General features: G+C 34.8%; 47 protein-coding genes and 1 pseudogene (1 of these 48 running past the window's edge). 21 read left to right on the forward strand and 27 right to left on the reverse strand.

All coding sequences use genetic code 11. From position 1 onward, the window contains the following. Positions 1–138: 138 nt before the first annotated feature. Complete coding sequence (gene galE, locus BKH44_RS02765; RefSeq protein WP_095269849.1) at positions 139–1,161, reverse strand: UDP-glucose 4-epimerase GalE; 1,023 nt, start codon at positions 1,159–1,161, stop codon at positions 139–141. A 144-nt stretch (positions 1,162–1,305) separates the two neighbouring features. Between galE and BKH44_RS02770 the strand changes: the two genes are divergently transcribed. Next, a complete protein-coding gene (locus BKH44_RS02770) occupies positions 1,306–1,758 on the forward strand; it encodes an acyl-CoA thioesterase (RefSeq protein WP_095270035.1) in 453 nt (150 codons plus the stop codon). Positions 1,759–1,769: 11 nt separating this feature from the next. Here BKH44_RS02770 and BKH44_RS02775 read toward each other — a convergent pair whose 3' ends face one another. From BKH44_RS02775 to ilvD, 6 genes are all read right to left on the reverse strand, one after another. Next, positions 1,770–3,185 (reverse strand): efflux transporter outer membrane subunit, encoded by a 1,416-nt coding sequence (locus BKH44_RS02775; protein WP_095269851.1) that lies wholly within the window; start codon positions 3,183–3,185, stop codon positions 1,770–1,772. Between the two features lie 2 nt (positions 3,186–3,187). Then, entirely contained in the window at positions 3,188–4,249 is a 1,062-nt protein-coding gene (locus BKH44_RS02780) for an HlyD family secretion protein (protein WP_095269853.1), read from the reverse strand. A gap of 19 nt (positions 4,250–4,268) precedes the next feature. Further along, on the reverse strand, positions 4,269–5,933 hold the full coding sequence (locus tag BKH44_RS02785) for an MFS transporter (RefSeq protein WP_180674092.1): 1,665 nt from the start codon (positions 5,931–5,933) through the stop codon (positions 4,269–4,271). Between the two features lie 461 nt (positions 5,934–6,394). Then, the gene (locus BKH44_RS02790) at positions 6,395–7,750 is read right to left on the reverse strand and encodes a DNA methyltransferase (RefSeq protein WP_095269857.1); all 1,356 of its coding nucleotides are present in this window, start codon (positions 7,748–7,750) and stop codon (positions 6,395–6,397) included. Then, a complete protein-coding gene (locus BKH44_RS02795; protein ID WP_095269859.1) occupies positions 7,704–8,687 on the reverse strand; it encodes a DNA methyltransferase in 984 nt (327 codons plus the stop codon). The genes BKH44_RS02790 and BKH44_RS02795 overlap by 47 nt, the downstream gene beginning before the upstream one ends. A 12-nt stretch (positions 8,688–8,699) precedes the next feature. Continuing rightward, positions 8,700–10,388: a dihydroxy-acid dehydratase gene (gene ilvD, locus BKH44_RS02800; RefSeq protein ID WP_095269860.1), complete on the reverse strand. Its 1,689-nt coding sequence runs from the start codon at positions 10,386–10,388 to the stop codon at positions 8,700–8,702. A gap of 124 nt (positions 10,389–10,512) precedes the next feature. Between ilvD and glmS the strand changes: the two genes are divergently transcribed. Continuing rightward, entirely contained in the window at positions 10,513–12,309 is a 1,797-nt protein-coding gene (glmS, locus tag BKH44_RS02805) for a glutamine--fructose-6-phosphate transaminase (isomerizing) (RefSeq protein WP_095269861.1), read from the forward strand. On the opposite strand, the gene BKH44_RS08945 is transcribed toward glmS, so the two are convergent. Further along, entirely contained in the window at positions 12,310–12,999 is a 690-nt protein-coding gene (locus tag BKH44_RS08945; RefSeq protein WP_095269862.1) for an outer membrane beta-barrel protein, read from the reverse strand. It lies immediately after the preceding gene. Between the two features lie 78 nt (positions 13,000–13,077). On the opposite strand from BKH44_RS08945, the gene BKH44_RS02815 reads away from it, so the two are divergent. Genes BKH44_RS02815 through BKH44_RS02830 form a run of 4 tightly spaced genes read left to right on the forward strand, consistent with a single transcriptional unit; the run spans position 13,078 to position 16,299 of the window. Beyond that, positions 13,078–14,196 carry an ABC transporter permease gene (locus BKH44_RS02815; protein WP_095269864.1) on the forward strand — a complete coding sequence of 373 codons (1,119 nt, stop codon included), beginning with the start codon at positions 13,078–13,080 and terminating at the stop codon, positions 14,194–14,196. After that, positions 14,193–14,963, forward strand: a complete 771-nt coding sequence (locus BKH44_RS02820) for an ATP-binding cassette domain-containing protein (RefSeq protein ID WP_257842575.1) — start codon at positions 14,193–14,195, stop codon at positions 14,961–14,963. Before BKH44_RS02815 ends, BKH44_RS02820 begins: the two co-directional genes overlap by 4 nt. Continuing rightward, a complete protein-coding gene (locus BKH44_RS02825) occupies positions 14,948–15,736 on the forward strand; it encodes an MlaD family protein (RefSeq protein ID WP_095269867.1) in 789 nt (262 codons plus the stop codon). Before BKH44_RS02820 ends, BKH44_RS02825 begins: the two co-directional genes overlap by 16 nt. Then, a complete protein-coding gene (locus tag BKH44_RS02830) occupies positions 15,733–16,299 on the forward strand; it encodes a hypothetical protein (RefSeq protein WP_095269869.1) in 567 nt (188 codons plus the stop codon). The genes BKH44_RS02825 and BKH44_RS02830 overlap by 4 nt, the downstream gene beginning before the upstream one ends. 25 nt (positions 16,300–16,324) lie before the next feature. On the opposite strand, the gene recG is transcribed toward BKH44_RS02830, so the two are convergent. After that, positions 16,325–18,175, reverse strand: a complete 1,851-nt coding sequence (gene recG, locus BKH44_RS02835; RefSeq protein WP_095269871.1) for an ATP-dependent DNA helicase RecG — start codon at positions 18,173–18,175, stop codon at positions 16,325–16,327. 51 nt (positions 18,176–18,226) lie between these two features. Between recG and queF the strand changes: the two genes are divergently transcribed. Beyond that, positions 18,227–18,706 (forward strand): preQ(1) synthase, encoded by a 480-nt coding sequence (gene queF / locus BKH44_RS02840; RefSeq protein ID WP_095269873.1) that lies wholly within the window; start codon positions 18,227–18,229, stop codon positions 18,704–18,706. Positions 18,707–18,709: 3 nt separating this feature from the next. Here queF and BKH44_RS02845 read toward each other — a convergent pair whose 3' ends face one another. From BKH44_RS02845 to BKH44_RS02860, 4 genes are read right to left on the reverse strand one after another with little or no spacing between them, the layout of a single operon-like run. After that, positions 18,710–20,308 carry a ShlB/FhaC/HecB family hemolysin secretion/activation protein gene (locus BKH44_RS02845; protein WP_180674093.1) on the reverse strand — a complete coding sequence of 533 codons (1,599 nt, stop codon included), beginning with the start codon at positions 20,306–20,308 and terminating at the stop codon, positions 18,710–18,712. Positions 20,309–20,322: 14 nt separating this feature from the next. After that, a complete protein-coding gene (locus tag BKH44_RS02850) occupies positions 20,323–20,994 on the reverse strand; it encodes an outer membrane beta-barrel protein (protein WP_095269877.1) in 672 nt (223 codons plus the stop codon). 15 nt (positions 20,995–21,009) lie between these two features. Further along, on the reverse strand, positions 21,010–21,789 hold the full coding sequence (locus BKH44_RS02855) for an outer membrane beta-barrel protein (protein WP_095269879.1): 780 nt from the start codon (positions 21,787–21,789) through the stop codon (positions 21,010–21,012). Continuing rightward, positions 21,743–26,740 (reverse strand): hemagglutinin repeat-containing protein, encoded by a 4,998-nt coding sequence (locus BKH44_RS02860; protein ID WP_180674094.1) that lies wholly within the window; start codon positions 26,738–26,740, stop codon positions 21,743–21,745. Before BKH44_RS02860 ends, BKH44_RS02855 begins: the two co-directional genes overlap by 47 nt. 155 nt (positions 26,741–26,895) lie before the next feature. Here BKH44_RS02860 and BKH44_RS02865 point away from each other — a divergent pair, with 155 nt between their 5' ends. Then, on the forward strand, positions 26,896–27,582 hold the full coding sequence (locus BKH44_RS02865) for an outer membrane beta-barrel protein (protein WP_095269883.1): 687 nt from the start codon (positions 26,896–26,898) through the stop codon (positions 27,580–27,582). Between the two features lie 5 nt (positions 27,583–27,587). On the opposite strand, the gene BKH44_RS02870 is transcribed toward BKH44_RS02865, so the two are convergent. The 5 genes from BKH44_RS02870 to BKH44_RS02890 all read right to left on the reverse strand — a co-directional run bounded on the left by BKH44_RS02870 (position 27,588) and on the right by BKH44_RS02890 (position 31,990). After that, positions 27,588–28,850 (reverse strand): metal-dependent hydrolase, encoded by a 1,263-nt coding sequence (locus BKH44_RS02870; RefSeq protein WP_095269885.1) that lies wholly within the window; start codon positions 28,848–28,850, stop codon positions 27,588–27,590. Continuing rightward, complete coding sequence (locus BKH44_RS02875) at positions 28,847–29,668, reverse strand: mechanosensitive ion channel family protein (RefSeq protein WP_095269887.1); 822 nt, start codon at positions 29,666–29,668, stop codon at positions 28,847–28,849. The genes BKH44_RS02870 and BKH44_RS02875 overlap by 4 nt, the downstream gene beginning before the upstream one ends. Continuing rightward, positions 29,661–30,878: an amidohydrolase family protein gene (locus BKH44_RS02880; RefSeq protein ID WP_095269889.1), complete on the reverse strand. Its 1,218-nt coding sequence runs from the start codon at positions 30,876–30,878 to the stop codon at positions 29,661–29,663. Before BKH44_RS02880 ends, BKH44_RS02875 begins: the two co-directional genes overlap by 8 nt. Before the next feature lie 90 nt (positions 30,879–30,968). Continuing rightward, the gene (locus BKH44_RS02885) at positions 30,969–31,247 is read right to left on the reverse strand and encodes a hypothetical protein (RefSeq protein WP_095269891.1); all 279 of its coding nucleotides are present in this window, start codon (positions 31,245–31,247) and stop codon (positions 30,969–30,971) included. Then, on the reverse strand, positions 31,247–31,990 hold the full coding sequence (locus BKH44_RS02890) for a cytochrome c biogenesis protein CcdA (RefSeq protein ID WP_095269893.1): 744 nt from the start codon (positions 31,988–31,990) through the stop codon (positions 31,247–31,249). The genes BKH44_RS02885 and BKH44_RS02890 overlap by 1 nt, the downstream gene beginning before the upstream one ends. Positions 31,991–32,227: 237 nt before the next feature. Between BKH44_RS02890 and BKH44_RS02895 the strand changes: the two are divergent. From BKH44_RS02895 to BKH44_RS02915, 5 genes and pseudogenes are all read left to right on the forward strand, one after another. After that, positions 32,228–33,547: pseudogene (locus BKH44_RS02895) on the forward strand (DEAD/DEAH box helicase); the annotation flags it as partial. Between the two features lie 237 nt (positions 33,548–33,784). Beyond that, positions 33,785–34,699, forward strand: a complete 915-nt coding sequence (locus tag BKH44_RS02900; RefSeq protein WP_095270036.1) for a branched-chain amino acid transaminase — start codon at positions 33,785–33,787, stop codon at positions 34,697–34,699. 16 nt (positions 34,700–34,715) lie between these two features. Beyond that, positions 34,716–35,819 (forward strand): SPFH domain-containing protein, encoded by a 1,104-nt coding sequence (locus BKH44_RS02905; protein ID WP_095269897.1) that lies wholly within the window; start codon positions 34,716–34,718, stop codon positions 35,817–35,819. A 10-nt stretch (positions 35,820–35,829) separates the two neighbouring features. After that, positions 35,830–36,540, forward strand: coding sequence for a bifunctional phosphoribosyl-AMP cyclohydrolase/phosphoribosyl-ATP diphosphatase HisIE (gene hisIE / locus BKH44_RS02910; RefSeq protein WP_095269899.1), 711 nt, complete (start codon positions 35,830–35,832; stop codon positions 36,538–36,540). Beyond that, positions 36,533–37,057: a DUF2393 family protein gene (locus tag BKH44_RS02915; protein ID WP_095269901.1), complete on the forward strand. Its 525-nt coding sequence runs from the start codon at positions 36,533–36,535 to the stop codon at positions 37,055–37,057. Before hisIE ends, BKH44_RS02915 begins: the two co-directional genes overlap by 8 nt. Here the strand turns inward: BKH44_RS02915 and BKH44_RS02920 are convergent. Beyond that, positions 37,051–37,725 (reverse strand): 16S rRNA (uracil(1498)-N(3))-methyltransferase, encoded by a 675-nt coding sequence (locus BKH44_RS02920; RefSeq protein WP_095269903.1) that lies wholly within the window; start codon positions 37,723–37,725, stop codon positions 37,051–37,053. The two genes, BKH44_RS02915 and BKH44_RS02920, sit on opposite strands and share 7 nt — an antisense overlap. 3 nt (positions 37,726–37,728) lie before the next feature. Beyond that, positions 37,729–38,151, reverse strand: a complete 423-nt coding sequence (locus BKH44_RS02925; RefSeq protein WP_095269904.1) for a hypothetical protein — start codon at positions 38,149–38,151, stop codon at positions 37,729–37,731. Positions 38,152–38,262: 111 nt separating this feature from the next. Between BKH44_RS02925 and hemH the strand changes: the two genes are divergently transcribed. From hemH to BKH44_RS02945, 4 genes are read left to right on the forward strand one after another with little or no spacing between them, the layout of a single operon-like run. Next, a complete protein-coding gene (gene hemH, locus BKH44_RS02930; protein WP_095269906.1) occupies positions 38,263–39,273 on the forward strand; it encodes a ferrochelatase in 1,011 nt (336 codons plus the stop codon). Then, positions 39,273–39,911, forward strand: a complete 639-nt coding sequence (locus BKH44_RS02935; protein WP_095269908.1) for a thioredoxin fold domain-containing protein — start codon at positions 39,273–39,275, stop codon at positions 39,909–39,911. The genes hemH and BKH44_RS02935 overlap by 1 nt, the downstream gene beginning before the upstream one ends. A gap of 10 nt (positions 39,912–39,921) precedes the next feature. After that, positions 39,922–42,747: a cytochrome c biogenesis protein CcsA gene (ccsA, locus tag BKH44_RS02940; protein ID WP_095269910.1), complete on the forward strand. Its 2,826-nt coding sequence runs from the start codon at positions 39,922–39,924 to the stop codon at positions 42,745–42,747. A 17-nt stretch (positions 42,748–42,764) separates the two neighbouring features. Beyond that, on the forward strand, positions 42,765–44,807 hold the full coding sequence (locus tag BKH44_RS02945; RefSeq protein ID WP_095269912.1) for a hypothetical protein: 2,043 nt from the start codon (positions 42,765–42,767) through the stop codon (positions 44,805–44,807). Between the two features lie 6 nt (positions 44,808–44,813). Here BKH44_RS02945 and BKH44_RS02950 read toward each other — a convergent pair whose 3' ends face one another. The 6 genes from BKH44_RS02950 to BKH44_RS02975 all read right to left on the reverse strand — a co-directional run bounded on the left by BKH44_RS02950 (position 44,814) and on the right by BKH44_RS02975 (position 52,789). Continuing rightward, on the reverse strand, positions 44,814–45,137 hold the full coding sequence (locus BKH44_RS02950; protein WP_095269914.1) for a YnfA family protein: 324 nt from the start codon (positions 45,135–45,137) through the stop codon (positions 44,814–44,816). Next, positions 45,134–46,561: an Asp-tRNA(Asn)/Glu-tRNA(Gln) amidotransferase subunit GatB gene (gene gatB / locus BKH44_RS02955; RefSeq protein ID WP_095269916.1), complete on the reverse strand. Its 1,428-nt coding sequence runs from the start codon at positions 46,559–46,561 to the stop codon at positions 45,134–45,136. The genes BKH44_RS02950 and gatB overlap by 4 nt, the downstream gene beginning before the upstream one ends. After that, positions 46,558–47,868, reverse strand: coding sequence for a pitrilysin family protein (locus tag BKH44_RS02960; protein WP_095269918.1), 1,311 nt, complete (start codon positions 47,866–47,868; stop codon positions 46,558–46,560). The genes gatB and BKH44_RS02960 overlap by 4 nt, the downstream gene beginning before the upstream one ends. Beyond that, on the reverse strand, positions 47,869–48,915 hold the full coding sequence (locus tag BKH44_RS02965) for a dehypoxanthine futalosine cyclase (RefSeq protein WP_095269920.1): 1,047 nt from the start codon (positions 48,913–48,915) through the stop codon (positions 47,869–47,871). A 10-nt stretch (positions 48,916–48,925) separates the two neighbouring features. Next, positions 48,926–51,280 (reverse strand): outer membrane protein assembly factor BamA, encoded by a 2,355-nt coding sequence (bamA, locus tag BKH44_RS02970; protein ID WP_095270038.1) that lies wholly within the window; start codon positions 51,278–51,280, stop codon positions 48,926–48,928. A 309-nt stretch (positions 51,281–51,589) separates the two neighbouring features. After that, positions 51,590–52,789 carry a saccharopine dehydrogenase family protein gene (locus BKH44_RS02975; RefSeq protein ID WP_095269922.1) on the reverse strand — a complete coding sequence of 400 codons (1,200 nt, stop codon included), beginning with the start codon at positions 52,787–52,789 and terminating at the stop codon, positions 51,590–51,592. Positions 52,790–52,949: 160 nt separating this feature from the next. Here BKH44_RS02975 and gltS point away from each other — a divergent pair, with 160 nt between their 5' ends. Further along, positions 52,950–54,161, forward strand: a complete 1,212-nt coding sequence (gene gltS / locus BKH44_RS02980) for a sodium/glutamate symporter (protein ID WP_095269924.1) — start codon at positions 52,950–52,952, stop codon at positions 54,159–54,161. 12 nt (positions 54,162–54,173) lie between these two features. Here gltS and BKH44_RS02985 read toward each other — a convergent pair whose 3' ends face one another. Then, a complete protein-coding gene (locus tag BKH44_RS02985; protein ID WP_095269926.1) occupies positions 54,174–55,640 on the reverse strand; it encodes a SulP family inorganic anion transporter in 1,467 nt (488 codons plus the stop codon). 190 nt (positions 55,641–55,830) lie between these two features. On the opposite strand from BKH44_RS02985, the gene ribD reads away from it, so the two are divergent. The 3 genes in view from ribD to BKH44_RS03000 are tightly spaced (each overlapping or abutting the next) and all read left to right on the forward strand, a layout consistent with a single transcriptional unit that may run on beyond the window. Beyond that, positions 55,831–56,844, forward strand: coding sequence for a bifunctional diaminohydroxyphosphoribosylaminopyrimidine deaminase/5-amino-6-(5-phosphoribosylamino)uracil reductase RibD (gene ribD / locus BKH44_RS02990; RefSeq protein WP_095269928.1), 1,014 nt, complete (start codon positions 55,831–55,833; stop codon positions 56,842–56,844). Next, complete coding sequence (locus BKH44_RS02995; RefSeq protein ID WP_095269930.1) at positions 56,826–57,581, forward strand: methyltransferase; 756 nt, start codon at positions 56,826–56,828, stop codon at positions 57,579–57,581. Before ribD ends, BKH44_RS02995 begins: the two co-directional genes overlap by 19 nt. Further along, positions 57,578–57,671, forward strand: the beginning of a protein-coding gene (locus BKH44_RS03000; RefSeq protein ID WP_095269932.1) for a heavy metal translocating P-type ATPase. The gene runs 2,291 nt beyond the window's last position; the window shows 94 of its 2,385 coding nt (coding positions 1–94); its start codon is at positions 57,578–57,580; its stop codon lies off the right edge, out of view. Before BKH44_RS02995 ends, BKH44_RS03000 begins: the two co-directional genes overlap by 4 nt.

The raw sequence follows: 57,671 nt of genomic DNA on the forward strand, positions 1-57,671 counted from the left end.
CCTCTTCGCTGATGATACTGCATCTTTCAGGTGTGGGAATGTAAGTCGATGCAGGGATAGGGAAACTCCTTTTATCTTTTTTATTCCTTCTTTATTTGTTTTTATTCCTTTTATGATTGTGATGTATGTGATTTTTGATTAGAGGAAAAACTTTTCCCATTCATAAGAGCTTTTAATAATCGTATTTAGATCATTGTATTTTGGTTTCCAATTTGTATGAGAAAGGATTTTTTGATTATTGGAAATGAGGATAGCTGGGTCACCATCGCGTCTTTTAGTAATGTTGATTTCAAAATCTATTTTTGATATTTCTTTGAGTGTTTGGAGTACTTCTTTTACACTATAGCCTATCCCATAACCAACATTAAAGATTTGAGATTTTTTATGCTCTTTAAGATAATAATAAGCTTGTAAGTGAGCATTTGCTAAGTCATCTATGTGGATGTAGTCACGTATACAAGTGCCATCAAAAGTGGGGTAATCATCACCGAAGATGAATAGTTCTGTTCTTTTTTTTGTTATATATTCACAGGCAATTTTGATAAGATGAGTTGCATTTTTGCTCCTTTGCCCTAATCCAATTCGAGTTTTCAGGTTATTTTGCATACTCGCACCTGCAACATTGAAATATCTTAATGCAACATAATTTAAATCATAAGCCATAGAGCAATCTTTAAGGACTTGCTCAAGCATCATTTTTGAGTTACCATAAGGGTTGATAGGCTTTAGAGGGAGGCTTTCAACGACTGGGATGAGTGAGGCTTCAGGTTCTCCATAGACAGCAGCTGTAGATGAGAAAATAAAATTTTTGATTTGATATTGGACACAGAGCTTTATCAAAGAAATCGTATTGCATGTGTTATTTGTATAATATAATAAAGGGTTTATAACGGACTCATTAACGATGAGTGAACCACTAAAATGCAAGATACAATCAAAAGGAGTATTCTTGAGTATTTTTTCAATAGTGGGAGTATCAGATAGATCTGCTTGGATAAAATGCACCCGATTGGGAAACCTATCTTTTAAGTAGGCTTGATTTTCTATGAAACCTGTGGAAAGATTATCAATTATAGTGATGTTACAAGTGGTGTGGGTTAAAAATTCTAATCCTGTATGAGAACCAATATATCCACTTCCCCCAGTAAGTAAAAGTTCCATTAAAACTCCTATAAGAAAATATTTTATTATAACTAAGTTTATGATTTTGAATAGATATATATCTATTATTCTAGTTTATTGATAGTTAGCTATAATTTTTTATGTTAAAAAATATTTTATTATGAAGAAGGAAAAATAATGGCAATGGAAGATGTATTTGATGCCAAATCGCTCACAATGTCAGTTCTAGTGACTCCAAGTATGGTGAACTTCAGTGGAGTAATGCATGGGGGCGAATTACTCAAAATGTTAGATCAAGTCGCTTATGCCTGTGCGACTAGGTACTGTGGTGTAGGTGTAGTGACTTTGAGTGTAGATAGCGTGATTTTCAAACAACCTATTCATATTGGTTCTTTGCTCACTTTCTTAGCGAGTGTAAATTATACAGGCAGGACAAGCTGTGAAGTGGGTATTAAAGTCATCAGTGAAAATATAAAAGATAAATATGCCATCCATTGCAATAGCTGCTATTTCACAATGGTGGCTGTGCAAGATGGCAAGACAGTGCCAATTCCACCACTAAACCCACAAACACCTTCTGAAAAGGAAAGGTATGAAAAAGCCTTGCAACGTAGAAAAGCTAGGTTGAACAAATAAGGGAGAGGGATTTATTTAGAAGGAGATTTTTTGAAATTTTCTAATTTGACTTCATCTGTGTCAAACCCACTTCCAAGTGAATGATAGAGGTTAATTAATGATTCTATATAGGAGGTCTTGAGGTTAATGATTTGACCTTGTAAATTCAGCAAAGAACGTTCTGCATCAATGACTTCCAGATAAGATGAATAGCCACTATCGTATCGGTTTTTTGCATAATCAAGTGTTTTGATGGCTGCTTGATATTCCTCATTGAGTGATTTTTGTTGGGTTTTTATCCATATGATGGATGCTTGAGCATCTTTTATTTCTTTGTAAGCATTGAGGACAATTTTTTTATAAGTGTAGGCTGCTTCATCTCTTTTGGCATTTGCTAGCGCAAATTCTCCTTTTAGCTTGCCACCTTCAAATAGGGGTGCTAAAATACCTGCACCTATTGCTCCTGTGGGTATCCAACCAGATGTTCCTAGGAAGTTTGAAAAGAATGCTCCACCAATATTAGCAATAAGATTGAAATCAGGTAAAAAATTTGCTCTAGCTCTAGCTAATGCTGCACTACTGGCAGCTAGTTCAAATTCAGCATAAGCGATATCAGGACGATGACGTAGTATTGAAGAGGGGATTTTGTCAGGTAGTTTGGGTTCAGCGAGTTCTTTTAAGCTTTGTGCTGTTTTGATGTCTTTGGTAGAGATTCCAGTGAGTTCTTCAAGAGCATTTTGTGTTTTTATGATTGATAATTTGGTAGGTGCTATTTGGGATTTTGTAGCTTCATATTGGATTTTAGCTTGTTGCTTATCATATTCGCTTGCATAACCAGTAGCTGATTTGCTTTCTGCAATTTTGAGTTCAATTTCTCTAACTTTGAGGGTGTTTTTAAGTAGCCTTAAATGATCTTTTAGGGCTACTAAATTAATGTAGGTTTTTGCCACTATAGAATCTACAGAGAGTTTTGTCGCATAGCTTTGTGCAATTGCAGCTTGAGCTTGGTAAAATTTATTTTTGCGTTCATTTTTATTTTTGCCAAAAAAGTCAAAACTATAATTGATATTTAAAGTTGGGTCTATCATTCCAATAGGTGTAGTAAAACCAAAGATTGGAGTGAGCATATTTTGAGTGTATTGTGGGCTTGCATTAAAATTTGCACTTGGATATAGGGTGGATTTTGCTATTTTTATGGATGCTATACCGGCATTTATACGTGTTTTTGCTATTTGGTTGTCGCTGTTATAAATCCTTGCTTTTTGTATTAAAAACAACAAATTTTTGTCATTGAAGTTTTCCCACCAGTTTTTATTGATGGTTTCATCAAAATTTTCATCAAGAGCAATGCTTACTTTTGAATCTTTTGGAATATCAGATATTTTGGGTACACAGCCACAGAGTAAAATTACTATTCCAAGTATACGCAGACTTTGAGACCACCACATCCTCAATCCTTTTTGGTATGGATGGTCGCGATAACGCTCATACCTGCCTTGAGTTCTTTTGAAAGTGGGTTGCTTTCATCGATTTTGATACGTACGGGTATCCTTTGGACGACTTTGATGAAATTGCCCGTTGCATTATTTACTCTAATAGAGCTAAATTCGCTACCCGTTGCTGGAGAGATTTTTTCTACTACCCCTTTGATGGTTGCTCCACCGAGTGCATCTACAGTAAAGGTAGCTTTTTGACCTAGATGAACATCTTTCATTTTAGTTTCTTTGAAATTTGCTTGCACCCATTTAAGATTAGGTATCAAAAAGGTCAGTGGACTGCCTTGTGATACAAATTGACCCAATCTTGCACCAACAGCACCTAGCACTCCATCGACAGGGGCTTTTATAAGAGAATAATCCAAATCAATTTTAGCTAATTCTAAAAGTGCACTAGCACGTTTGACATCAGCTTCTAGTGCTGATTTACTTATTTCATAGGCTTTGAGTTCTTCAAGGGCTTTGTTATATTCAGCTTGAGATTGTGCGAGGGTATATTTTGCTTTTTTTAGTGAGGTTTGAGTGTCTTCGTATTCCCTTTTACTGACAGAACCTTTTTGGACTAGTGAGGCGACGCGTTTGTCTTGAATAATTGCATTTTTTAATGTGGCTTCATCAGTTGAAATGATTGCTTTTTTCTGTTGAACATTTGCTTGATGGGAGCGATAATTTTCTGTGTAACTGCTAAGTTTTGATTGTGCAGTTTGGAGATTTGCCTCTGCCTCTTTGACTTTTTGGATAAAAATGCTTTTGTCGATCTGTAAAATAGGATCACCTTGTTTGACCATCGCATAATCTTTGACATAAATCTCTACTACATATCCACTGACACGAGGGGTAATGAGCGTAGTTTTAGATTGGACATAGGCATCATTGGTACTGACTACTCCCCTAAAAAATGGTGGGAGTTCCCATGCATATAAGATACATAAAATCCCACAAATGAGAATAATGCCAGCGATAGCACTCACTACAAAACTTGGTTTCTTGGGAGTCCAGTGTTTGAAATAAGGCATTTGATATTCCTTTTATGGGCTAATTTGCCTCTGTATTTTTTTCTTTTTGTAATTGATCTAAGAAGGCTTTTGTTTTTAAGTTTGCTAAAGCATTTTTACGACCAATGATTTTTAGTTCTCTGTCAATAGGAGTAGCTTTCAAGAATGTATAATAAAGCCAATGCCCTGCTAACAATAAGAATATCCCTACTGCTACACATCCGACAGTAAAAAATAAGTCAGAATAAGCCAAAACACCTGCTTGTTTGCTTAACTCTGCAGGAAAATTAGGTGTAATGGTTAGGATTGAATCTGTATCTGGGGTATGGTTGATTAGATCTTGTAAATGTAGGGCAGTATGTACTTTAATATAATAACCGATAAGTGCAGATCCTAAAAGTCCAAAAACCCCTTGAGAAAAACTAAATATCGCAATAAAAGTTAGCACATATCCTGTCCCTCTAGGCAAAGATATAGTAAAACCCTCTGCAAACAAGGGTCCGATGAAAAAGACACTCGCAGCAGCGATGAGGAATTGAGGTATGTATAAGTCTGAGGGCATCACTTGAGTGGAGAGATTTGTAGAGGCAAAAGAACCTGCCACAAGCATAGCAAAAGAAATGACTAATATCATAGAAGTCCGTTTATAGCTCATCAAAGCTATGGATAACAAGCCACCAAATAATGCCCCAAGTGTTATCACTCCATAATAATGTGTGAGTTGATAATCGCTATAGCCTAATACATTCCTAAATAATCCAGCTGCTCCTGTGGTTTGCTCCGCAAGGCACATCCTAGCAAACCCTCCTGCTAGGGCGAGTTTAATAACTTGGAATGTGCTGACAAAAGAGAATTTTATCAGTGGTTTTTCTCGACGTATCTCAATCATAAAAAACAATGCCAAGCAAGTTAATGCAATACATAGCCCATAAGCTATCCAAGTTTGATCCCACCAGACAATATACCCAATGCTAAAAATAAAACAAAATATAGCTGTTCCAGTACCATAGAGCAGCAATGAAGGAATATCTGCCCTTGAAAAGGCTTTACCTGTTTGTGAAGGAGGCAATTCTATTAATAAATAAGTCGCGATGACAAATAATGTTGTCCCCATATCAATAAAAACTGCAAGGTGAGCATTTTCATTGAGCATTAAATAAGGCACTATCCATCTTGCTGCTGAAGATCCTACCTGCATAAGTCCTATACTCACGCACATTGCTAAATATTTTTTTGATTGGGGGAGCATTTGCATTGCGTAATAGGCACAAAGAGTTGATAGCCCACTCCCAACCAAGCCATTCAGGAATCTGGTAATGACAGCAGTATAAAAACCATCATGGAGTATTTGTATCGCGTGTACGATGACTAAAATACCCACTACAATCCCAAAAAATACTTTCATTCCAAATTGTTGACGCATTTTGAACAAAACCACACTCATCCACGCATAACCCATATAATAACAAGAAGTTATTACTCCTCCTTCAGCAGGCGTGAGTCCTAAATTACCTTGTATTTCATAAATATTGGCAATCGTCAAGTTATTTTGTAGTCCTGCTGCAAAGAGTACTACAATCCATCCAATTGCATAAACCAAATGGATTTTAAGGGGGAGTTCAGGTCTGGCTACTGCACCCCAGAATGCGGGCATTTCATTGGGTTTTAGTACTTCATTGAGATTTTGATATTGTTTCATATTCATCATCCCTTATTGCTAGGAGCTTTTTGGTTTTCAGGATTATCAATTTAAGTTGTTTTTAGTCTAGAGCATTTATCTTTTATTCAAAAATCATCCAAAATTAGGCAATGTTTTGATTGAAATATTTTGAATTGCCTGATACATTTGGGAGATAACCATATTGCTAATCACTGAAAAGGATTTGATTTTGTTAATTTTTATGCGGGATTTTTAATCTCGTCTTTGAACTATCAGTATTGTATCCTTTTATGATTAAAAAATGATAAAACTTATAAGTATTTTTTATTCATAGGCTAACTATAAAATTTAGAAAATAATTATTTTCCTTATTTCATTTTTATAAAGTTGTTTTAGCGAGTGAAAATCCATTTTATATGGATTTTATAAGAATTGATAGGTTTTTGGAGTTTTATAGCAGGATTGAGAGTTTTTATCAAAAAAATTTATTATTTTTTTAATAATGCTCAAAATAAAGGCAGGCTTTGTTGGAATGTCTTTAAGACATAATTTCCTGTTGCATCAGCTATGGCTATACCTTTTAAAATATTTTTTATGTCTTCTTGTTGTGGTGTGATACCATTTTTTAGCTGAGGGATGACTTCTAGGCAAATATCATCAAAGTTCACTTTGCGATTTTGCCTTTCTGCTTTCCTTAAAAATGAGACAATAAAATATTTTGCACGAAGTTCTAATGCGATTTGATGGCTTTTGAACTTATTGCCTTCTTTGATATGGTATTTTTGGCTTTTTTCATCACGGTCAAAATTTTCATTGATATAAGGGATGAGGGTTTCATATTCTTGGGATAATTCGTGCAAAAATCCCATTTCAAGACCTGTTGTTGTTAATTCAGCATAGATTTCTTCAAGGGTTGCCCCATCATTTTTTGCTATCACAGCTTCAATGTGATTGCAAATCAAATCAAAATCATCTCCTAAAGATTCTTTGATCCTAGTTTTTGGACTTTGGACTTTTTTGAAATGTATAATGAGTTGACCACTTAGGACGGTGAAGGGATTTTGAATTTTTTTAAAACTTGCTTGTCCATTGCTTTGCCTGATGCAGCCTGTATATTCAAATCCTATTTCTTCAGCGTATTCGATGATGGTCTGCCATAATTGGGGGCTTTGATGTTGGAAGACAAAGCTTAGCCAGCGATTGTATTTTAGGACTCTATACATTTCTTTTAGGCTTTTTTTCATCAAGTCATAGTATTCATTAATGTTTTTATTCAAGCTGCCTTTTTCGATACATTCTTTTTGTTTTAGCTTCGTATCTACTTCAAAATCTAGCCAAGCATTCCACATAGTCGAGAGGTCTAGGTAAGGGATTTTTGCTCCATAAGGAGGGTCGGTGTAGATATAATCTATGCTTTGAGCTTCTATTCCTTTTAAGTCTGTGGCATCGCCTTGAATGATCTTTGAGTCTTCTAGCATTTTATAGAAATGGGGTGAATTTTCAAGTTCTTTTTTGCCAGAGATAACGCGTTTGAGTTTGCGTTTGAAAGTTTCGCTAGTTGATGCTTTGGTTGGATTATGGGCAATTCTATATCGATAATATCTGAAAATACTATTATCTCCAGAATTGTAGCTGGAGATATGATAAGTTAAATTTACTATGCTTAATGTATTCATAAAAGCCAACAATAAAGATAATTTAATATTTTCATCTTTTATTTTTAGTATTTCTTGACGTAGTAAAGCAAGTTCTATTAACTGGAGTGGGGTAAAAATATCTCTTAAACTAGGTACATCACTGCCTTTTGGGAGGATTTCATCTTTGGGTATCCAAAGGATTTTTTGATATGCCCCCCCCCCCATTGCTAGATTTTGTAGCTTGATTTGTTATGGGTGAGGGAAAATAGGAAGCATTTGCTAAGATTTTTTGAGCTTCTTGTTCGTTTTTGGGTCTTTGTTTTTCAAAATTTTTCAAAATTTTTTCACCTGCTTCATAAAGCTCGCCAAGATTTACCTTTGCACTCAAAGCTTTGACCATAAATACCGATAGAGGATTGAGATCAATATGGATTCCTACCCTACCTTTCATCATCGCTTCAATAGCACTCACACCACTCCCTCCAAAGCTATCTAATACCTTATCACCTTCTTGTGTGAAGTGTGTGATGTGATTTTGCAATACATCCCAGCTTTGACGCGTGAAATAAGCTGTGCAACCAAAATGCCGTTTTGCTTTTCGTTTTTGTGGGTCAATGGATTTGGGGAGTGTTTTGTCTAAATACCATTGGTCATTTTTGATATCAGGTTGAGGAGGTATGGGGTCAGATATTTGGGTTAAGTATGTTTTGAGGGTATTGAATTTAGATTCAAGTTCATTTTTTAGATCAATTTCTAAGATGAGTTTTTGTCCATTTGTTTTGAATAAGACAAATTCTTTTCCATTGCATAGTGCATAAAAAGGAGCCGCAATTTCTGCATTTTGAGCATAAAAAGAAGCTTGTAATGGACTTTTGCCTGTTTTTATATCTTTATCAGGGGCTTTTGCTTCTAGGACACAAATGGCTTCTTTGCCTCTATATAGGACATAATCAGGGAAGCGATTAGAAAATGTTACTTTACTATTAGAGCCTGTTATTGTAGCGGATTTTAGTTTTACTGATCGTTTGAAAGTCAGGGAGTTATTTTTTGTATTGGCTGAAATGAATCCCAAATTTTTAATCAATGGATTGATGATTTCCTCACGGACAGAATCTTCTTTAAAATCTTTGTCATCTATAAAATCTAAATTCAATTTATTCATAAAAATCCTTATTCATAGTTCTGTTTTTAGGACTGCCCCATTGCTTGCATTGCTCACTAAAAGAGCATATCGTTTGAGCCATTTGCCTTCAATAGTTTTGGTTTTGGGTTGCCATTTTTTTGAACGTTCTTGAAGTGTGGTTTCATCTACAAGGAGTTCTAAAATCCCATTTTCTACATCTATTTTAATGTGATCACCATTTTCTACTAGTGCAATGGTGCCTCCTTCAGCAGCTTCTGGACTTATATGTCCAATACAAGCACCCCTTGTCGCACCGCTAAATCTTCCATCTGTGATGAGGGCAACAGATTCTCCTAGCCCCATCCCCATTATGAGACTTGTAGGGCTTAGCATTTCAGGCATACCCGGTCCGCCTTTGGGTCCTTCATAACGGATGACGACTACATTGCCAGATTTTACCTTTCCTTTTGAAATCCCTGCAATGGCATCATCTTGAGATTCAAAAACAATAGCATTCCCTGTGAAGTTCTTCATCCCTTCAGCCATCGCACCAACTTTGATAACAGCCCCTTCTTGGGCAAGGTTGCCATAGAGGATTTTCAATCCACCTGTTTTTGAATACGCATTTTCAGCAGTATGAATGATGTTGTTGTCAGTGATTTTTGCATCTTGTATGCGTTCATGAATACTTTCGCCTGTGATAGTGAGAGTATCTTGGACAATATTACCTCTTTTGTTGACTTCTTTCATCACAGCACTTACACCACCTGCTTTATTAACATCTTCCATAAAGACATTGCTAATTGCTGGGGCAATTTTGGTGAGATGAGAAACATTTTTGGCTATTTCATTGATATTTTTCATACCAAAATCTACTTCTGCTTCTTTGGCAATAGCTAACATATGCAATACTGTATTAGTGCTTCCTCCCATTGCCATATCAACAACAAAAGCATTATGAATGGCTTTTTGATTCAGGATATTTTTCATCTTGTATTGTTCTGTTTTTTTGGCATCAAGAGCAATTTCTACGATCCTTTGTGCGGCTTTTCTAAGGAGGGCTTCTCTTTGTTTTGTGAGGGCTGGGATTGTCCCATTACCACTCAGGGCTATGCCCATCGCTTCACAAAGAGTATTCATTGAATTTGCTGTAAACATCCCACTACAGCTTCCTCCGCCTGGACAGGCTTTGCATTCAATTTCATAGAGTTTTTTTTCATCAATTTTTTTTGCTTCAAAAGCTCCAACTGCTTCAAAAACCTGTGAAAGACCAATTTTGCTACCATCATTTAAAGTCCCTGCAAGCATGGGTCCCCCACTTACAAAAATTGTAGGTACATTTACCCTTAATGCTCCCATTATCATACCCGGAACGATTTTATCGCAATTAGGAATACAGACCATAGCATCAAGTTTATGGGCATTCATCACAGTTTCTATAGAATCTGCGATAATCTCTCGGCTAGGTAAACTATAGAGCATTCCATTATGCCCCATTGCGATGCCATCATCTACGCCAATAGTATTGAATTCAAAGGGTATGCCACCAGCCTTTCTTATTTCATCTTTTACGATTTTGGCATATTCTGAGAGGAAAAAATGACCCGGAATAATGTCAATGTAACTATTTGCTATGCCGATAAAAGGTTTTTGAAAATCTTCATCTTTTAGTCCAGTAGCTCTTAATAAACTCCTATGAGGTGTTCTTGAATAGCCTTTTTTGATCATATCACTTCGCATTGGTGCTCCTCGTTTTGGGTTGTTTGATTATTGTATGGATTCTAATAAAAGTTATATTATACTTTAAAAAAATTTAACTGGATTTGTTTTTGTTATAATTTTAAAAATGATTTGGAGGTCTCTTATGTGTGGGATTGTGGGCTATATTGGCAAAAAAGAAAAAAAGGAGATTTTGCTAAAAGGTCTTAAAGAGCTTGAATATAGGGGATATGATAGTGCAGGGATAACTGTTTTGAGCGATGGAGAGCTGAAGACTTTTAAAGCTGTAGGGAGAATTTGCAATCTTGAAAATAAGTGTGCGGATTTTATTTCAGAGGGATTTGGGGTTGGGATTGGGCATACACGATGGGCTACACATGGCAAACCTACTGAAGTGAATGCACATCCACATATCGCAGATTTTAGTAATGTTATTCATAATGGGATTATAGAAAATTATCAAGAGATCAAAAAACTCCTTGAGCAAAAAGGGCATCAATTTTTGAGTCAGACCGATACAGAAGTTATTGTGCATTTATTTGAAGAATACCTTAAGGATGATGCTGAAAATAATGGTTTTGAAGCCTTTAAAAAAACTATTTTTTGTTTGAAGGGGGCTTATGCTATTTTGCTTGTGAGTAAAAAATATCCCGATAGGATTTTTTATGCTAAAAATGGTTCTCCTTTGATTGTTGGAAAAGGTCAAACAGGTATATTTTTTGCGAGTTCAGATGCTCCTCTGATTGGATACACAGATAAGGTGGTTTATCTTGAAGATGGGGCGATTGGGTATATGGATGATAACGGGCAATTTGATTTACTCAAAAATATCAAGTCTTTAGAGCAAAATAGAGCATTTGCCCAAAAGGAAGGCTTTAGGTATTTTATGGAAAAAGAAATTTATGAACAACATAAAGTTTTGTTAGAAACAGTGATGGGTAGAGTCAGTGAGGAAGGGATTTATTTGGAGTCTATTGAGGATAGATTTTTTGAGGGCATTGATGAAATAACTATTTGTGCTTGTGGGACAAGTTATCACGCTGGGATGAGTGGGAAATATTTATTAGAGCGGATTGCTAAAATCAAGACAAATGTAGTCATCGCAAGTGAATTCCGGTATTCTGAGCCTATTATGAGAGAAAAAGAGCTTTTTGTAGTTATTTCTCAAAGCGGTGAAACTGCTGACACGCTTGAAGCACTCAAATTGGCTAAGAAAGCCCATCTTAAAACACTAGCTATTTGTAATGTTGATAATAGCTCTATCGTACGAGAAAGCGATGCTGTTATTTTGACTCGTGCAGGGATTGAAAAAGGGGTAGCTTCTACGAAGGCTTTTGCGACCCAAGTGATGGTATTGTGGATTTTGAGTGTTTATATGGGTCGTCATAAAAAGATTTTAGATAATCAATGTTTTAAGAACCAAGTAGAATCAATGATCGCTGCGATAAGGGCAACTGAAGTGGATGTGAAACTGCATGAAAGGCTTAAAAGATTATCAAAAAGATACCTTCATGGGCATGGGTTCTTTTTTATTGGTAGGGATATTTTTTATCCTCTGGCTTTAGAAGGTGCTTTGAAACTCAAAGAAATCAGTTATTTGCATGCTGAAGGGTATCCAAGTGGAGAGATGAAGCACGGTCCAATTGCTTTGGTAGATTCTTTGCTTTTTACGGTTGCTTTGATGCCCCGTCATTTATTGTATGAAAAGATCAAAAGTAATGTTGAGGAACTTGCTGCTAGAGATGCTACGATTTGCACGATTGGTTCGGAGATTTTTGAGTCAGCTGATGATATGATTATCATCAAGGAAGGGGCAGATTATATGGAGGAGTTTTTCTCAATGATGGTTGTTCTGCAGCTTTTGGCTTTAGAGGTTGCTATTAGGCTTGGGAATGATGTGGATATGCCTAGAAATCTGGCAAAAAGTGTTACAGTAGAATAATCAAAACTTATAGTTATACATTACATAGGGCATTAGGCTTGTTTCAAATCGTTTGTTGTTCAGCAAACTTTTGGAAGTAGGGAGGATTTTGAGTCCAAATTCAATACGGTGCTTGACAAAAATACTCAGTGTGATGCCTCCTTCTATCATTAGCCCTGCAGCATAAACAGCATTTTTAAACAAAGAAAAATTATCATTATCTGTGTATATTGTTGCCCCTCCTCCAATCCCTACGAATGCACCTAAGAAATGCTTATAACTTCGACTTAAGGGGAATTCTGCTATCATATCAATCCCTAAAGAAAGCATAGAATAAAATGATTTGCTAGGGTCTTTTGAAAAATAATAATTCAATAATCCTGTGCCCATATCTAGCCCAAAAAATCCTCTGATACCAATGTTTTTATTAAAAAAGGTTTGCACGCCTGTTTTGAGAGATAGTATCATAGGGGTGTTGATTTGATTTTGGTTGTTATAGTCTTTTTTGACCTCAAAGCCTCCAATACCTACTCCAACATATTGACCGCTTTTTGCACGGATGAGTTTTTGTTTTTCTCGTATTTGAGCGACTCCATACCCTTCATTTTTTTGGGTATTGGGCAAATCAGCAGAAGAATCTTGATTGTCATATGCATTTAAGGTCGCACATAAAATCAATATACATAAAAATATTTTTTGAGTTTTGCCCATTTATAGACCTTTTGGGATAATGATTGGTTATACAACTTGTTTTTGTTATAATCTTAGCAAAAATCACGAGGAAGGACAATGTCAAAAACCTCTTTGAGTATCCAAAAAGACACTCAAAAAACAATCATTTATCTAGGAGGGCATTGGGATTTTCGCACCGATATAGAGCATTTAAATCAACTCAAAACTGCTTTGAAAAATAGTCATTTACCTTTGGGTATAGATTTTAGTGATGTTACACATATTGATTTTGTTTTTTCGTGTTTTTTGATTGATATTTTTAGGAATTATTCTTTGAATGTCGAATTTATAAATATTTCTGATAAAATCCAACGCATTTTAGGCACAATCCGATCTTATGTCCCCAAAGAAAATGCAGAATACAAACAAACAAAAAAATTTGGAAATATTTTTGAAAAAATTGGCAGGTGGGTTGAAAGTTTTTTCCAAAAAACATTGGATTTTTTTAATTTTATGGGCATAACGCTTTATTTTTTTGGACAAACTTTGATCCATCCATCAAGGATACGTATCGCACCTCTAGTCTATCACATCAGTGAATCAGGTTTTAAGGCATTGCCTGTGAGTATTTTGACAGCTTTTATTGTTGGGGCTGCTATTACTTTACAAGGAGCGATGCAACTTCAAAGTATGGGAGTGCCTTTGGTGAGCATAGAGATCACTGCGAAGCTTTCTTTGCGTGAAATGGGTCCATTTATATTAGCTTTGGTTATTGCAGGGAGGAGTGCATCAAGTTTCACAGCTCAGATTGGTGCGATGCAGATTACTGAAGAAATGGATGCAATGAAAACAATGAGTTTTACTCCTTTTGAATTCCTTGTCATTCCACGTGTTTTGGCTTTGATGATTATTATGCCTTTATTAGTTTTTTTAGCCGATATATTTGCTTTGTTTGGTGGGATGTTGGCTATAAAATATCAACTTGGCATAGGCTTTGCTCAATATATTGAAAGATTTTATGAGACGGTGAGTTGGACACATTTTTGGATCGGTATGATAAAGGCACCTTTTTTTGGAGGAGCCATTGCTATGGTGGGCTGTTTTAGGGGATTTGAAGTTAAGGGTAATACAGAGTCAGTTGGTATAAAAACAACTGTGAGTGTGGTGAATGCTCTATTTTGGATTATATTCATCAATGCTATTTTTTCAGTTATATGGACAAAGTTGGGTATATGAAAAAAATCATTGAGGTTAAAAACCTTTATAATGCTTATGGAAGCGAGGTTGTTCATAATGGTATAAATTTTCATATCAATCAAGGGGAAATATTTGCTATTTTGGGTGGAAGTGGAAGTGGAAAAAGTACTTTATTACGTAGTATGATATTGTTAAATCGTCCTAAAAGTGGAGAGATAAAGATATTTTCTCAAGATATTTGGAAACTCAAAGATAAAGAAAGGTCTTCAGTCTTAAATCGTTGTGGTGTGTTGTTTCAATTTGGAGCATTGTACAGTTCGTTGAATGTTTTGGAAAATGTGGGCATTATGCTTGAGGAATATAGCATTTATCCTAAAAAAACTATTGAAGAGATTTCAAAAATGTGGTTGGATATGGTTGGTTTGAGTAGAAAAGTTTACCGGCTTTATCCTTATGAACTCAGTGGTGGGATGAAAAAGCGAGTTGGTTTGGCTAGGGCAATGGCATTGTGTCCTGAAATTTTATTTTTAGATGAACCGACAAGTGGACTTGATCCGATGAGTGCTGATAAATTTGATACTTTGATTTTAGGACTCAAAGAAATGCTTGATTTAACCGTTGTGATGATCACTCATGATCTAGATTCCATAAGGGATATTACTGATCGATTTATTTTGCTCAAAGATGGTGAAATTGATTTTGAAGGGGATTTAGATGAATTTGCTTCAATAGCTTTATTGAAGGGTCTTTCACAAGATAATTTATTCAACTCAAGACGAGGAGAGAGATTTTGGAGAGAAATGTAAATTATACTCTAATTGGGTCTATATTTTTTGTTGTAGTTGTGTGTATGGTAGTTTTTATACTTTGGATAGGACGCATGGGTATTGATGAAGATAAATATCGAACTTACTATGTCTACACAGATAAAGAGGTCTCTGGTATTGGTGTGAATACACCAGTGAAGTATAAAGGTATCAATATTGGCAGTGTGACTCAAATTGGCTTTGATAAAAATCATTTAGGTATGGTAAAAATCAAGCTTTCTTTGAACTCTTCTATACCAATACATAAAGGTTCTGCGGTTATATTAGATTCCCAAGGTCTTGCTGGGTTGAGCTATTTATCTTTGAATCAAGGTGATAATCCTGAATTCATTAAAGATAAAGATGATAGAGTATTGGATTTTAGACAAAATTTTATGGGTCGTATTGCTTCTCAGGCTGATGAAGTGAGTAAAGAACTTTTAGACATACTCAAAAATATCAAGCAACTCACCAATGCTCAAAATATAAAAAATATTTCCCACATCATCAATTCTTTAGATGTGCTTACTGCTGATTTAGCACAAACAAAAGATAATATCAATGCTTTGTCAAAAAATTCAAATATGTTACTCATCAACCTTAATCGTAAGATTGAAGATGGTGAATATGATTTTAAAAAGATGTTAAATCCAGTGATTTCTGAGCTAGAAGTCAGCTTGAAAAATATAGATAGGTTTTTTCAAAAGGGTTCGAATTTGTTAGATAAATTTGATTCTGACCCCTACAATACTTTGTTTGGAGAGAGAAAATGAAAACAATAGGGGCAGTATTTTTAGTATTGGTTTTATCGGGTTGTGTGAGCTTGAAAATCAAATCAGACATCCCTAGCCTAGATATGTATGATCTCAACACACAGTTTGAAAATACTCAATGTGCTAAGGTTGATGAAGTGGGTTTATTGGGTATTTCAAGTGTAGAGATTTATGATACTAAAAGTATTTTGGAAAAATCTCTTGATGGTAAAATACAATATTTAGAGGGAAAGGTATGGGTGGATTTTCCAAAAAATATGCTCAAAGTCTTATTTGTGCTAGAGGCACAAAAAGAATGTATTGGTGTTTCTTTTCCTCCTTTTGGGGCGTATGTTCCAAAAAAGACCTTGAGGCTAAGTATTTTGTCTTTTGGTATTATCAAGGCTGATGAGCCTAAAGCAGAGCTTGTGATTAGCTATGAGTTTGATTCAGCAAAAAAAGGACTCATTAAAGGCGTGTTGATGAATAAAGAATCCTTTAAAGAAAATGCTATTAAAGCACTTCAAGATGTTTCTAAAAAGACAATCAAAGATTTGCTCTCTGTTATCGTGGATAAAAAATAAAAATAATTAGGGCAATGGATTGAATTCAGGCATTGAGGTGCTTTTTGACTTCAGATAAGATGTGTACATCATCTTTCATATCAAAAAATTCAAATTCAGCCCCGCTTTGACGATCTCCATTGAGTATATCGCCACTATTACGATATTTTAGGTCTAATTCGGCAATATCAAAGCCGCTTAGATTTTTGGAAAAATCCTCCAAACGTTGAGATTTTGCTAAATTTGTGTATAAGAAGCAATATCCTTTGAGTCCATTCCTACTCACTCTACCGCGTAATTGGTGCAGGGTGGCAAGTCCAAGCCTTTCAGGGGCTACGATGACTATTGTAGATAGTCTTGGTAGTGATATGCCCACCTCAATAAGGGTGGTTGCCAATAGGATATTGCCTTTATTTTTGAAATTTTCTAAAACTTGTTCTTTCTCTTTGTCTTTGCCTGAAGTGATGTATACATTTTCAAAATGTTTTTGCCAAAAGCACGCACCCTCTTTGAGTGAAATGTAATCAAAATTTTCACTCTCTTCTACCAAAGGGTATACAATTACTACTTGCCTATTTTGTGAGATTTCAGATTGAATGTGTTGGATGAGTTTGGCGAAGTTGGCTTTGTTGATGATAGTTGTGGTGATGTCTTTTTTGAAAGGCAGGTCTTTGATGAAGCTAAAATCTATAAGGCTTGAGTTTAGCATTGCCATTGTTCTTGGGATAGGTGTTGCTGAGAATTGTAGCACATGGGGTTTTTTTGTTTCACAAGAGGTTTTTTCTTCAGCAATTTTTTCAAGCTGATGACGTTGTTTAGTACCAAATCGGTGTTGTTCATCAGTGATGATTAGGGCTAGATTTTGCGTGTCAATATCTCGATAAAGGAGTGCTTGTGTGCCAATGATAAAATCCCCTTCTCTTTCGAAAAGATTTTTTTGCATATCGTCTTTTGAATCTGCTGTGATGAGCTTGCATTGGATATATTTTGGGAGGTATTTTTGTGCTTCTTCAAAAAGCTGTTTTGCTAAAATCGTTGTGGGAGCCATTAGCAAACTCTGGTGAGGGTAGCACATCACCACTGCACTCAAAATCACAATCGTTTTGCCACAACCAACATCACCCATAATGAGCCGTTTGGCTGCAGTGGATTTTTTCAGATCCGTGGAGATGGTCTTGATGGTGCTAGCTTGTGCTGGAGTGAGTTCAAATGGTAAGGAGTTGATAAAGGCTTCATAATCCCCATTGCAGGTATATTTGCTTTCAAAATACCTTCGTTTTTTTGAAAGTGATTTGAGGTAGCTGTATATCTCTGTCCATTTTAGTGCATAGAGGTGCAAATGAGGAAAAAAATTATTTTGTTGGTATTGTGAAAGGTATTTTTTATTAGGGTGGAATATTTCTTCTATAGGGGCTGCGATATTTTTGGGTAAGCCTTCTTCAATAAGATTTTCTTGAGTGATGAGGTCTTGGGCTAGTGCTGAAATGGTATTTGATTTTAAAGATGTGCTTTTGAATTGCATAGTGATTTTGCCCTCTGTTTCAATGAGTTTGGGCTGAGTCATACAATATTTGTTTAGTTTGTATTCGATTTTGCCATATATGCAGAGATGTTTGCCAATAGCATATATATTTTTGTGGAAGGTTTTTGCATTGAAGATGATGATTTCGATGTGTTTGTCAAACTTTGGCATTAGGGCTTGGGCTTTGAGGATATTTTTGCCTTTGAATAAGTCTGCATTCAGGATCTGTATTTCTATCGTCCCAGTGCAAGGTGGATTCAAAGAAGATAAAAAAGAAGTATCCATATAAGATTTTGGCACATATAAGGCAAAAGAGAGCAAGTCATTGCAGTTGATTTTTTGGAGTTTATGGTATTGTTCTTCAGATATTTTCATGAGTGCATTTTATTATAAAATTTGTATAATCACAATCTATTAGGAGTCAAAATGAATAATCATAAATTCAATCTTTTAGGTAAGCAAGATACCAAATATGATTTTAGTTATAACCCAGATATTTTAGAAGTTTTTGAAAACAAGCATTTGGGAAATGATTATTTTGTGAAGTTTAATTGTCCAGAGTTTAGTAGTCTGTGTCCTATAACCTCTCAGCCAGATTTTGCTACACTCTATATTAGCTATATCCCAGCAAGGAAAATGGTAGAATCTAAATCATTGAAGCTTTATTTATTTAGTTTTCGTAATCACGGGGATTTTCACGAAGATTGTATGAATATCATTTTAAAAGATTTGATTAATGTGATGGAGCCAAAATACATAGAAGTATGGGGAAAATTCACTCCTAGGGGAGGTATCAGTATTGACCCTTATGTGAACTATGGCATACCGGACACAAAATATGAGCAAATGGCAGAATATCGACTGTTAAATCATGACCTCTATCCTGAAAAAATCGACAATCGTTAGACTCTACCATTTGAATGCTAGAGAGAAAAATAGATTTTGAGTTGGACTTTGGTAAGGATTGTAAAAGGCTAGGTATTCCCAAATTTGAGCATTGAAATATTTTGAAAAAAGTTGCAGTCCAATGCCGCCTCCAGATAGGAGTCCGGGATTTGGATTTTTGGTAGTGATATTGCTCACATAGCCTATATCTGCTCCAAGTGATGGGGCGAGTGTTATCCCAAAAAATCTAGGCAGGTATGCCATCAAATCATTCCTATACAAGATACCCATTTGCCCACTCAGGCTAAAGTGATCAAAGCCTCTTACTGTATACCTCCCTCCTATAGTCATTTTTTCACTCGCATAGAGTTCATCTCTTGAAATCTGGGTTTTGAATGCTGTGTTGTAGACAAAAGTTTGATTGAGTAAGCTGAAAGGTTGGTAAAAATATAAATTCAAGCTAGGGATGGTATAAAGGTAGGTTTTGTGCGTGATAGAGTTTTTGTTTGAGCCAAATAAGGGAATAGCTTGGAGCAGGCTCAAAGTAATGTCAAATTGTGAATTTGCAAAAAATCTTTTGTAGTTGATGAAAGCTGATATTTCATTGAGGTACTTTTTTTGCACTTCTAGTTTGATTTTGTCCAGATAATTGTCCGAATTCCTTTGAGCTATCCCTAGACCTAATGAAAGCTTGTTTTTTATATCTTCATAGACAAGATAGCTCATCTTCAAGTCAAAGCTAAATGAACGTCCGCTATATACAGGAGAGATTTGAGAGAATTTTATGACTTGGGCATTATGAGCATAGGAAGAATCAATCTGGAATAAAAATCTTCTGATAGGGATAGTATAACTCAAAGATCCATAATAGCTATGATTTTTCTTATCAAAAGGTATGGATGTGAGGAGATATAACTGCATGCTATCAGCTAAATGCAGCGGATTTTCGATACCAAAGAGGAATATCCCTTCATAATTATCAGCTAGATTGCCTCCATTGTCAAATGAAGCTTGAGCGAAAATAGGCAGAGACTTTGGCTGGCTAGAAATGATGATGTTGCTTTTTGATTTTTCTTCAGAGGGAAGGATTTTTGCACTCACAGATAGATGCCTGAGTCGCTTTAGATTTTCGATCCCTGATTGGATATCTTTTAGGTTTAGGATATCTCCTTTTTTCATACCAAAATCTTTGCTAAAGGAAAGCATTTTGGCTTTGTCTTGATATTTGATTTCATCAATCAAACCTATCTGGATACTGATCTTTAGCTCTCCTGAGTTTAGATCTTGGGGTAGAAGCCCAAATTTTGTGGTGATATATCCTTTATCTATGCTCTTGAGGTTGAGCTGTTTTAATAAATTGTTGATTTGTGTGATACCCATACAAGTATTTTGATAAGGTTTAGCGATAGGATAAGCGAAGGAAAATTTTTTGAGTATTTTTGCTTCATCTTTTTGTCCAGTGCCTAAAGGGATAAACTCAATAGCATAGATATCAAAGCATAGGGGTTTTGCCTCAGGGCTATGGGTAGATGTTTGGCTTTCTATCATCTTGGCATTTAGCCCATATAGTGATAAGAGGATTAAAAATATAGATTTTTTAGGCATTAAGACTGATTTTTTCATAAAATGCATTGAGCTTAAAATACAAATTTATAGCCAAGCATCAGTTGGATAGGTTTATAAATATTAGAGTCAACATTAAACATATAATCATACACAGGTATTTTAGTTACAAACTCTATGCGGTGATGTTGGGCTAAAAATAGGGATATCCCTATGCGAACTGAACTAAAAAGACTTCCTGAAGGCAATGTATAAAGTTTTTCATGACTACTATTTAAATAAGTTTGATCTGAAAGTGTCCCATTAAATCCCCCCTCAACCCCACCAAATAATCCCAAAGAATTATTATCACCAAACTTAATCACATCTAACAATATATCTGCCCCTAAAGCTATGTTGATTATGCTTGAAGGATAATGAATCTTATTAATGACTTGATTGACCAAATCAGTCCTACCATAACCTCCTGTAAGGAACCACCTAAAACCTATGAATTGATTTTTATCAAAATAATGCTGTGTGCCTAGATTGATATTGATTAGCCATCCTGTTCCTTTGTAGGCATTTTTGATATAACTAGCTGGGGTTATCATAGAACCTGTAGTGTCATAAGAAGCTTCTGTATTTACATCTACCCTATCTATAGTATGCCCATTGTCTATCCCTATGAAAAATCTTGCTTGTGCAAAAGAAGCCATAAAAATCAATACACATATAAATTTAAAAATCAGGATATTCTTTTTCATTTTTTTCCTTTATCGTTAAAATACAAATTTATAACCAAGCATCAGTTGGATAGGTTTATAAATCATTACTCTGTCATTAATATGAAAACTATGAGTATACACAGGGATTTTAGCTACAAACTCTATGCGGTGATGATCAGCAATGAAGATCGAAAGACCTGCATGGGCTTTTAGCTGGATTTGAGGTGTGTAAAAAAGAAATGTTTTTCCTTCTTTTATGAACAAATCTTCACTCCCTGCATCTATACCACCAAAAAATCCAATGCTAGAAGAATTTGGGAGTTTTAAGACATCAAAAAGAATATCCAAAGCTATACTCCCTCCAAGCATTGTGGTAAAATAACTACTTCCGGTGAATTGATTTTTTATCACACTATTGCCATACTCTAAATTCAATAACCACCTAAAACCTATGAATTGATTTTTATCAAAATAATGTTGTGTGCCTAGATTGAGGCTAAAAAGATTACCCCCTCCTTTATAAATTTTTTTAATATAGGCTTTTTCTCCTGTATCAGACTTTTTGTCATAATCTAGTGTGTCTATGCTATAACCATCATCAATACCCATAAAAAATCTTGCTTGTGCAAAAGAGATGAAAGAAGCGATGACAAAGAGTAATGCAAATATGCTTTTATGTAGTGGATTCATTTGATTTTCCTTTTGAGTTGGGTTTATTTTGATGTGTTGATTGGTCGTATTTTGTGTGTTCATATTGCCTCCATTGTGTGTTTTTGAATTTGACTCATTACCAGTACCTCCCCCATATCCTTTTTTGCCCAAAGTCCACAGCATTTTGACTTGCTTGCTCTCCCATATTATTGAGGGTTTGTTTCAGTGATGGGTTAGGCTTTTTGTCGATAGTATTCTTGATGATTGAGCTGGTTGTATCAAGTGGGATATTTAGCATTGAGTTCAATAGAGGCTTGCTTTCTTCATATACTCCTGAAGCGATGTTTTTTAGGATTTGCTTGATGGGTGAGTTTTGATTGTTTTTGATGAAGTTGATTAGGTTGTGAGTGTCTTGTATGAATAGGGTTGATTTTTGGTGTGTGTTTAGGAGTGAATTGATAGTGTCTTGGGCTGGATTGGTTATGTTGTCTATATCATCAAGGTTTTTGTCAGTGGTTTTTGGCTGGGTTGGGCTGTGTTTTTCTTGAGTGATAAAAATACCACTTGATTGGGTGTGTGTAGAGATACTCTCTTGATATGTAGGGGTGAAGAGTGCGGTGGGTTTGGCAGAAGTACTCAGACTCATTGTACCTACGACACTATAGTTTTTTGAGGTGCTTTTATCTTGGATATCTTGTATGTGTGTTTTGCCCTTGATTTGATTGTCCAAAGAAGAGGTTGAGATATCCCCGCCTATTAAGTTTACATCTTCATTGATGTTGATGTTGAGTTTGTTGGCATTGATAGAGGCATTTTGATGGGTAGTGCTTTGTTTTGATATATCAGATATGCCTATGGTGAGGTTGGCATTTGCTTGTGTATGGACTCCTATGGAGCCATCTATACTTCCTGCAAAATCTTTGGCATTTGCTTTGTCTTGATGAGTATCTTGGAGGGCATAGACACTCAAAGAATCTGCACTGATAGAGGCAGAATCGCTCACATTCATATCAGAGCTAGCGATGAGAGTATCTTTTTTGGCTTGGAGGGTTAGGTTTTGAGTATTTAGTGATGAGGCATTGTGATGGATAGTATTTATGGTGTGGCGTGAGTCAGAATAATGACCTGATAATCCAAGTGATGTGTTTATCCCATTATATGAGCCTTTTATTTTGCCTCCATAAGATTGACTTTGACTCTGAAAAGAAGCTTCATCTTTTGAGGCAGTCATTTTGAAATGAGTGGTTTGGATGAGGGTATTATCAGAGGCATTGAGGTTGGAGCCAGTGATGGTGGTATGCTCTGTTGTATGCACAGAGATGTTTTTGCCTGCCAAGCTTGAGGCTGTATGTGAAGAGGCTTTTAGGTGAGCAGAAGAGTGGTTGTGATCATAAGAGAATTCTCCGCCAAATCCAGTATTTTTGCCAAGATTAGCAGAAATAGAGCCTGCTATGATGTCTTCTGAAGAGGTTTTATCTTGAATATTTGTATTTTTGGCAGCTGTTATGTTGAGGTTATTGGCAGTGAGGTTGATATTTGAGTTTGTAGATAAATCTGATCCTATGATATTAATATCACCTCTTGTGCTCAAAGCAATATTATTGGCTTTGAGGTTAGAAGCAGAAGCGATGGTTTGAGTTTGGCTTTTACTCTGGTGTGTTTTGCTATGAGTGAAACCTACTGAGACATTTAGGTCTGTATCTTTTAGGCTAGAGGGTGCTTTGATCTTGTTTGATTGCTCTTGGAGCCAATTACCTGTTTTGTGCAAGATATCTTTGGGATTGTCATAGAGTTTTGAGAGTGTTTTGCCTGTGGAGGCGATTGCTTTCTTGCCCAAGTTGCCCAAGATTTCTCCTACATCTGCTTTGGATACAGAGATGCCGAAGCGATCTGAAGTCGTAGTCTTAGTATAATCTTGTTTGTGCTCATCTTCTAAAGAAATGATACTAATGTCTTGGGCTGCTATTTTGATATCTCCTTGTGCTTTCAGATCGCTAGATTGGATAGAGATTTGATTGCCCGAAGTTAGGTAGATATTATTGGCTTGGATGCTTTGATTGTGATGGATTGAGGCAGCATTAAAGTCTTTTGAATCACTTGTATCTGTGCCATAGCTCAAAGTGTATTTATCCCCTTTGGAAGAAAAGTCAATCCCAGTGGTTTTTGAATGGATGTCTTGTGTATGTGAAGTGCTATCAGCTAGATTGCTCAAAGTTAGATTATTGTCAGAAGATAGGGCTAGTTTTTCATCGGACTTCACAGAAAGGTTATAGGCTTTCAAATCACCTTTGCTGCTCATAGAGATGTTTTTGCCTGCTAAGGTATTGGCTATATGAGTCGTAGAACTATCAATGTTGGTAGTATCAGTCTTGGTAGATTCTAGAATTTTATGAGAATAAGAAGTTAGAATATTTTTTATAAAAGAAGTATTTTGAGCAGTGTCGATAAGGATACTCCCTCCACTGGCAATAGCAATAGATTCATTGCCTTTTAAATCTATAGAAGTCATTTTCAAGTCATTGTTTGTATCAATACTGATGTTATTTGCTTTTAGGCTTGATTGTAATTGTTCTTGATTTTGATGGGTTTGATCGTCATCAGAATAGTTTTGGTATAAAGCAAGCGTATTGATAGAGGCATTGGAAGCTTTGATATTGAGCTTATCTTTTGCTTGTAATGATGCTCCTTTGATATACACATCTTGTGAATTGATAGAAAGATTGTCAGAAGAGATGCTTGAGAGCGAGTCAAGCGAAGCGATTGAAGAAGAATAGATAATTTTTTCTACACCAAAAGGATAGGCATTTTGGTGGTGTGAGGATAGATTATAAGGAAAAATGCTTTGAGCCTCTTTTAAAGAAAAATCTTTTTGATTCACTCCTGATTCAATGATGATGTCTTTTGCTATGATATTCACATCACTGCCTTTGAGTTTGGAAGAAATGTGTTTGAAGCCATCAGCATAAATGGATACATCATTTTTGGCGATGATAGAGCCATTTTGATTCAAGACATAGGGTGTATGGATAGTCATATCTGAAGTAGAAGCTATGAAGGAAGTGTTTTTCAAACTATCCCCTATGATAAAAATATCATTCCCAAAGATACCCGTATGAGTCGATGAAATATTTTCCAAAGTTTTGAAATCTTTTTGTATATGCTCTGAAGCAAGGTTGGTTAAAATATTTTCTTTTTGATTTTGATTGAAGTTATCTAATAAAGCCCTTTGAGAAGAGAGATTAGCTATAGGATCTGAAGGAGTAGATTGAGCAGACAAAGCGTCTAATGCGATAGATGGATTTTCCCTGAGCCTATTTTTTAGATAAGCAGTAAAAATATCAGATTTCAAAAATTGTGATTTGTCTGTATAGATGGGATTGGATTCTATGATTGATTGGAGTTCTGTGAAACTATCAAGCTTAGAATCCAAAAAGTCTTTTTGATAAAAAACCATCAAAGCAGACAAATCGATCTTAGGGTAATCTATCTCTATCGAAGAGATAGCAGGAGCGGGGTGGAAGGGGTAAGTGCGTGTTCGACTTTCGCAATTCCAGTCTTGTTCGCTTCCCCCCAAAAAGCTTGGTATTCCAATTACACAGTATCCATACCTATCATAATCCTTCCTAGTGCCATCTTTTTTCACCATCCTCTTTGCTACAGGGGTATTATTGGTGATATCTTTGACCTCAAGGATATTGTCTCCTTTGGCTTTGATGAGGGAAGAGTCATTATTGAGTTTTAGGGCTTTGATATGGATATTGTTCTCAGATAGTATCAATGCAGGGCTATAGGTTTCTTGCTTGAGTTTGTCTTCTGTGATAGTGGTGGTATAATCAAAAATGCTATGTTTTTTAGCTGTGCCACAAGCACTATCAGCTCTATTGTCTTCACACCAGCCATAATGAGATTCTTTAGAGATGATTTGATTTTCTAATTCCAATACCCCTATATTGTCAATCACATCAGATACAATCTTTAAATCCCCTTTAGCAAAGATAAGGGAGTGGTTTTGGAGGGATTTGGATTTGATATTGAGGCTACTAGTAGCATAGAGCATTGGGATAGGGTTAGGATTATCAGTATCCAAACCTTCATTGCCAAAGCTGCTATCCTCAGCTGGAGTTCTATCTATAAAATCTATGCTCCTTATCCCTTCTTTGGGATAAGCTATTTCAACCCTGCCATTCACATCAATGCTAAATCCCCCATCCCCTGCTTTGGTAGATGGGGTGGTGGCTATGATGCCAGAGTCTTTGATGCCTATGCCTTCTTGTGTGGCTACCAGATAAATAGAGTTTGCCAACACACTGCCTAGATAGCTCACATCTAGGGCTAGATAGGTTTTGTCTTGATTGTCTGCTGTTTGAATACTGATGGGTTCATACAATAAGATAGGAGCATTGTGGTTGAAATCCAAGTTGATTTTGTTTTGTCCTAGGATCATATTGAGGGTATTGGCATTGAGTTTGCCATTGATAGTGATGCTTTGGGATAAGAGATTGAGGGTAGGGATGTTAGAAGCATTCAAGGCTTCTATATTGATATGTCCTTTTTGAACCATAAGGTTGAGTGTTTTTTGAAGGTTATTTAGGTCATCAAACTTATTGTTTTCTTCTGGATTGAAATTTGCTGTGATGAGGCTCACAGAGTTATTATGGATAAAGCCACAGCCTTTACAAGTGATGCCATTAGGGTTGGCGATGATGAGATCTGCTACTCCCCCTGCTGTCTCTATGAAGCCTAGCAAAGAAGAATCTTTATTGCTTGTGATTTGATTCAAAATCAGCTTGGCTTCTTTGTCTTTTAGGTGAGGATTGCCTGTTATCCAGCCACTTAATCGGGTATCTGTGGATAAATCTTTTGAATTATTGAAGATAAGACCTTTATTGTCTACATTCAAAGTTTCATAATAATTATTAGAAATGCCTCCTTGATTGGGAGAAGCGATATTGATGATATCTACTCCGTTGGGAGCTTTTGTTAAAGTGGGGTTATTGTCAATGACTTTGGAAGTATCAATGATGATATTTGGAATATCTGGGGTATTGTCTATAGCAAAGGTGGGTTGGATAACAATGAGTGCAATACTTATCAATAAACTCAATATTTTTTTAAATAGATTGCATAAATTCATAAAAAATTCCTTCATTATTATATTTATATATTTAATTTTTTATATTTTAAATGAATATTACTTAAATTTATTTAAAAGAATAAAATATTTTACATTTTTATCTTCATGTCGATATTGAATTTTGATATAATCATGCAAGAATAAAGGAAAATCAAATGAATCCACTACATAAAAGCATATTTGCATTTTTATTTATCATAGCTTCTTTCATCTCTTTTGCACAAGCAAGATTTTTCATAGGGATAGACAATGGGCATACTATAGATAGGGTAGATGTAAATACAGAAGCTTCTTATGATTCTACAGGTTCTATGATAACCCCAGCTAGTTATATCAAAAATGCCTACAAAGGAACAGGATGGCTAATCAATATCAATCTAGGCACACAACATTATTTTGATAAAAATCAATTCATAGGTTTTAGGTGGTTTTTTACAGGAGGTTATGGTAGGACTGATTTGGTCAATCAAGTCATTAATAAGATTCATTATCCTTCAAGCATAATCAACATAGCTTTAGGGGCAGATATATTGTTAGATGTGATTGAGTTTGGTGGTAATAATTCTTTGGGATTATTTGGTGGGGTTGAGGGGGGGGTAAGTTCTGTTTTTTCAGATAAAACATTTTACTACGATGAAGAGAATCTTCATTCATTTGTAGCTCCTGAAGTTTTTAGTTCAGTTCGCACAGGAATATCCCTATTTTTAGCCCAACATCACCGCATAGAATTTGTAGCTAAAATACCTGTGTATGATCTTAGTTTTGCCAAAAATCCTGATAGCTATGACTCTAATATTTACAAACCTATCCAACTGATGCTTGGCTATAAATTTGTTTTTTAGGGTTTTTATTGAATCTGATTTTGAATCACTGCATTTCCATTGATATAGAGGGTTTTGACTTTTTTGCATTGGAGGAGAAATTGCAAAGAAGGTTGGCTGCTTTTGGCGATTTGTGGGCATTCAAAAATACTGATATCTGCAAACTTGTCAGATTCTAATGCACCTGATTTGAGGTTGAGTGCTTTGGCAGCGTATTTGGTGGCTCCTAAGATGAGGGTTTTGCTTAGGTCTTCTAGCTGTATATTTGGGTAAGAAAATAACGCACATTTAAGCTCATCTAGCATATTCAAGTTGTCATTAGAGCTTTTGCCATCGGTGGCAAAAATGGGGTTTAGTCCTGCAGATTTGAGCATAGATAGGTCTATGTAGGTATTATTGAGCAAGCGATTTGAGCGAGGGCAGGAGATGACATAGCCGTTTTTTGATATTGTCAAAAGCTCTTTATGAGTGGCGAAAAGACAATGTGTGAACAAAACCCTCATCCCTTCAAAGAGGTCTAAAAATTCTTTGATAGTATAAAGGGGCTTTGGAGAAGGGATTTTTAAAGTATTTTTATAAAAGGTCTTGAACCAGCCTTTTTGATCCTCTAGCCATTCTCTCTCAGCAGCTGACTCTAAAAAATGGGTTGAAAGCAAGCAATTATCTTTTTTGGCAATTTCAAGCACTTTTTTTGCCAATATGCTGTGGACAGAATAGGGTGAATGCAGAGCAATGGCAGGTGTGAATTTGTGTGATTTGAATCCTTTTGAGGCAATGTAGCGGGAGGAAAAACTCTCATATAAAAAATCTAATGCCACAGGTATAGAACCAATGACTTCACTGAAATATATAACCCTTAGATCTGAATTTGCCAAAATAGGCATATCTTGCCCATAGCTACTGATAGCACCCACAGTCGCTACACCGCTTTGGAGTTGTTCTTGGATAGAGGATTTTACAGATGATTGGATATCATTTAGTACTTCATCGCGTTTTTGCATCACACTTTCAAGCCATTTTTCAAAGCTACCATATATGAAGCTTGAAATATTATTCCCAAATTCAAAATGGATATGTGTATTGATGAAAGCAGGTAAAATCACAGAGTCATCATAAAAGCTTGCATTTGGGTATTTTTTCTTTAAAGTTTGATAATCCCCTACTTCAATGATTTTACTTTCTTTGTCTTCAAAGCACTCAAAAGCAACCCCACCATTAGAAATGATATCGAATGCTTCATTACAGATAAAAACTTTGCTAGCTCCTATGAGTTTGATGTGATTTGTCATTGTGATTCTTTTGATGAGAGGGTGATGTTGAGTTTTTGAGGGGAGATTTGGATTTTTGCTTCATTTAGGGCAGCTTGAGTTTTTTCTATCAGCTCGCTTTTGATAGCAAAGACATTGTCTTTGATCTTTGCCCATACCCTGATGGTGAAACTTAAAGAATCTGAGCCAAATTCAGTTACTCCAATGAAGACAGATGTGTTTGGATCGATTTTGTCCATTTTGCTGATGACATTTTGGATGATTTGACGGATTTGTTCTATGTCATTTGTGTATTTTATGTGGAATACCCATTCTATTCGTCTTTTGTCGCTGTCTGTGCAGTTGATGATATTTGCGTTGGCGATGTTGCGGTTTGGTAGGATGGCTAGCTTGTCATCAGGGAGTCGTATGGTTGTGTTGAAAAGATTGATGGACTCTACATTGCCAATTATTGAGCCTATTTCAATGGTATCGTTTTTTTTGAAAGGTCGCAATATGATGAGGATAATGCCTCCTGCGATGCTAGAGAGTGAATCTTTTAGAGCGAGTGCGATAGCCACACCAGCAGTGCCTATGATAGTGAGGATAGAAGTGGTTTGTACACCGATATTGCTTAGCATTGTGATTATGACGATGATGAAAAGAGCGATGAAAACTACTTGAGAAATGAAATTCCCTAATATAGGGTCTTTTTTGCAAATGGTTTTTTTGATTTTTTTTGAGATGAATTTGGATACATATATTCCAATAGCAAGGATAAGCAATGCTTTTATCAACACAAGGGCAAAATCTTCTATTGAGGGGGGTATTTTTTGAAAGAAAACGGATAAATTATTCATAAAAATCACCATTGATAATCATTGCTTGTATTTTGGAATTGAGCTTTTGGTCGTGATAGGGAGAGAAAGTATCTGTGATGTGTGTGTAGTCATTTGGATCGATTATCATCAAATCGGCATCTTTATCCAAAGCAATTTCACCTTTTTGCAAAGAGAGGAAATCAGATTGATTTTTTGAAGCGATGCGTAAAAAATGTTCTAAAGTGATATGGCCGGGTTTGATGAGGTATGTATAAGCTAGAGCAAAATAATGAGCAATACTATCAACCCCAAAGCTTGCTAATTCAAAGACTAGATCTTTTTTAGAGTTGTAATCTGCACATTGTAGAGAGGTAAGCATATCGATTTTATTTTCTTTGAGGGATTTTAGCAGGAAGGCTTTGGAAGGAGTATCTTTTAAGGGTGGGTTTAGCTTAGCTCTTGTGTTGTAGTGCTTGCAGGAACTTTCATCTAGTATGAGGTGATGGATAGGGGTTTGGGTAAATATAGGGGTATGTTTTGATTTGAAATCATTAATGATTTCAAAAGAATGTATTTCTGTAATGGTGTTGAATAAAATTTTTACATTCAGGTGTCTTGCGGTTTGGGAAAATTTTGCTATTTCTTTGGTTTGAGAGAGAGGCGATATGCTTGGCAAGCCTAAGGTAGAGGCTAATTCTCCTTCATTGATAACCCCTGAGGCAAGCTCTGGGTCTTGAGCGAAGCATATCAGAGGGATATTGAGCATTGATGAATATTGAGCTATCCGTAAGAGATTGTTTCCATCAATGTGGCTATCAATGTAGATAACTTTGCCTCCTTGTGAGTGTAGGATAGATATATCATTGAGTTTGTTTTCGTTATTGGTGGGTTTGATAGAAGGGAGGAGGGTGATTTCAGTCTTAGTATCGATGATTTTGATGAGTTCAATGATGGCTATATTTTCACAAGCAGGTGTAGTATCTGGGAGCAATAAGATAGTGCCTACACCTCCTTTGAGGCATTTTTTTGATAGGGTTATTAAGCTTGATTGAGAAAGGATTTTGCTTTTGGGGTATACATTCAGATCGATGAGGGCTGGAGTGATGATTTTCCCATCGCAGTTGATTTGTTTTTCATTTTTTAGTGGGGTGAGTTGGGGAGCAATTTGGACTATTTTTTTATCTTGAATGCGGATATCTGCTTTTTTATTTTGAGAATGATCGCAAATAACCCCATTTTTTATCAACATTTATTATTTCCTTTTTGCATTCATGATTGAAAATATATTTATTGAATGTTATTGTATCCAACTCCGTTTAAAAAATCTCTGTTTTTGATGTCAATGGGATTGGATATTTGTATTTTTTGTTTGTGAGGAATCAAGGAAAGACTTTAGGTTATTGAGGGTTTTATCTTTTTTAAAATCTTTGGATTCTTGTGCTGAAGCATAATCGTGTCCATCACAATATTGTCCTTCTAAGCTACCATCATTTAGAAAACTGCCTTTCAACCCTTTGGAATCTGTAGGTTGATCGCAGGCTTGTGGTATCATATCTTCTTGTGCATTTAAAAGTGCCAAAAAACAACATATGGTTATAATAGAAAATGTGATTTTCATCAGATGCCTCCAAGTTTGTTTAATAAAATTTGACTCAAATTCTGCATAGAACCACTTAGGATAATCAGACCAATGATGATGAGAAGGAGTCCTGAGATGATTTCAATGATTCGAGTATATTTTTTGATTTTGTTCAGTAGCCCTAATGCTTGGTTTAGCATGATAGCTACTATCAAAAAAGGGATACCTAAACCAATGGTATAAATAGTCATTAATGCTAATCCATAACCTTCTTGAGTGCCACTGAGTATGACGATGCTTGAAAAAATAGGTCCTATACAAGGAGTCCAGCCCAGTGCAAAACTCACCCCCAAAATAAAAGGTGAGATGAAATTGAGGAATTTATTTTTTGATTTGATTTCTAGGTTGGTTCTTTTGGTTTTGTATAAAAAATTGATACGTAATATACCCATAAAATGCAAACCAAAAATGATGATTACCCCGCCAGCTACATAATTTAACCAGCTTCCAATCAGGAAGTTTTCAATAAGCTTTGCCATTGAGGCACCCAATAGGATGAAAATAATCCCAAAGCCAAGGATGAATAGAAGAGATTTGATGAGTATTGTTATTTTGCTTGTTTGACCAGATTTTAGCTCTTCAAGAGAGGCACCAGATATGTAAGACATATAGGCAGGAATTAGAGGCAAGATACAAGGGCTTAAAAAAGTCAATATTCCTGCGAGCAAAGAAGCACTCATTGGTGCGGAATAAAAAATTTCCATCAGGGTATTGTCAAACATTCAAAAAACCTCACTTTCTTGCTTTTAAGATTCTAAGTAAAGCATAAAATATTAAATCAATGGATTATTATTTTTTTATCTTTGATATAAAAGATGCATAAAACATTATTCAAGTTATTCAAGCAGGGTTATTCAAATAAAAGGGAGAATACTCTGTTATAATTACAATAGCAAAAAGTCTGGTTGTGAAAGATTTTTGGCTTTTTGCCATCTAAAAATATATTAAAGTGAGCAAAAATGCCAAAAGAAAAATGCAATCAAGAAGTAAATGAAATTGAGTCTAGCTTTGACTCGCTTGGACTCAAACCCCAAGTTTTGAAAGGTATCATTGAAGCAGGTTTTACAACACCTAGCCCGATACAAGCTAAAGCTATCCCTGCAGTATTGGAAGGAAGAGATGTCATTGCTCAAGCCCAGACAGGGACAGGAAAAACAGCAGCTTTTGCTTTACCTATCATCAATAGGCTTAAAAATGATAAGACGATTGAAGCCCTTGTTATCACACCTACTAGAGAGCTTGCTATGCAGATTAGTGATGAAGTTTTTAAGTTAGGAAAATTTGCTAGGACAAGGACAGTATGTGTATATGGAGGGCAAAGTATCAAAAGACAATGTGAATTTATCCAAAAAATGCCTCAGGTAATGATAGCTACACCCGGTAGATTGCTAGATCATCTCAAAAACAATAGGATTGATAATTTTGTCCCTAAAATGGTCGTTTTGGATGAAAGTGATGAAATGTTAGATATGGGGTTTTTAGATGATATTGAAGAGATTTTTAGTTATTTGCCCAGTGATGCTCAAGTGCTTTTATTCTCAGCTACGATGCCACAACAGATACGGGCTTTGGCTGATAGGATATTGGACAATCCTGTGAATATTAAAATCACACCTACTAATATTACAAATGTTGATATCTCACAACGTTTTTATGTCATCAATGAAAGCGAGAGGAATGATGCCATTATGAGGTTGCTTGATACGCAATCCCCTTCAAGGAGTATCATTTTTACGCGGATGAAAAAAGAAGCTGATGAGCTCAATAGTATTTTGAGTGCGAAAGGATATAGATCTGTGGCGTTGCATGGTGATATGGAACAAAGAGAGAGGAGGCAATCTATCAATGCTTTTAAGATGGAAAAAGCTGATATACTCGTGGCAACTGATGTTGCGAGTAGAGGGCTTGATATCAGTGATGTGAGTCATGTTTTTAACTATCATATACCTTTGAATCCTGAAAGTTATGTGCATCGTATTGGTAGGACAGGGAGGGCTGGGAAAAAAGGCATAGCTATCACTCTTGTAACTCCATTGGAATATAAAGAGTTACAAAGGATTCAAAAAGATATTGGCTCTAAGCTTGAACTTTATGAAATCCCGATGGTAAACTCAGATGGAGATAAAATGCTTGAAAATATCTTAAAAGCAAAAGTAACTGATGAAATAGTGAGCCTTTATGAAAGCCTCAAGGATAAAATAGATCCTTCACAATTATCGCTCAAACTTTTGGCTATGCAGGTCAAATCACGAAAAATTGGTCTGAGCAGGCAAGAGATACTTAAAATAGAAGACAAACATTCAGGGAAAGAAAATAAATCAAATAAGCCTAATTCAAGGAAAGTTTTTAATAATAAAAGTAACAAGAGATATTCTAGATCACAGAATGGAAGGGATTCGGGAGGAAATTTTTCAAAATCAAAGCATGCTGAAGGAAAAAGAAGATAACTTTGATTTGATTGAATAGATTTTGATAGAATTGTCCATTAACTTTAGGATAAAGTGGAGTTTAAAATGATAAAAGAAGCACAGTATATATGGAAAGATGGAGAGTTGGTTGCGTGGAAAGATGCTACAACACATATACTTTCACATACACTACATTATGGAAATGCTGCATTTGAAGGAACAAGGGCTTATGCTACACCAAAAGGATTGGCGATTTTTCGCTTGAGTGATCACACAAAAAGGTTGCTCAATTCTTGTAAGATTGTTGCTATTGAATGTCCTTATACTCAAAAACAACTTGAAGATGCTCATATAGAGCTTTTGAGAGCAAATACTTATGAGGGGAATGTTTATCTCCGACCCATTGTGTTTTTGGGCTATGGGGTGATGGGTGTCAATCACATGGAAGCACCTGTGAATGTTGCGATAGCAGCCTGGGAATGGGGGGCTTATTTAGGTGAAGAAGGTATACTCAATGGTATTAGGGTGAAGACTAGTTCTTTTGCTAGGAATTCTGTAAAATCAATGATGGGAAAAGCTAAAATTGCTGCTAATTATTTGAATTCTCAAATGGCAAAACACGAAGCTTTGAAATGTGGTTGTGAAGAAGCATTGTTATTAGATGAAAGTGGTTTTGTCGCTGAGGGGAGCGGGGAGTGTTTTTTTATAGTTCGTGATGGGGTGCTTATCACGCCTACATATGAAAATTCTTTGGAATCTATCACTCAAGCTACTGTGATTGAGATAGCTAAGGATATTGGCATTGAGGTAGTTCAAAGACGTGTGAGTCGTGATGAAGTCTATATTGCTGATGAAGCATTTTTTACAGGGACTGCAGCAGAAATCACACCTGTGAAGGAGCTAGATTTTAGGGTGATTGGTTCAGGTAAGGCTGGAGCAATCACACAGAGACTACAAAAAGAATTTTTTAGTCTTGTGATGGGTCAAAATGTCAAATATAGCCATTATTTGACTTATATTTAAATAAAAAAGGAGAAACATGCCCATTGATTTAAATGAACATTTGAAAAAAAAGAATGAGCAGCTTGGCAAGGAAGAGCCTAAAAAAAGTGATAATAATTCCCCAAAAAATTCAGGTTTTAAGCCACCTCATATCCCACAAAATTTTTATATAAATAAAAAGATTTCTACATTGATTGGTGTGATTATAATTGTGGTGATTGTTTTAATCGCTAAACCTTTTGTAGTCATCAATTCTGGTGAGATTGGTATCAAAGTAACGGCTGGAAAATATGATAATACGCCTTTGCAGCCCGGTATCCATTTTTTTGTCCCAGTGATACAAAATATCATTGTTGTAGACACACGTGTGAGGACTATCAACTTTTCTCGCACAGAAGATATGGGGGTTGTGGGTAAGAATCAGGGTATTTTTAGAAATGATGCTATCAATGTAATGGATTCTAGAGGTCTTACTGTTTCAATTGAGCTAACAGTACAATATCGTCTAAACCCTCAAACTGCTCCACAAACCATTGCTACTTATGGTTTGAGTTGGGAACAAAAGATTATCAATCCAGTAGTCAGGGATGTGGTTAGGAGTGTTGTAGGTCGGTATCCTGCTGAAGATCTGCCAACCAAACGCAATGAGATTGCTACTCTGATAAGTTCAGATATCAGCAAGGAAATGTCAAAATTCCCCAATTCGCCTGTTGAATTGAGTTCTGTGCAATTACGAGAAATAGTTTTGCCACAAAATATCAAAGAACAGATCGAAAAAGTACAGATTGCCAGACAAGAATCTGAGAGGGTACGTTACGAAGTGGAACGTTCTAAGCAAGAGGCAGAGAAGGTAGCAGCATTGGCTAAAGGTGAAGCTGATGCAAGTCGTATTAAAGCACAGGGTGTTGCTGATGCCATTGTGATTGAAGCGAAAGCAAAATCTCAAGCCAATAGAAGTATCGCTCAGAGCTTGACTGATAAATTGCTACAACTCCGACAGATAGAGACACAAAGCAAATTTAACGAAGCATTAAAAACAAATAAAGATGCTCAAATATTTTTGATGCCCGGAGGAGCTGTACCTAATATATGGGTAGATTCTAAGAATAAGCAAAAAAACACTTCAGCTAGTGGGAAGTAAGTATTAGAAAATGGATCAAGAATCAATAAAATCTATTATAAAAAGATTAGATTGGGAAAAATCTCCCTTGATCCCTGCAATAGTGCAAGAATATAAAAGCAAAGATATTTTGATGTTAGGTTTTATGAATCCTGAAGCTTTTGAGCTTACTTTGCAGACAGGATTTGTGCATTATTTTTCTCGCACAAGAGAACGTATTTGGAAAAAAGGTGAAAAGAGTGGTCATACTCAAAGACTCATTGAGGTATATATAGATTGTGATTGTGATACATTGCTTTTGAAAGTCCAACAAGAGGGCAATGTCTGTCATACTGGACGTGATAGTTGTTTTTTTCAAAGCATTGATATTGAAAGTGGTGTATTTCAACATTTGGGTCAGAGTATAGATATGAGCAGTCAATATGAGATTGTAGATGTTTTATATCATACCCTTCAAGAGAAAAAAGGTGAGTCTCCTGATAAATCATATACAGCTTCTTTATATGCTAAAGGTGATAATGCCATTTGTAAAAAGATTGTTGAAGAGGCTGGAGAGTTTGCCTTTGCTATCAAAGATAATGATAAAGAACAAATTATTTATGAATGTGCAGATTTGATTTATCATACTCTTGTAGGCTTGAGTCATAAAAATATCAGTCCTGATTTGATAAGACAAGAGTTGAAAAGAAGGACTAATATGAGTGGCATAGAAGAGAAAAATAGTAGAAAAAGCAATGATTGAAGAGATAAAAGATCTGCTTTTGATGGTATTTTATCGTCTGAGCTATATTGAGATTGGGTTATTTTTATTTATTTTTATCATTTTTATGCTTATTTTTGGACTGGGGTTAGTATTTTATACTAAAAAAATCCTATCATCAATTTTATTTTTGTTGGCTTTTGTTGTTTTGTTTTCACCACCTTTTGTCATCAGGTACTTAATGCAAGAAAAGCTATATAAGGTTGAAGTTTCGTATAATCGTGCTTCTCCTTTGGAATATACTGATTCTTTTTTTATTGATATGGATATAAAAAATATAGGAAAATTAGATATCCATAAATGTTTTGTGAAGGTAAATGTTTTGAGGAGTGGGGATAGGTTGGCTGTTGTTTTGAGGAATTTATTTTTTGCAGAAAAAAGTTTTCTTCGCTCAATTTCTAGTGTTATTAAACCTAATCAAAGTGAGCATTTTGTAATAGTGATTGATGATTATCATTATAGGCATCAACCTTATAAAGTGTATTTGAATTGTTATTGATTCCCTAAGCTTGCCAAAATAAGAGCTGCACACTCACTTTTCAATGTGATGTTTTGAGGGGTTGTGTAAATATTATTATCTTTGAATAATATTTTTTCTTGTGGGTCAAATCCGCCTTCTGGTCCTATGAGTATACCTGTTGTGAGATCGGGTGGATTTTGATAAATATTTTTGCCTCCAAAGTCAAATACATGGCATTTTGGATATGCTTGTAAGATTTCTTGAGTGTTGGCCATTATTTCTAATGTCATTATAGAACTCCTGCCACATTGTTCACAAGAACTTATTAGTATTTTTTCTAGTTTATCTAAAGATATTTTTTCATTTTTTTGACTTCGATTGGCATAGAAAAAAGTTATTTTACTTACACCGATTTGATTGAGGTAAGGTAGGATTTTTTCAATATTTTTTGTTTGGATGATAGACCAAATTAGGTGGGTATATTTTTTTGGTAATATTGGAAGGTATAGGCTTTCTTGAAGTTTTAATTCAGAGTGATTGCGTGAAATATTAATGTGTTTATAAGTATATAGATAATCATCTTTGAGATTTCTAAGCAAGATATTCTCTTGTAACTTTGTACGTCTTGATTGATAGATGTGGTTGTAGAGATTGCCTTCTATTTTTAGAGATGGAGTTTTGGCATCTTTGTGATAAGCAAAATGCATTTTTTAAAATTTGACTGCAAAATATATAGAGATACAAAACAATAAATCAATGATATAGAGTATTTTACAATATTTGAGGTATTTTATCATTAGCGACTCTTTTGTCTTAGCAATTTTTAGTTTTTTTATGCGAAAGATTTCACCAATAAAAATAAACAATACACCCACTATCATTAAAAAGACTCTTGAGTCAATGACAAAATGTTGCATTGCCATTACAAATATTCCACTGAAAAAAGCCACAGTAATCAAGAAAAAAATCATTGGCATCACAAACCAAATTTTACGGTTGATTTTTATATAGTCTTTTTGGGTAAATAAGGTGTAGAGATTGATGATAAAAGGGAGTGGCATAAAATACATAAAAAAAGCGTGAAAAAATATTGCATCATTAAACGCTTTGGCAATCATATCTATTTCTTGCATAAAAACTCCCTGATTTTGAAATTTAAGTAGTTTGATTCTTGGTTTAGATTTTATCATTATTAACTTTATTTCAATATTATAGCACGATTACATAGAGATACAAAAATAGCGATGGGAGCTGGGGTTAGAACTTTTACAAAAATACAGAAAGGATCAAATATCAAAACATCCAAAGAGGCTGTATTGTTATTGAATATGGGCGGACCAAGCAATCTTTATGAAGTGCGAACTTTTTTGACCAATCTTTTTAATGATCCTTATATTCTGCAGATAAAGAGTAGATTTTTTAGGAAGATTATCAGTAGTTTTATAGTCAATAGACGATTGGAAACATCAAAAGGAATTTACAAAGCCATTGGAGGTAAATCTCCTATGGTTGAGACTATCTTTTCTCTGACTCAAAAGCTTAATAGTTTTGATGCTCAAAGGTATTATACTTATGCAATGAGGTATACTCCACCTTATACAGAAGATGTTTTAAGGGATTTGCAAAATCAGGGGTTTGATTCTATTATTTTATTGAGTATGTATCCACAATATTCTACCACTACAACTCTTTCTTCTTTGAGTGAAGTGCATAGATGTTTAAAGCTTCTTGATTATAAGCCTAGCATTAAAATAATTGAAAGATTTTATGATGATATTACTTTCAATCAATCTATTATTTCTCAAATCCAAAGTTTGATTCAAAAACAAGATAGCAGAGAATTTGTATTGATTTTTTCAGCACATGGTTTGCCTGAAAGTATTGTTCAAAAAGGTGATACTTATCAGGAAGAATGCGAAAAAAATGTAGAGATACTCAAGGGCATGATTGAGCAAAGCGGTATTGAATTTTTAGATATAGTGTTGTCTTATCAGTCTAAGGTCGGTCCAATGAAATGGATAGGTCCAAGCACAGATGAAATTGTTAAAAAATACGTAGATAAAAAAATCATCATTTACCCTTTATCTTTTACAATAGATAATTCTGAAACAAAATATGAGCTTTGTATTCAGTATAGAGAATTGGCACAAAATGCAGGTGTCAAAGAGTATATTGTATCCCCTTGTTTGAATGATACACAAGAGTTTGTAGAAATAATCTTTGGTTTGGTAAAATCTCTAAAAGGAGTAAAGTAATGAGAAGAACTTTTTTATTGTTGGCAATCTTGATGATAACTTTGATTGCTTCTATTGGTATTTCTGGATGTAAGAGTGAGGATAAAATAGATTCGAGTGTGATTTCAACAGGTACGGATATTCCAGAAGCAGTGCAAAAAGAAAATGAAAATTTAGATAAAAAAAGTTATGCAGGTTTGGAAGATGTATTCAATGATACTAAGGTCATCACACCGAATGGAAAATATATGATGATGGTATTTGGCGCAAATGGCTGTCCTTATTGTGAAAAACTCAAAAAAGATATTAAAAGTACGCCAACAATGAAAGATTATATCAAAGATCATTTCACCGCTTATTATATTAATTTAAGTTATTCAAAAATGCATGATTTTAAAGTAGGTACAAAAGATGATCCTAAAGAAGTCAAAGTTTCTACAGCTCAATTAGGACAAATGTATGATGTTCGTCCTACCCCTACAATTGTCTTTTCTGATACCGATGGAAAGACAATTTTAGAATTTCCTGGTTATATGCCTGAAAAACAATTTATGGCAATGCTTGAATTCATAGGAAGTGGAGAGTGGAAGAAGGCAAAAGATCAAAAAGAACTCAATAAAATGCTTCAAGATTTTGTTTTAAAACAATCAAATTCTTAAGAGTAATTTGATGAAAACCTTTAAACTACTCTTTTGTTCATTTTGGGTTGCTATCCCCTTGCTTTTTATATATGCTACTGTTACAGCGATAGCGACTTTTATAGAAAATGATTATGGGACTCCTGCTGCTAGGGCTTTAGTTTATAATACTTATTGGTTTGATTTTTTGCATATTTATTTGTTGATAGTTTTGATTGGAACGTTGATTGTCTCAAAAGCTTGGCAAAGAAAGAAATATGCAAGCATATTGTTTCATGCTTCATTGGTAGTGATTATTTTTGGAGCAGGGGTTACTAGATTTTATGGATTTGAGGGGACTATGCATATTCGTGAAGGTAACAGTACATCTTCAATCACTACTAGTGATAGTTTCATTAATATCAAGGCTATTTCTGCTGATGGCATTGAGCAAAAAATATCCATTCCAACTAATATTTCTGCATTTTCAAGACACAAGTTTAAAAAAACAGTGATGATTTTCAATAAACCTTTGGAATTAAAGTCTCTTGAAGTGCGTAAAAAAAATTTAGACAAGAGTGATAATCATACTTTTTTGGTCTTAGATGCTTTCTATAATGGTGTTGAGCGGGTTTATAATATTATTGGCGGACCTGGTATTGTAAGTCAAGATACAGAGGCTATCTTTGATAATGGAGTAAAGATTTTTATTAATTGGGGAGTTACAAAAATCCAACTTCCTTTTGCTATAAAATTAAATAAATTTGATTTAGAGCATTATCCAGGATCGATGAGTCCTTCTTCTTATGCTTCTGAAGTAGAAGTTTTAGATTCTGAAGGAAAAGTATTGATGCCTTATAAAATTTATATGAATCATGTTTTGGATTATGATGGGTATAGATTTTTTCAATCTTCTTATGATACAGATGAAAAAGGCACCATACTTTCAGTCAATAAAGATCCGGGCAAAATCCCTACTTATATTGGTTATACAATGTTGATTTTAGGAGCAGTTTGGATGTTATTTGCTAAGGGAGGAAGATTCCGAAAATTAGCCCAATTCCTCAAGGAGCAAAAAATCGCAAGTCTACTATTTGTGATTGTTTTTGGACTGAGTATGGGGCAGATTTTACATGCTTCTGAAGGCAAAATTCAAACACATGGTCCTGCTGCGACTCAAACTTTGCCTCAAGATTCAAATATCCAAGAGAGTCAATCTGTCCCAGAAGTCTCTCAAACAGAGATTTTACAAAGACTTAAAAATTTAAAGAAAAACTCTAAAGATCATACTAAAAAATTTGCTCGTCTCCAACTGCAAGATTTTGGTGGTCGTATCAAACCTATTGATACTATGGCTATGGATATTGTGCATAAGATTACAAAAAAAGATGGTTTTATGGGGTTAAACAATAATCAGGTATTTTTAGGGATGATGCTCTATCCAAATGATTGGCGAGATATTAAAATGATTTATACTTCAACCCCAAAGTTGAGAGAAATTTTGGGTGTAGATGTAGATCAAAAATGGATTGCTTTTTCAGATGCTTTTGGTCCGAATGGATATCGATTGCAAAATTATGTTCAAGAAGCTAATCTTAAGAAACCCAATGAAAGAGGTACGTTTGATAAAGATGTTTTGAATGTCGATGAGAGGATAAATTTAGTTTATATGGTTTTTAGTGGGGAAATTTTGAGGATATTTCCAGATAAGAACTCTTCTACATGGCTTAGTCCATTAGCTGCATTGAAAAAATCAGATCCAAGCACAGCTTTAGAGATAAAGACTATCCTGAATGATATTTTTGATGGCTTTGATATTGGTATCGCTGATGACCAATGGAGTAAAGCAGATGAGGCGTTGGATAAGCTTGCAAAATACCAGCAGATTCATGGTAAAGATTTATATTTATCAAAATCTAAAATTGATTCGGAAATTTTTTTGAATCATATGAATTTTTTTGATAAGTTGACTTTACCTTACATTTTGCTGGGCATTGCTTTATTTGCTACAATCCTTATAGCTGTTTTACGTGATAAAATCATAAATATTTGGTTGCATAGAGGATTTTATACTTTAATCCTCATATGCGTACTCATACATACTTTTGGGCTTGTGTTGCGTTGGTATGTCAGTGGGCATTCACCATGGAGTAATGCTTATGAATCAATGCTTTACATTGCATGGGCTGCTGGAGTAGCTGGGGTTGTTTTCTTTAGAAAATCAAATCTTGCCCTTTGTGCTTCAAGTTTTTTGGCAGGTATTTCTCTTTTTGTCGCACATATTGGTTTTATGGATCCTCAGATTGGTAATCTTGTGCCTGTATTGAAATCTTATTGGCTCAATATACATGTTTCTGTTATCACTGCAAGTTATGGATTTTTAGGGTTGTGTTTTATTCTTGGTGTGATTACTTTGATAATGTTTATTTTTAGAAATCCTAAACGACCTAATATTGATCATATAATCCTTTCTTTGAATGCTATTAATGAGATGAGTATGATTTTTGGTTTATTGATGCTTACGGTTGGGAATTTTTTAGGAGGTGTTTGGGCTAATGAGTCTTGGGGTAGATATTGGGGTTGGGATCCTAAAGAAACTTGGGCATTGATTTCTATTGGTATTTATGCGATTGTTTTGCACCTTAGGTTTATGGGATTTGCATTTATGCCTTATATTTTTGCGAGTGCAAGTGTGATTGCATTTTATTCTATTTTGATGACATATTTTGGAGTGAATTATTATTTATCAGGTATGCATAGCTATGCAGCTGGAGATCCGGTACCTATACCTGTATTTTTATATTATTTTGTAGCTTGTAGCTTGATTTTAATCATATGGGCAGCCTTTAAACGCAAATTATTAACACCTAAAATTTAAAAAACCAAAGGAGTGGAGTGAAAAAATTTATTTTGTGGTTCATAGGGAGTATTGTTTTTTTATTGGTTTTATTTTATATTTTACTTTTTACCCAAATAGGGAATGATTTATTAAAACCCTTTGTGCAATCTCAAATCAATAGGCATTTTCCCATTCCATTAGAGTTAGAAAAATTTTCTTTAAGGTTTTCAAATCTGGAGGCTTCCTTAAAACATAATGATGATTTGCAGATTGATTTGAAAAGTATTTTTTCACTCTGGACTCAAAAAGTTGATGGTAAAATCAACATCGTATTTGACAGCTCTATTGCAGGAGTTGATTCTCCCTACCATGGGAAATTCAAAATTAAGTCTTCTTTGAAAGGTAAATTCCGGGATTTATTAGTGCATGTTTGTAGTGATATTGCTGATTCTAAAACACATCTTCAAGCTAGATTGAAAAATTTTTCTCTCAATGCGTTGGAAGTGGATATTGCACATTTGAATTTGCAAAATTTATTACCTCTTTTGGGTCAAAAGTCGTATGTAAAAGGTGTTTTGAAAGCACAAGCAAACCTTGAGTCTGATGACAAAAAAAATCTTTTAGGTGAAGCTGTTTTGCAGGTTCAAGATGGCAGTTTGGATACAGCTTTAGTAAAAAATGATTTTAAAATCACGATACCTAAGACGGATTTCTTGTTGAATATAGAGGGTGATTTTGAGGATAAGTTGATTAAAAATCGTTTCAATTTAAATTCTAATCTCGGTGATATAGCTTCAAATGGGACGATAGAAACACAGACTGGCAAAATTGATAATGTTTATCATATAGATTTGATAGATATTGCTCCATTAACACCATTTTTTAAAATCCCTCTTAGAGGTAATTTTGAAGCTTTGGGTAAGATAAAAAGAGTCAAAGAATCTTTAAACATTGAAGGTGAAGCTGACATCGCAAATTCTAAAAGTGCCTATCAGGTAGCTTTAAAGAACTTTAACCTTGATAGTATTCATTTTGATATTAAAAAATTGAGTATAAATAAAATCTTGTGGATGTTATATCAGCCTCAATATATTGATGGAGAAGTTGATATTAAGGGTAATGTAAGTGATTTTAATAAAAATCTTTCACTTAAAGTTGCAGCAAACATGACTGGGAATACCATGAATGTGCCAATAAAAAAACATTTAGGCTTGGATATGCCACATACTATTTTTAATACCCAAGTAGGTGTGTTTTTAAATCAAGGTATTGGCAAGATGAATGTTGAATTTGATTCTTCTTTAGGGAGTCTTAAGATTCCAAAAATTGATTTGAATTTGATTGAAAATTCTTTCAAAGGCGATTATAATTTATCTTTGCCAGATTTAAAAAAGTTACATTTTATTACAGGTATGCCTATGAAAGGTGCTTTTGATTTAAATGGTAAAATGCAATATGCTCCAAATAACTATTTTATTGACTTTAATTCAGATGATTTAGGGGGGAGGCTTAAGGGTATTCTTGAAAATCATCATTTAAAGGCAGATCTTGAAAATATACCAGTAGAAAATATTTTAATCTTTTTTGATGTGCCTGATGTATTTGATGCTTTCGCTTCCGGAAATCTTGATTATGATTTAGAGACCCAAAAAGGTAAGCTCAATCTCATCATGCAAAATGGTAAATTCACACAGAATGATTTTACCTATATGATAAAAAAATATACTAATTTTGATATAACAAAACAAATTTTTGATGATGTGAAATTTTCATCTAGCTTAAATAAAAAAATTTTAGATGCGAAGTTAAATATACAAAATGATCAACTCAAAGTAGATTCTGATAAAATGAAAATTGATTTAGGCAAAAATAAGATTGATTCAAAAATCAAATTGACTTTCGGAAAAGATTTTATTTATACCTTGCTTAAAGGGGATTTGAATGCTCCAAAAGTAGAAATTGATGCAAGTGAATTATTGAAAAAAGAAACGATTAAAGCTATCAATAAAGGAGCAAATAAAGTTATTGAAAAATATGTTCCAAAAGAAAGTCAAGAAAAGGTCAAAAGAATCCTTGATGGCGTATTGAAAAATTTTTAGTTTTTTCTATTGACGTGGGGAATACATCATAATGCTTACTCCACTGAGTATGACAATAGAACCTATAATATCGTATTTGTCTGGCTTAAATCCATCAATAAAGCAAGCCCATAATAATGAAAATATGATAAAAATACCACCATAAGCAGCATACACTCTGCCAAAACTATCTGTCTGTAAGGTTGCTATTAACCCATAGATAACAATACAAATAGCCCCAAATAATCCTATCCAAATACTTTGATTTTGTTTCATCCATATCCATATCAAATATCCTCCACCTACTTCAAATATACAGGCTAAGATAAAAATACTAATAGATTTTATCAATGGAGTTTTTCTTTGAGGAGTTCGTTGAGTCGGTTGGGATTGGCACCTTTTACATTTTTCATTACCTGCCCTACAAAGAATCCAAGTAATTTATCTTTCCCGTTTTTATATTCTTCTACTTTGTCTGCATTGGCATTTAAAACATTTTCAATAGCTTGTAAGATTGCTTTATCATCATTGATTTGAGCAAGTCCAAGAGATTCAATAAGGTTATCTATATCCCCACCTTTTTTTTCTATGAGGACATCAAGGATTTCTTTAGCACTTTTGCCACTGATTTTACCTTCTTCAATCCTTTTTACTAAAGTACTCAAAGTTTTTGCATCAATGTTACAATTTTGAAGGGTTGATTCGCCTTTGAGCCTCCCAATCAATTCCACAGTTAGCCAAGTAATACTTGCTTTGGGTGATGCTCCTTGTGCTAACATTGTTTCAAAATAATTAGCCATTTCTAGATTGCTAGTTACCACAAGTGCATCACTTTCCTTGATGCCAAACTCTTTGATATAACGTTCTTTTTTTTCATCAGGGAGTTCTGCAATTTCTCTTCCTTCTTTAAACAAAGTTTCATCAATATAAACATTCAAAAGATCTGGATCTGGGAAATATCTGTAATCAGCTGATTCTTCTTTTCCTCTCATGGAGCGAGTGACGCCTTTTTCTGTATCAAAAAGTCTTGTTTCTTGAATGATTTCTTGGTTGTATTTGTTATCTTCCCAAGCTTCTGATTGTCGTTGTATTTCATATTCTATGGCTTTTTGGATAAATCTAAAGCTATTGAGATTTTTTATTTCTACTCTTGTGTATAGATTACAGTCTCCATGTGGTCTGATAGAGACATTAGCATCACACCTAAAGCTACCTTCTTGCATATTGGCATCAGAGATTCCAATAAATCTTACGATTGAATGGAGTTTTTTTAGATAAGCTATAGCTTCATCACTATTACGCATATCTGGTTCTGAAACTATTTCTAATAAAGGAGTGCAAGCACGATTCAAGTCCACTTTGGAATACTCGTCTTCGTGAATGTTTTTACCCGCGTCTTCTTCCATATGTGCACGTGTGATGCCAATGATTTTTTTCTTCCCATTGAGCTCTATTTCTATATTACCTTTACCGACAATAGGGACATCAAATTGTGAAATTTGATAAGCTTTTGGCAAGTCTGGGTAAAAATAATTTTTTCTGGCAAAAATTGAATTTTGATTGATTTGTGCTTGGATAGCGGTACCAAATTGAATAGCTTTTTTGACGACTTCACGATTCAGAACAGGCAAAGCACCTGGCAATCCAAGACAAGTTGGACATACATTAATATTGGGTGATTCACCAAAGCTTGTAGGGCAGGAGCAAAAAATTTTTGTTTTGGTGTTGAGTTGGACATGCACTTCAAGACCAATGATGGTTTCAAAATGACTCATTTTACCTCCTTTTTTGTGAGGATACTAAAAGTGAGATCTTTTATTTCAGCGTGTGAACGGATGTAGTCATTGAGTTCTTTGAGGGTTAGATTTTTGATTTGTTCAAGCTGTGTTTTGTTAAAATCAAGTGGAAGCCCTAAATAAAAATTGTAAAATTTTGTAGATACACGTTCTGAGAGTGTTTCATTTCTTAATGGTTCTGAACCCAAGAGGAATTTTTTTGCTCCATCAAGTTCTTCTTGAGTGGCACCATTTTTGATGAAATCATCAATAACTTTTTTGACCAAGTCAATACTTTCATCTTGGTTTTTGATTTGAGTTTGTAAATAGCCTGTTGTGTAGTTTGTTATTTTACCAGGTATAATCCTCATATATGCTGAATAAGCTAGGCCTCTTTTGACACGAATTTCTTCCATTAAGCGACTTCCAAAGCCACTTGAGCCTAATATAAAAGACATTACCCTTGCTTTATAAGATTCTGTTTTGAGGTCTTTAACGACAAAAGGTGAACCAAAATATATATAAGCTTGCTGTGTATCCTTATAGATTATCTTTTTTTGTGGTTTGGGGTTGGCATTATAATGATGTGTCTGGGATTTTTCTCCTAAGGGTAGTGTATTTAGAATGGGTTTGAGTAAAGATAGGGTTTTATTTATATCTATATCCCCCCCTATAATTATTATGAGACGAGAGAGTGAAAGATTTTGTTGGAGATAATTTTTGATATCTGCGAGTTTGATATTTCCTACACTTTTAACAGTGCCTAATGGTGGTTGTGCTAATGGGGTATTTTTGAATAGCATTGATTGAAGAGTTGTATTAGCTATGTAGTCGAAATCACTTTGTTTATCCAAGAGATTTGAGATGGTTTTGGTTTGGACTTTTTTTAGTGCATTAGATGAGAGGTTGGGGGATTTTAGTAAATCTGCTAGGAAGCCAATAGCATTTTTTTCTTGTTCTTTGAGGTAGCTTAATTCAATATTTAAGGTATCACTACCTGAAACTGAACTTAAGCTGATTGCTTTTTGTTCAAGCAGATCTGAAAATTTTGTTGCACCAAGTTCTTTAGTCCCTTCATTTAGAAGACTTGCAGAAAGTTTAGCGAGTCCAATTTTATCTCCATCACTTACGCTCCCCCCACCAACAAAGGTAAAACGAATGAAGCCTGTGGGTAAAAGTTTGGATTCTTCATAAATCACAGGGATTTTGATATCTTTGATTTCATAAAACTTAATGGATTCATTTAGGTTGTTTGCGTTCATAGAAACTCCTATAAATAATAATAATGTGATGATGGATTTTTTCATTCAATACCTTTTGAGGATTTCATAAGCTGTGTTTCTTTTTGCAGGGTATTCGCCAATATCTTTGATGAGGTGTATCATTTCTTCTTCATTCATACTATGGCTTGCTCCTGCAGCAGCGACAACATTTTCTTCCATCATAGTGCTACCTAAATCATTCGCACCAAAGAGAAGTGCTAGTTGACCAATGTGTGATCCTTGTGTTACCCATGAGCTTTGAATATTTTTAATATTATCCAAGTAAAGCCGACTGCAAGCTAGAAGTCTTAAATATCGGTTTGAAGAGGCTTTTTTTAGGTGAGGCATTTCTTCTTGAAGGGGAGTATTTCTTGGCTGGAAACTCCAGAGGATAAAAGCTCTGAATCCTCCTGTTTCATCTTGAAGATTCCTAACTCTATCCCAATGCTCTACTACATCTTCATCTTCATCAACACTACCAAACATCATAGTAGCTGTACTTTTAATATCTAGTTTGTGTGCAAGTTTATGTACTTCTATCCATTCATCAGAATCTAGTTTTTTAGGTGCGATGATATCACGAACCCTATCGCTTAAGATCTCTGCTCCAGCACCGGGTATAGAACTCAAACCTACTGATTTTAGCCTTGATAAGACTTCAGAGATACTGAGTTTGGAAACTTTAGCAATATAGTTTATTTCAATAGCAGAAAATCCGTGTACAGTGATAGTAGGGTATTTTTGATGGATGTGAGAAACCAAGTCTTCATAGTAGTCAATTTTGAGTTTTGGGTGTACGCCGCCTTGAAAAAGAATCTGTGTCCCTCCTATGGCAATGAGTTCGTCAATTTTTTTATCAATTTCTTCAAAGCTCAAGATATATTGACCCTCTTCATTGAGTCGTCTTTTGAAAGCACAAAATTTACAATCTACCCAACAAATATTAGTGTAATTGATATTGCGATCAACGATAAAGGTTGTGATTTTATCGGGGTGTAACTTTTGTTTTGTTTTATTTGCCATTTCTCCAAGCTCTTTAAGGGATGCATTTTTCATCAAGTGGAGTATTTCTTGATTGCTTATTCGTTTCATTGATAATCCTTTAAAATCTCGTTCCCATTGTGAATTCAAAATTTGAGGTATAGTCTCCTGGTTGTTTGTTGAAAACTTTAATAGGGAATACTAAAACAATTGGACCCATTGGTGATACCCATTCTAAGGCAATACCAGTAGCAGCTCTCCATTCTAAATGTTCATAACCTCTTTTTGGTACGCCATAATCTTGAAAATCAGCAGTTTTATTATCTTTACTATAGCCTTTATAAGTTATGAAACCGTAATCAAAATAACCTGAAATCCTCATTTTGGCTGCTTCTAAAATCCCATAACTGAGTTCGACAGAATTAGTAAAAAGTCCATCCCCTCCAACCCATAATCCATAAACATCTCGTGGAGATATAGACCCGCTTTGGAATCCTCTTATTGTACTCACACCCCCCATATAAAAGGTATTATTGATAGCCATAAAGTCTTGAGGGCTATAGCGGAATATATACCCTCCTTGGGCTTTGTATCTGGCTATAAAATCTAAACCAATGAGTTTTTTGAGGTGATAGTATGCAGCGAATTTTGCATATAATTTTGTATTCCTGACATTACCACCAAGTCCATTAAATTGAGCATATGCTGAAGCGATGATACCATTTTTTGGGAAGTAGTAGTCATCAGTATTATCAAAATTAATGCTAGGGGTAATAGAACTTGCGATTGGGATATGATAGTCTTTGTTCCAAATACCCCTTGCAAAACCACTCAGGTCATTTCCTACGATTTGCTTATCTGAAGCGTAATAACGTTCATAAAGTGGAGAGGAAAAATTGAAAGTTTTAGTTACATTGATATCATAACCCAAGCTTGCCCTGAGTGTATTGGTTATGAGTCGACCAGCTGTAATGCCAAATCCTCCGGATTGTTCGACATATTGGTAATTGACATAGTAGTTAGCATATAGATTCGCAGAGCCACTGTATCTGCTATCAAAGATTCTAGGATTGGATAGGGAAATATTGCCTGAAAACTGTCTACCGCTATTCCTGATACCATTATAGCTTTGACCTGTACCGGTAGAAATATTGGCATAGACACTACCGCTTTGACCTGTCCCAAAGAGATTTCGTTCACTCACAGAGCCATTGATCATTAGCCCTCCATAACTCCCATAGCCCAATCCAAATTGTAATTGTCCTGTCCTGCCTTCCTGAACACTTACAAGCAAATCCATAGCATCTGAGCTTACTCTTCTTTCTTCAATCTTGACATTATCAAAAAAACCAAGCCTTCGCAGAGCATTTTCAGAATCATTTACTTTGCTAAGACTGTATTGATCTCCGGGGGCTAAGAGGATTTCACGTCGGATGATTCGATCGCTTGTTCGAGTATTCCCTGAGATAATAACATCGCTGATATGGACTTTATCCCCAACTTGAATATGATAGATTACTTTTGTACTCCCTTCAGCTTCATTTTTATCTAAATCAGGCTTGACTACTGCAAATGCATAGCCTTTGTCTGCTACCTCTCTTTTTAAGATTTGAGTATCTGCACGCAAATTTTCAATGTTAAAAATTTCATTTTTTTTGATTTTGATTGATTTTAGGAGTTTGGAGATTGGGACGACTTCATCATCAATATTTATTTCTACATCAGAGACTTTATATTGAGTGCCTTCAACTATTTTGTAATAAAGGTTTGCACTATAGGTAGAGAAATTTGCATCTAAAAATGGTGAAGAAACATTTGCATCTAAAAAACCATGCCTCATATAAACATCTTGGATACGAAGGCTATCGTATTCTAATTCATTTAGGTGTAATTTACCATCATTGAGTCCCCACATCCAGCCCATAAAATCTCTCTGTTTATTTGCACTTAAGGATTCTAAATCTTTTTTTTTGAGTTTTTCTCTCCCTTCGTAGGTTGCTTTTCTGATAATAATATTATCGCCACGATTTACATTCAGCACAATAGCATAAGCTCCATCGTTTGTTACAGGGGTTATATCAGTTTCAACTACTGTGCCATAATAGCCTTGATATTCTAGGATGGTTTTTAGAGTATTTTTTGCTTTTTCAAGCTTTTGCTCATCAAAAGTATCGCCTTTTTTGATACCCATTTGAGTATAGAGGGTTTCTTTTTCTTGTTCTGTCCCATATCCTTTGATTTCTATGCTCGCTACTCGTGGTTTTTCAGTGAAATGAAAAATTAGTATACTTTTGTCAAAAGTAGCATAAACATCTTTGAAATAACCTTGATTATAAAGAGCAAGGATAGCTTTATTCAATTTAGATAGATCTAATGTATCACCTTCTTGGATATTTGTAACTTCTCCAGCAAGCATTGGAGACATGTATAATAATCCCTGATATTTTATAGAGTTAATCTTTTCTGCATACAGGATAGAAAGTCCAAAACATAGTAACAAAATAATTAGTTTTTTGAAATACAATTTTTTAATACCTTATGGAAATTAAGTTTTAATGTTGAATATATAGGCTCATAGATTATACTTGAATTTGTCTTAAAATAATCTATTGTGATATTTTTTGTTGTTCGATATATCAAGCAAGGCTTTTAGACTTAATTGGGGATATTTTATGATCTTGAATTATAGTAATGTTAGTTATTTGCTATATTGAAGTGTGTTTTAGGATTTTTGTATGGTTTTAATTTAATGAGGAAAAAGAGGAGATGCCTCTGTGTGTATCGTTTATTTTTCAATGATTTGCCAGGGTAGTCCTTGTGCATTGAGTTCTTCCATAAAAGGATCAGGGTCGAGCTCTTCCATATTGAATACGCCTGGTCCAGATACTTTTGTTCCCCATTTGCCCTCACAAATTAGTTTTGCTCCTATCATAGCAGGTACTCCTGTCGTATAACTAATGGCTTGTGCATTGACTTCTTCGTAACAATCTTGATGATCGCATACATTGTAAATATAAATTGTTTTTTCTATTCCATTTTTTGTCCCCTGCATATAACAACCAATATTTGTTTTTCCTTTTGTGCGTCCTGCTAGGCTTGAAGGGTCAGGCAAAAGAGTTTTGAGGAATTGAATAGGGATTATTTTGGTTCCATTGTGATCTATTTCATCAATCCTTAGCATACCAATATTTTGTAGGCAACGCATATGGTTGAGGTAATTTTGTGAAAATGTCATAAAAAATCGGATTCGTCTTAAGCCTCGAATGTTTTTTACTAATGATTCAAGTTCTTCGTGATAGAGTAGATAAGAATCTTTTTCACCTATTTCAGGATATGGCCATACTTGCATAATCTCCATAGGTTGTGTTTCTATCCATTTACCATTTTCCCAGTATTTTCCCTTAGAGCTAACTTCTCGTAGGTTTATTTCAGGATTAAAATTAGTCGCAAAAGCATAACCGTGATCCCCAGCATTACAATCAAGAATATCTATTGAATAAATTTCATCAAAATAATGTTTTTGTGCATAAGCACAAAAAATATTAGTGACACCAGGATCAAAACCACATCCTAATAATCCAAATATTTGAGCTTCTTTATAAGCAGGATTAAAAGCCCATTGTTCTTTATATTCAAATTTAGCTGTGTCAGGATGTTCATAATTGGCTGTATCAATATAATGTGTTTTTGTCTCTAGGCAAGCTTGCATGATAGTAAGATCTTGATAGGGGAGTGCGACATTGATAACTACTGTGGGCTTATATTTATTTATCAAGGAGACAAGAGCAGCAATATCATCAGCATTTACATTTTCACAAATAATTTCTCCAAGTCCCTTTTTACGAATATTTTCTGCTATTTTTTGGACTTTAGAAAGTGTTTTGCTTGCTAAGATGATTTTTGTAAAAACTCCTCTATTCATTGCGAGTTTGTGAGCAACGACTCCTCCAACCCCACCTGCACCTATTTGTAAGACGGTATTCATTTGGAATCTCCTTATTATTTTTGATTGAAAAAATATATAAAATTTTTTGAGGCATTATTATAAGCAGTTTTTCTATCCTAATGGAATCATTTTTGTAGTTTAAGCAAAAGTTTCATAGAATAAATATTGCTTGGATAGAATAAATTGAAAAAGGAAGAAAATGCAAGTAATGGATTTCAATGTTTATGCAACTTTGGTCTGTATGGTAGGAGTTTTGTTGATTGGACGTTTGATTATTAAGAGAGTCAAGTTTTTACAAGATTATGATATTCCAGAGCCAGTTGTTGGAGGTGTGATAGCGGCATTTTTAGTATTGATTGTTTATCATTTTTTTCATTTGGAATTTAAATTTGACTCATCTTTAAGAGACCCTTTGATGTTGGCATTTTTTGCTTCTATTGGTTTGAGTGCAGATTTTGCTTCTCTGAAGAAGGGTGGCAAAATGTTAGGGATATTTTTAATTATCGTTGTAGGCTTATTGTTTTTGCAAAATATTATTGGTATTGGGATAGCTCAAGCAATGGGTGTTAATCCACTTATTGGAATGCTAGGTGGCTCTATAACGATGAGTGGAGGGCATGGCACAGGTGCTGCTTGGGCAGAAGTATTTAAAAAGGATCCTTATGATTTTGCTCCAGCAATGGAAGTGGCGATGGCTTGTGCTACTTTTGGATTGATCAGTGGAGGTATTATTGGAGGACCTGTGGCAAGATATTTGATAAAAAAATATCAGCTCAAAACACCAGGTGTGAATGACAAAGAAGATATAGCACCAGTAGGTTTTGAATCACCTAAAAAAGAAAGATTAATCACCTCTTCAAGTTTTGTGGAATCTTTAGCTTTGATTGCAATTGCACTATTGATAGGGACAAGTGTTTCAGAATTAATGAATCAATTTTTTACATTGCCTACATTTGTTTGGTGTCTTTTTGTAGGTGTTATTCTAAGGAATATGCTTTCAATGCTCAATATACATAAAGTTTTTGATCGTGAAGTTGCTGTACTTGGGAATGTGAGTTTATCATTATTTTTAGCATTTGCTTTGATGACTATTAATTTATGGCAGTTGGTTGCTTTGGCATTGCCAATGATTGTGATTTTGATTGCTCAAGTTGTTGTGATGGTATTGTATGCGATTTTTGTAACCTTTCGTTTTTGTGGGAAAGATTATGATTCAGCGGTTTTTGCTGCAGGGCATTGCGGCTTTGGTTTGGGTGCGACACCCACAGCAATGGTTAATATGCAGACGGTTACAAACCACTATGGCTATTCACATGCTGCTTTTATTGTTGTTCCTTTGGTAGGAGCATTTTTTATTGATTTGGTCAATTCTTTAGTCATCAATGGATTTTTATATTTGCCATTTTTTTAAAAGTAGCAAATATTAATCTAATGCAACTTTATAATTAGGATCATCAAGTTCATAAGTACAATATTTTTGTGCTAGTGAAAGAGATTTTTTGCAGTCAGGGCTGAGGTGTCGTAATTTGAGACTTTTGCCTTTGGCTATATATTTTTTGGTGATTTTATCAATTGCTTCGATACCACTGCTGTCCATTACCCTAGCTTTATGAAAGTCAAATATTACATTTTGTGGATCAGATTCTATGTCAAAAAGTTCATTGAGAAAATGAGATGATGAGCCAAAAAATAAAGGACCTTCAAGTTCATATATTTTCGTACCATCTTTTTGAAATTTTATAGATGTTTTGATTTTTGCATTTTGATAGGCAAATACAAGAGCAGAGATAATGACTCCGGTAATTACAGCTATTGCTAGATCTGCAAATATCGTGATAATAGTCACTGATATTAATACAAAAGCATCTGCTCTGTTCATGCTCTTTAAACGCGAGAAGCTTGCCCATTCAAAGGTCTTGATAGATACTATGAACATAATCCCTACAAGGACACCAATAGGAATTTCGCCAATAATATTTGAGAGACTTACAACAAAAATGATAATCAAGATTGCTGCTGTGATAGAAGAAAGTCTTGTGGTTCCACCTGAAGTTGAATTGATAATACTTTGTCCAATCATCGCACATCCTGCAGTTGCTCCAAAAAAACCACAAGTTACATTCCCTAGCCCTTGAGCGATACACTCTTTATTGCTATTGCCTTTTTTACCTTTGAGTTCATCAAGCACTGAGAGTGTCAGTAAGGACTCTATTAGCCCTACTAAAGCTAATATGATTGCATAAGGCAAGATTATCTTGAAAGTTTCCCAATTTAGAGGAGCTTGAGGCAGAGAAAAGTGTGGTAAATCACCACTCATATTGCCCAGATCGGCTACGGTTTTTGTATCCAAATGCAAAAAGTAAGATAATAAACCCAAACTAACGATAGCTACAAGACCTGCAGGAACAGCCTTAGTAAATTTGGGTAGGAAAAACATAATAAGCATCGTAATGATTACAATTATATATATTGCAATACCTTCACCTTTGAAAAATTGTAATTGACTCATTGCAATGACAACAGCCAAACCATTTACAAACCCAAAAATTGCTGTTTGGGGTACAAAACGGATAAATTTACCTAATCTGAAAATTCCAATGAATATTTGAAAGATCCCTGCTAGGATAATTGCCCATAAAACATAAGATAAACCATGATTTACAGAAAGCGAAACTATCACTACTGCCATTGATCCTGCTGCACCACTTACCATTCCGGGTTTGCCCCCCAAAATAGATGCAATAAGCCCTAAGATAAATGCCGTATAAAGACCAACAATTGGATCAAAATTAGCCACAAGGCTAAAGCCTACTACTTCAGGGATAAGAGCTACAGAGACAACAATACCAGCAAAGATATCATTTTTTATTTGGATGAATTTTGATTGCATTGATTTGAAACCTAAGATTTTTGGATTTTAAAGTTTGAATATCAAAATTATAACATATAATTGTGTATTAAAAGAAATAAAATTATTTACTTTTATAGAGATATTTTGGAACTTATGGTTTATAGATAAAATGATAGCTTTTGTAAGAATAGATGGATTTTACTAGCAAATATTTTTTTAAGGAGAGAGAGTGGAAGATATTAATTTATTAATGTCTTTATGTATCAATGAGGCATGGCGATATCAAACTTTGACCTTACCAAATCCTGCTGTAGGGGCTATGATAGTAGGTGATAATGGAGAGATTTTAGCCTTGAGTGCACATCAAAAAAGCGGTACTTATCATGCAGAGGTCAATGCACTTAAGATTGCTTATGAAAAACTCACTTCAAAAAAATGTATAGGACAAACTCCTGAAGAAATACATAATTTTTTAGAAGAAAATCATTGTGGAATGTTCAGAGGATGTAGTGTATTTATTACCCTTGAACCTTGTAATCATTATGGAAAAACACCTCCTTGTGCTAAACTTTTGGAAGATATTAGACCAAAAAGGGTGGTGGTAGGTTCATTAGAAAAAACACAAGCACAAGGTGGAATCAATAGATTGCAAGAAGCAGGTATTGAGGTGATTTATGGGGTAGAGCAAAAGAAATGTGAAGATTTGCTTTATCCTTTTTTATGTTTGTCACAAAAAGGGAGCTTTAATCTTTTTAAACTTGCACAAAGATTGAATGGGGACTATAAAAGTGGTCTTATTTCCGGAAAAGAATCTAGGGAATTTACGCACAATCAACGCAGTATTGCTGATAAAATAATTATTTCTGGTAAGACATTACGAAATGATAGACCCATCTTGGATTCTAGGCATGCTAATGAGATGTATAGTGAAAAAGTAACAGATGTTATGGTTTTGAGCAGGGAAGATATTTTAGACAATACAGCTCCTATTTTTGATGTTTTAGATCGAAAAGTAATGATGAGTTCAGAGGTTTTAGGACTTGGGTTAGAGGATGGATTTAATGTCATTGAAGGGGGTTGGGAGCTTTTTGAGTCTTTGGAGTCATTCATTGATATGTTTTTGATTCATTTTTCACCTACTTTAAGGCAAAATATTTTTTCAAAAGGATTTTTTTGGGATGGAGAGCTTCTATATACGCATAAATTAGGAAATGATGCATTATTATGGATAAAAAAATCTTAAAAATTTATCAGCTTGCTGATGGGTATTGTTACAATAGTGATAGTTTATTTTTGTATGATTTTGCTAGAAGTTTTTTGAAACAAACTCACTTTATTTTGGATGTAGGATCAGGGAGTGGTGTAGTGGGTTTGTTGTGTGCAAAAGAAAGTGGTTGTAAACTTATGATGATTGAACTTGATATGCTTGTTGTTTTTCTTTCAAAACTCAATGCTAAATCTGCAGGTATACAAGCAGATGTTATACAAGGTGATTTTTTAGATTTTACTTCAAAGGTTAAATTTGATGTGATTTTATCCAATCCACCTTTTTATCGAAGTGGAGCTGTTAGTGCAAAAAATCATCGTATCAAAGTAGCAAGGAGTGAAGAATCTTTACCTTTTGATAAACTTTGTATGCAGGTAAAAAGGTTTTTAAAACCACAGGGTAGTTTTGTGTTTTGTTATGATGCTAAGGAGTCTCATCGTGTTTTTTACACCCTTAGGGCAGTGGGGCTGAATGCAGAAGTTATAAGGTTTGTTTATCCGCGTTTGGATAAAGAAGCAAGCTTAATCCTTTGCCAAGCTAGGATCAATACTAAATCAAGTTTAAGGGTTTTGCCTCCACTCATTACCCACAACTCTAGTATACAAACAGATAATACCCAAGAAGTCAAAGATATTTACACAAGGACAAATACATATAGTATTAAGGTTTTTTCTGATGATGTGGATATGGATTTTTTGAAGGAAAAACAATGAAGTGTTCGCATTGCCATTTGGAGTATCCAGAAAATGTTTTGAAACATTCAAGCAGAAATGGCAAAGAATTGTATTTTTGTTGTAATGGAT

It is taken from the genome of Helicobacter sp. 13S00477-4 (genome assembly GCF_002272785.1).
GTDB lineage: Bacteria > Campylobacterota > Campylobacteria > Campylobacterales > Helicobacteraceae > Helicobacter_J.

What these genes read in the sequence shown, in the direction of transcription:
- BKH44_RS02925 (WP_095269904.1), bottom strand. Translation starts at nt 38,151, where the DNA reads ATGCAAGAAATAGATATGATTGCCAAAGCGTTTAATGATGCAATATTT.
- BKH44_RS02905 (WP_095269897.1), top strand. Translation starts at nt 34,716, where the DNA reads ATGCCCATTGATTTAAATGAACATTTGAAAAAAAAGAATGAGCAGCTT.
- hemH (WP_095269906.1), top strand. Translation starts at nt 38,263, where the DNA reads ATGGGAGCTGGGGTTAGAACTTTTACAAAAATACAGAAAGGATCAAAT.
- BKH44_RS02770 (WP_095270035.1), top strand. Translation starts at nt 1,306, where the DNA reads ATGGAAGATGTATTTGATGCCAAATCGCTCACAATGTCAGTTCTAGTG.
- BKH44_RS02890 (WP_095269893.1), bottom strand. Translation starts at nt 31,990, where the DNA reads ATGTTTGACAATACCCTGATGGAAATTTTTTATTCCGCACCAATGAGT.
- BKH44_RS02920 (WP_095269903.1), bottom strand. Translation starts at nt 37,725, where the DNA reads ATGCATTTTGCTTATCACAAAGATGCCAAAACTCCATCTCTAAAAATA.
- BKH44_RS02785 (WP_180674092.1), bottom strand. Translation starts at nt 5,933, where the DNA reads ATGAATATGAAACAATATCAAAATCTCAATGAAGTACTAAAACCCAAT.
- BKH44_RS02795 (WP_095269859.1), bottom strand. Translation starts at nt 8,687, where the DNA reads ATGAATAAATTGAATTTAGATTTTATAGATGACAAAGATTTTAAAGAA.
- queF (WP_095269873.1), top strand. Translation starts at nt 18,227, where the DNA reads ATGAATAATCATAAATTCAATCTTTTAGGTAAGCAAGATACCAAATAT.
- BKH44_RS02985 (WP_095269926.1), bottom strand. Translation starts at nt 55,640, where the DNA reads ATGCAATCAAAATTCATCCAAATAAAAAATGATATCTTTGCTGGTATT.
- BKH44_RS02775 (WP_095269851.1), bottom strand. Translation starts at nt 3,185, where the DNA reads ATGTGGTGGTCTCAAAGTCTGCGTATACTTGGAATAGTAATTTTACTC.
- BKH44_RS02820 (WP_257842575.1), top strand. Translation starts at nt 14,193, where the DNA reads ATGAAAAAAATCATTGAGGTTAAAAACCTTTATAATGCTTATGGAAGC.
- hisIE (WP_095269899.1), top strand. Translation starts at nt 35,830, where the DNA reads ATGGATCAAGAATCAATAAAATCTATTATAAAAAGATTAGATTGGGAA.
- galE (WP_095269849.1), bottom strand. Translation starts at nt 1,161, where the DNA reads ATGGAACTTTTACTTACTGGGGGAAGTGGATATATTGGTTCTCATACA.
- gltS (WP_095269924.1), top strand. Translation starts at nt 52,950, where the DNA reads ATGCAAGTAATGGATTTCAATGTTTATGCAACTTTGGTCTGTATGGTA.
- ilvD (WP_095269860.1), bottom strand. Translation starts at nt 10,388, where the DNA reads ATGCGAAGTGATATGATCAAAAAAGGCTATTCAAGAACACCTCATAGG.
- BKH44_RS02850 (WP_095269877.1), bottom strand. Translation starts at nt 20,994, where the DNA reads ATGAAAAAGAATATCCTGATTTTTAAATTTATATGTGTATTGATTTTT.
- BKH44_RS02965 (WP_095269920.1), bottom strand. Translation starts at nt 48,915, where the DNA reads ATGAAACGAATAAGCAATCAAGAAATACTCCACTTGATGAAAAATGCA.
- recG (WP_095269871.1), bottom strand. Translation starts at nt 18,175, where the DNA reads ATGAAAATATCTGAAGAACAATACCATAAACTCCAAAAAATCAACTGC.
- BKH44_RS02995 (WP_095269930.1), top strand. Translation starts at nt 56,826, where the DNA reads ATGGATAAAAAAATCTTAAAAATTTATCAGCTTGCTGATGGGTATTGT.
- BKH44_RS02860 (WP_180674094.1), bottom strand. Translation starts at nt 26,740, where the DNA reads ATGAATTTATGCAATCTATTTAAAAAAATATTGAGTTTATTGATAAGT.
- BKH44_RS02880 (WP_095269889.1), bottom strand. Translation starts at nt 30,878, where the DNA reads ATGTTGATAAAAAATGGGGTTATTTGCGATCATTCTCAAAATAAAAAA.
- BKH44_RS02975 (WP_095269922.1), bottom strand. Translation starts at nt 52,789, where the DNA reads ATGAATACCGTCTTACAAATAGGTGCAGGTGGGGTTGGAGGAGTCGTT.
- glmS (WP_095269861.1), top strand. Translation starts at nt 10,513, where the DNA reads ATGTGTGGGATTGTGGGCTATATTGGCAAAAAAGAAAAAAAGGAGATT.
- BKH44_RS02875 (WP_095269887.1), bottom strand. Translation starts at nt 29,668, where the DNA reads ATGAATAATTTATCCGTTTTCTTTCAAAAAATACCCCCCTCAATAGAA.
- BKH44_RS02915 (WP_095269901.1), top strand. Translation starts at nt 36,533, where the DNA reads ATGATTGAAGAGATAAAAGATCTGCTTTTGATGGTATTTTATCGTCTG.
- BKH44_RS02935 (WP_095269908.1), top strand. Translation starts at nt 39,273, where the DNA reads ATGAGAAGAACTTTTTTATTGTTGGCAATCTTGATGATAACTTTGATT.
- BKH44_RS02790 (WP_095269857.1), bottom strand. Translation starts at nt 7,750, where the DNA reads ATGGGGGGGGGGGCATATCAAAAAATCCTTTGGATACCCAAAGATGAA.
- BKH44_RS02845 (WP_180674093.1), bottom strand. Translation starts at nt 20,308, where the DNA reads ATGAAAAAATCAGTCTTAATGCCTAAAAAATCTATATTTTTAATCCTC.
- BKH44_RS02780 (WP_095269853.1), bottom strand. Translation starts at nt 4,249, where the DNA reads ATGCCTTATTTCAAACACTGGACTCCCAAGAAACCAAGTTTTGTAGTG.
- BKH44_RS02960 (WP_095269918.1), bottom strand. Translation starts at nt 47,868, where the DNA reads ATGAAAAAATCCATCATCACATTATTATTATTTATAGGAGTTTCTATG.
- BKH44_RS02815 (WP_095269864.1), top strand. Translation starts at nt 13,078, where the DNA reads ATGTCAAAAACCTCTTTGAGTATCCAAAAAGACACTCAAAAAACAATC.
- BKH44_RS02830 (WP_095269869.1), top strand. Translation starts at nt 15,733, where the DNA reads ATGAAAACAATAGGGGCAGTATTTTTAGTATTGGTTTTATCGGGTTGT.
- BKH44_RS02855 (WP_095269879.1), bottom strand. Translation starts at nt 21,789, where the DNA reads ATGCTGTGGACTTTGGGCAAAAAAGGATATGGGGGAGGTACTGGTAAT.
- BKH44_RS02885 (WP_095269891.1), bottom strand. Translation starts at nt 31,247, where the DNA reads ATGAAAATCACATTTTCTATTATAACCATATGTTGTTTTTTGGCACTT.
- gatB (WP_095269916.1), bottom strand. Translation starts at nt 46,561, where the DNA reads ATGAGTCATTTTGAAACCATCATTGGTCTTGAAGTGCATGTCCAACTC.
- BKH44_RS02870 (WP_095269885.1), bottom strand. Translation starts at nt 28,850, where the DNA reads ATGACAAATCACATCAAACTCATAGGAGCTAGCAAAGTTTTTATCTGT.
- BKH44_RS02865 (WP_095269883.1), top strand. Translation starts at nt 26,896, where the DNA reads ATGAATCCACTACATAAAAGCATATTTGCATTTTTATTTATCATAGCT.
- ccsA (WP_095269910.1), top strand. Translation starts at nt 39,922, where the DNA reads ATGAAAACCTTTAAACTACTCTTTTGTTCATTTTGGGTTGCTATCCCC.
- BKH44_RS08945 (WP_095269862.1), bottom strand. Translation starts at nt 12,999, where the DNA reads ATGGGCAAAACTCAAAAAATATTTTTATGTATATTGATTTTATGTGCG.